Genomic DNA, 57,142 nt, shown 5'->3' with positions numbered 1-57,142 from the left:
ACCGTAACATGGTGTAGTATTCAATTGCTGCCTCGTTAATCGGTCATTCGCTTGATTAAAACAAGGGGTCACAGCGGTACATTTTATAGAGAAAAGAGTGAAGTAGATATGAAAAGGGTACATTTCTTAGCGGTAACATGGGTTATTCTCTTGCTGGTGCTGGCAGCGTGCGGAAATAGCACGGGTCAGACTACGGATACAGCAGGCAGCAATAACGGAGCTGCTAGCAATCAGGAGACAGCCCAGTCAGCATTGGAAGCTGTCAAGGCAAGTGGCAAGCTGCGGATCGGTACGGAAGGTACCTATGCACCCTTTACATTCCGTGATGGGTCAGGCCAACTGACAGGCTTTGATGTAGAGATCGCTCGTGAAGTCAGCAAGCGTCTGGGTGTAGAGCCTGAATTCGTCGAGACTCAGTGGGACGGAATGTTCGCAGGCCTGGATGCCAAGCGATTCGATGTGGTGTTCAATCAGGTGTCTATCAATGATGAGCGCCAAGCCAAGTATGATTTCTCCGATCCTTATATTGTCTCCAAAGCGGTGCTGATCGTGAGTGAGGACAATAACGAGATTAAGCAATTCGCTGATCTGAAAGGAAAGAAGGCTGCTCAATCTCTGACGAGCAACCTGACTGAGATTGCGAAGAGCAATGGTGCAGAGATCGTAGCAACAGAGGGCTTCAATCAGGCAATCGACCTATTAACCTCCAAGCGTGTAGATGCGACAGTGAACGACGGTCTATCCTTCCTTGATCTGAAGGTGCAGCGTCCAGATGTGCCATTGAAGGCTGTAGATGAAGTAGAGGAAGCTTCCGAGAGTGCAGCTTTGTTCAATAAGGGCAATGACGACCTGATAGAGGCAGTGAACAAGGCCCTGGCCGATATGAAGAGTGACGGAACCTACCTGACCATCTCCGAGAAATACTTCGGTACGGATGTATCCAAATAAACTGAAGAATAAAAATAAGATAGTGATGTCAATACACTGTGACAACGTGTGACAACATTAAGCATTGCAACCTCTTGACAGAGATGAATATTATTCAAAGGATGTCATGAAAGATGGACAATCGCGATATTCAAATTCTAATGGATTCCTTCTGGCCCCTGCTAAAAGCAGGGGTTGCTTTTACACTGCCACTCGCTATACTATCCTTTGCATTTGGCTTGGTATTGGCGCTGTTGACAGCACTCGCTCGCCTGTCGGGCGTAAGCATTCTCATAGCAATCGCTCGATTCTATGTATGGATCATACGCGGTACACCGCTCCTGGTGCAGCTCTATATTATTTTCTATGGCTTACCGACGGTGGGTATCGTACTGGACCCATTCATTGCCGCACTGATCGGCTTTAGTCTAAGTGTGGGAGCGTACAATTCGGAGGTCATACGTGCAGCGATTCAGTCCGTGCATCATGGTCAATGGGAGGCAGCAGAGTCACTTGGGATGACCCGAACGCAGGCGCTGCGACGTATTATTTTGCCACAGGCAGCAAGGGTGTCGGTTCCTCCGCTTGGGAACTCCTTTATCAGTCTCGTGAAGGATACATCGCTGGCGGCAGGTATCGCTTATCTGGAGATGTTCCGTGTATCCCAGCAGATCGCTGCGACCACTTATGAGGCGTTATTGGTCTATTCAGAAGCAGCCGTTATTTATTTATTGTTCAGTACAGTACTTTCGGCACTTCAGAACTATGTTGAGAAGCGTGTAGGTCGCCATGCCATCCGGGTGGGAGGAACTTCATGATTACCATTCATAATTTACACAAATCCTTCGGCTCGCTGGAGGTCCTAAAGGGAGTGGATCTTTCCCTGGAGAAAGGCAAGGTACTTGTCATCATTGGCCCTTCGGGCTCCGGCAAGACGACGTTGCTGCGCTGCTTCAATCTGTTGGAAATGCCTGACCAGGGAACGCTAGAGCTAGGTGGGTTATCTCTACTTTTTGAACGAGGCTCGAAGGTAAGCAAGAAAGATATGCTCGCGCTTCGCAAGAAATCAGGCATGGTATTTCAATCCTATAACTTGTTCCCGCATATGACGGTGCTGCAAAATGTAATGGAGGCGCAGGTTACGGTACAGAAGAAGGGCAAGGAGGAGGCACGTAAGCGTGCCCTTGGGCTGCTAGAGAAGGTAGGACTGTCGGATAAGGCCGACGTGTACCCACACCAGCTCTCTGGCGGACAGCAGCAACGGATCGGTATTGCCCGGGCAATGGCCGTAGACCCCGAAGTGCTCCTGTTCGATGAGCCAACCTCTGCACTTGATCCAGAATTGGTAGGCGAGGTGCTCAAAGTCATGAAGGAGCTCGCTGCTGAGGGACGGACGATGGTTATCGTAACGCATGAGATGAAGTTCGCTGCGGATGTGGCTGATCACGTAATCTTCATGGATGATGGAGTTATCGTGGAGCAGGGGCCGCCTGCTCAAGTGCTGAGAAACCCTGTCAGTCCAAGAGCTGTTCAGTTTCTGGGCAGGCTGCGTGGAGAAGAAGCTGTTGAGATGGCTATGTCAGATGGAAAGTAAAGTCCGTACTGCCAATACGGCCTGTATTGCCAGTAGTACCTGTGATTAGATGACGATAGACTAACTTTTTCGGTTAGCTTCCTCATTCTAGTGACAGGTTTTTTTGCGTTGTATTTGCGATGCTGCAGGAGACATGTATTTGAGCACAATAAATCAAAACTTGCAACTTCATACCTAGTAGAATGGAAGGGAACAGAGAGAATAGAGGGAATAAAAGGAGTAGAGCTATGAAGGGGAGAAAGACTAAGTAAGAACAGGTAAGAACAAGTAAGAATAAGTAAGAGCAAGTAAGAGTATACCGGTTGTTGATTAAGGAGGAGTCAGATATGGAGTATTATCGTCTTATGCAAAAGGCAGTGGTATTCATGGAGGAGCACTTGAAGGAGGATTTGAAGGTGAAGGAAATAGCCGCAACGACAGGCTTTTCTCCCTTTCATTTTCAACGATTATTTCAGGCCATTACCGGGTTCTCTATTCAGGAATACATACGGAAGCGCCGAATGACAATGGCTGCTGGAGAGCTGGTACATACCGAGCGTGGAATATTGAGCATTGCGATTGAAGTGCAGTATCAATCCCAGGAGGCTTTTACCCGTGCATTCGAGCAGTACTGGGGGATTACTCCAGGACAATTCCGCCGGAAACAGGACCCATGGAACGGACGAGGGCAGCAGCCTATTGATTTCCTGAATTATCGAACACACACGAAGGAGGACATAGCTATGAACAAGCCTGTCATACGTGAGCTGGACGCAATCCCGATCCTGGGCGTCGAATACCGAACAACGCTGCTGGAGGAGCAATACTATCAAGATATCCCTGATTTTTATCGACAATTCGGCGAGGAAGGCCACTTTATGCGCATACCAGAGAAAGCAGCTCCTGATTTCAGCTATGGCATTGCATGTCATTTTGAAGATGAAGGGACCTTCTCCTTCGTAGTTGGAGAACAGACTCGTCAGCTGCTGCCTGCACCGGACGATGGGGACTGGATCAGTATGGAGCTACCAGCTGGCTTGTATGCCGAATTTACGGTAGATGGACCGGCAGCCATGGCCCAGGACATTCGAAGATATATTTATGGAGTATGGTTACCGAATTCGAACTACTCCAGAAGAGAAGGACCCGATTTCGAGATTACAGATGTGCGGCAATCGCGTTTCCCGGATCGTATGCGAATGAAGATATGTCTTCCCGTGCAGGCATGCGATTAATATACGTGTACATTCCAGTATGCGCTGTGGAATACGGTGGTGACTGTGTAGCTAGGAGGACTGTTTCAGGAGCTGAATGAGCTCGTCCCCAAGCTGGATGCCCAGCTCCGTTAGCTGTGTGATCTCTTCCTTCGTAATCTGCTCCAGATGGGCACCGCAGCAGATGGCAAAATTCCCGCGGAACTGCCTTCGCAGACGCACAGCAATCTCCTCTGTAATATAAAATTCCTTGTGCGTCTGCAGCTGAACGGTACGAATCGGCTCCAGACGTGCACCTGCTGTAATTGTGCCCAGATGAGGGCGATCCCCGCCACTGATGCATACTACAATATCCTCACCCATGTGGATCGCATCCAACGTCAGATGGATTCTTCCCATGGAACGCTCTAGGTGTATCATGTGAACTCTCCTTTATCCTTTTTCGTTAGTTATTCTACCTTATTGCATTTAGAGACAGTGTGCTGTGATCAATACGGGTTATTATCCATACTAATTGCTGCTCCCCAGCTTTTGATATAAGCTTGTTTCTCCACAGTCTGTCATCTATGTTATGTCATCTGCTGTACATGATACGCCAAGACCCCTCCTGCAATACAGAGGGGTCTTGGGTCGTTCTTACACGATCTCGGCCGGACTTATACCTGTTAAAATATCAACAGCTTCGAAGGATCCCTTCATCAAGCTCATTAGTGCTTAAAAGAATCCCATACGATGGTCATCCGGGCGAGCCATCCAGTCTTGCTTGCGCTCCTTATCGAGCTCTCCCTTGATGCCTTGTATGATGCGCAAGAGGTCCGTCTGACCTTGCTCATGCCATTCCAGTGCTGCCGTAACATACAGCTCGCCAAGCTGAGCGAGCGAGAGACCCTCCGCCAGCTTGGCAGCCTTCTGGACCTCCTCGGTCGCCACGAAGGCTCCGATGCCGCGCAATTCCAAGAACTTCCTGCGCAGCTCTTCATCCGGTAGGGCCACCTCATAGGCACGATCAAAACGACCTGCCCGGTTCATCAGTCCCGGATCAATCTTCTCAGGATAGTTAGTCGTTCCGATCAGGAAGATGCCTTCCTTGGACGTCGCTCCATCAAGCGTGTTCAGGAAGAAGGAGCGAGAATGCTGCGGCATGGAATCAATATCCTCAATGACGAGCACCATCGGCGCCAGACGCGAGGCTGCTTCAAATACCTCCTTGATGGAGCCGCTGTCGGTGTGCTCCGTGATCTGCCAATAGGCCACTGGGCCGTTCACGGTACCAGCAATGGATTTAACGAGTGTAGTCTTGCCGTTACCCGGGCGTCCGTAGAGCAGAATTCCCCGTTTGTATGGAATATTGTAGGTCCGGTAGAAGGTCCGATCTGCCTCGAAAAACTGATCCAACGAACGGAAGATTTCCTGCTTGATGGCAGGGTCCATGATGACTTCCTCGCGGCTGACTGCTCTTGTGACGGGCTCACTCTTACGATTGATTCCATGAGTTGTGTCCGTAAAGACCGTGACTCGATTCATATTCTGACGGCGTTCCCGTGCCCGGACATTACTGAGAAAATCAAGCAGCTGCTGATCTCCGATGGAGAACACGAAATCCTCTTTATAGATGCCATGCTCCCGGAAAAATGGAACCCTTGCCAATGCCACTCCCCATTCGGGATATGCGAATACATTGTTATGGATGGACAGGTGAACGCCATAATCCGGCACCTCTCCCTCGTCATCATACTTGAGGGTGCGCTCCTCAAGGCGATCATAGATGCGTGCTACATGCTCTACCTCTGGATTGTTTTTGCACACATCCTCCTCCAGCAGGCTCCAATATTCCATATTCGGATCATTACTGGCGTACAGCTCGTAGGTGACTCCGTATTTCTGAAATAGAATGGTGCTGATTCCGTCAATCAGACGGGCATAATCGGCGTAGCCAGTGATGCGTCCGTCCGTGTCACCATCGAATCGGTAGACCACTGGAGTAGGAGCTTGCTGCCCCGAACGGGAGGAAGCCCCTCTGCTTTCCTTCATACTATTTTCCCGACGCTTGTCGGCGGTCTGACATTCACTATGAGGTAATCTTGCATCTACTCTCGTATCTATAATTGTAGTCTGTTGCTTCATATATTCTTACTTGGCTCCTTTCACTGCGACCAATGGTTTGCATTTAGCGACAACACGGGCGAGTCCCGCCCCGGTCACACTATCAATGATGTCATCTACATTTTTGTAGGCTTGCGGTGATTCGTCAATAATCGATTCCAGCGAGCGCTGGTTCACGACCACTTCATCATCCGTTCCCACTCCAAGTGCGGTAGCAAAGTCCTCGACACGCACGAGTCGTTTGGTAGCACTTCGTGATCGAGCCCGGCCAGCTCCGTGACAGATGGAGTGGAAGTTGTCTGCGCCCTCAGGCTGTCCAAGCATAATATAGGAGGACGTACCCATCGAACCAGGTATAAGTGCAGGGTGTCCGGTCTCCAGATAAGGCTTGGGATTGGCGGGATGTCCGGCTGGAAGGGCGCGCGTCGCACCTTTACGATGGACAAAGACATCACCATACTGCTCGTGCTGCTCGTTCCAGGCATAGTTGTGCATGAGGTCATACAGCGTCTTGAATTCACATTTTGGCCCGAATACGTCCCGGAATGCCTCGCGAATGGAGTAGGCAATCAGATGACGATTGACTACGGCATAGTTCAACGCAGAGTACAGCATGTCAACATAATGCTGCCCTTCCGGGTGGTCCAGCGGAATGAACTTGAGATTCGGATCAGCTGTACCGATGCCAAGACGCTGCATGGCCTTGGCAATCGCTGCTGAGCTTGTCTGGCTGACGGCGCCGCCCCAGGCGCGTGAGCCGGAATGAATCATGACGACGATCTGTCCATCGAACATGCCCCAGGCTTCAGCAATATGGCGCTGCTCCTCGGCGATCTCCAGCGCTTGCACCTCAGCAAAATGATTGCCTCCACCAAGAGTTCCGAGCTGGCGGTGTGCCCGGTGCCAGGTCATATCCTGAATGGTGTTCAGCACCTCTTCATCAAAATTGAATTTGCTGGATTCCACATGGGTCAAGGAAGTGGATTTCTTGGGTGTATAGCTATCTGGAATGTACTTGTTCGGCAGGCCGTGAAGACCCTTGCGCACGATATGCTCCAATCGTATATCCGAATAGTGTCCACGTTGGTTGGCCTCCATCGGCAAATACTTCTCGATCGCCTTCACCAGCTTGCGTCGTAGCTTAATGTCCTTGAGATCATCCCGATGCAGTGGTGTCAGATGGACACGCATGCCACAGCCAATGTCACTGCCGACGATGGAGGGAGAGACATATCCATCCATCATATTCCATACCGCTGTTGTACCAATGCAAGTACCGACACCCACATGTACGTCTGGAGTATAGCTCATATGCGTAATGTTCGGAATTTGCAGATTGTTGTTGGCCATCTCGAATACTTTATAGTCCAGGGAGGAGAAGAGCTGCTGGCTTGCATAAACGGTCAAATCACCAGAAGGAAGCTTGACTTCGTGTCTGTAGGCCCCGCCCTCAGCCTGAAATAGATTCGGTTCATTCGTGGAAATATTAGGGTTCGATGCTGGAATGCTATGTTTTGATGCTTGTTTGTTGGTATCCATATAGGTTGAAAATCCTTTCTATGCTTCCAGCCTCCGGCCGCAGGGCCCAGAGGCCTGCTCGTTATAATCAATAGACGCAAAAAAGCCATAGACATATTGTCTATGGCTTCTGCGCAAGTCCAAGCTCCGACAGTCCGCCATTCAAGCAGAAGGCGCGTCGAAGCACTGTCACAGATACTCGAAGTCAGCCATTCCGAATCAGGTCCGGCTGTCATCGATTATGTCGTCCGTAAGAGGCCGACTAGACAATGATGTTCAATCATTTGCATGTATTGTACGTCTGTTAGCAAGTGTCCTGTATGCAAATTATAGACTGCGGTCATGTTCATCGGCCTCCCTTTTCAAAAGTTAAATCTTATGTTAATGGCAATCTGTGGAAGATGTCAACCCTTTTTTGAAAAAGTCTGAAAGTGTAGCAGGATAATCCGTAATTTGGTTACTGGTAGAGTCGGGGTTATAATCAAGTAGTGTTGATAGGTTAGTCACTGAGGATAAATCTCTAACTTGAAGGAGTGAAGTTCAGATGACAGAGAAGAAGCATCAGCTTGGAAAAAGTGGACTGCAGGTGCTACCGATTGGGCTTGGCGCCAACGCTGTAGGCGGTCACAATCTGTTCGAGGGCTTACAGGATGAGACGGGCAGAAATATTGTGCGGACAGCGCTCTCACAAGGTGTCGATTTCCTGGATACGGCCTATATATATGGTCCCGAACGCTCGGAGGAGCTGATCGGAGAGGTGCTGAAGGAGCAAGGAGGACGTGATCGTGTCGTCATTGCAACCAAGGGTGCTCATAAGCCAGCAGAAGGGGACATGGCCATCGACAATTCTCCAGCGTTCCTGAGGCAGTCTGTAGAGGACAGTCTACGACGATTGCAGACGGATTATATTGATCTTTATTACATTCATTATCCAGATGAGCATACACCGAAGGACGAAGCGGTGGGTGAGTTGAAGCGTCTGAAGGATGAGGGCAAAATTCGGGCGATTGGCGTGTCGAATTTCTCCATCGAGCAGCTGCGGGAAGCGAACAAGGATGGCTATGTGGATGTGCTCCAGTCCCACTACAATCTGCTGCATCGAGATGCAGAGCAAGATGTGCTGCCTTACTCCCGCGAGCATGGGATCTCATTCGTGCCTTATTTCCCGCTTGCGGCGGGTCTGCTGGGAGGTAAGTACAGACCTGAGGATACATTTACGGACTTTCGTGCGTATAACCCTTTATTCCAGGGTGAGGCATTTGTACGTAATCTGGCTAAGGTGGATCAGGTTCGTAGCCTTGCTAAGGCCAAAGACGCAGAGGTAGCTCATGTCATATTAGCGTGGTATTTGACGGTGGAGGGCATCGATGCTCTGATTCCTGGAGCCAAGCGCCCGGAACAGGTGCTGTCGAATCTGAAGACGTTGAAGGTAGAGCTGACTGCTGATGAGATTAAGCAGATTGACACTATTTTTGCGTCCTGAAGCGTCCTATAGCGTCCTAAAGTGTTTCCTAAAAGTCTATTCAAATTAGTCCACTACAAACAAGCCAGATGACGAATCAAGTATTCGTTTCCTGGCTTTTTTTGCTGCTTGCTGTCATGCCGCAGATGACATGATGATTCAGTTTTTGCGCAAACATGCAATAGGTCTTGAATACTGGGCCTGTTCTTATCTTAAAATGCAAATGAAATGAATATAAAGGATTATTTTGAAATTATTTGAATAAAACTCTTGTGCACTTCCTTGTTCGACATTATAATACTTGTAAAATTGTTAATCTATCCCAAGATATAGAAGAATTAGAGCGCCTACACGCCGATCTACTAGAGTTGGCAGTGTAAGATAAGATCAACCCACATATCAGTTAGATACTCCTACCTATCCGTTCCGTCTCAATCATCTTTCACACTCATACTTGCTGCAGCATCCCAGAATGGTTCTATTCCTGTTCACATCAACGACAATGTCAGTTATTTCTGATGAAGGGCTTCTAGTGATCCCCTGCTCAGCTATATCTCACGACATTAAACCTAGTAAACCTATCATAACAGTGTAATATTTTACTGCTTACTTACTCTTTTCCAGTTATTGCGCCTTCATTGCGTCTCTATTTCAGCTCTTTTTTTGGTAGCACTGCTAGGAGACTTTAATTTTGTTCTTGTGAGGAGTGTTCAGTAGTCAATGACTGTAGGGAGGTGATGCTTTAACGACAGACAGAAGCTTGGAGCAAGAAGTTTGACCCGGTGATACGCGAGTTCAGCGTGAATGACAGATACATATACCCCTGCGTACATCCGGCGCAGCCGACGGAAGGGACACCTTTGAAGCAGCATTAGAAAACAGCTTGGACCTATATGAAATCTTTATGGAATCTATATGGACTTTGTGAGGTTTGCAGTAATCACTAAATATAAGGGAGTGGAGAGAGTGAACAAGTCAGCCGCCGCTTTGCGAAAGCATGTAGCACTACTAATGGTTGTCCTGCTTACCGTGACATTGTATCAGCCTGCTTTTGCCGGAGCATCCGACAAGATTGAGCTGAAATCTAGCTCGGCGCCCGCCGCATCCAGTCGCATTGATGCCAAGCTAAGCAAGCAATTTGATCAAGGGGAGTACGTCACCTATCTCGTCAAAATGAAGGAACAGGTAGATACACAGTCGGTTGCCCGGAATAGCCTGCAACAGGCCACCTTACAGAAATTAACGCCATCTGCGGTCAAGATGTCAGTTCGCAGCAATGTCATCAGCTCATTGCGGAATACGGCTTCGCGGACACAGTATGAGCTGGAGCAATATCTGGAGCAGGAGCTTGAAAAGGGAGAGGTCAAGGAGTACAAGAGCTACTTCATCGTCAATGCCCTTGCAATCACAAGCACCAAGGAAGTAATGGAGAATATCGCACAGCTTCCGGAGGTAGAGAAGCTACTGCCGAATGAGACGCGTTATCTCGATCGGGCTCCGCAAGCTACAGCTGCCAAGCCTGTACAGGCAGTGGATCATGCTACTCCGGCTGCATCGAAGACAGATCCGGTAGCAGTCGAGGCAGCTTCGGCAACGACTAAGGCAGAGGCTGTGAAGGATAAGGCTTCTCAAGGTGCAGCTTCAGCTGTTGAGCAGAAGTCAGCGAATGAACAAGGTGCAGCAGGAGCACTTGCTCCAGCCAAAGAGGCAGCGACAGATGCAGCCGTTCAGGACGGAGGCAAAAGCGCTGTAACAGACAAGCTGCCTGGCGGCACAGTCAAGCATGCTGTGGACCCCTCAACGCTATGGTGGAACATTAAATATGTCAATGCCCCAGAGGTATGGGAGCGTGGAATTGACGGTACCGGAATCGTCGTTGCCAACCTGGATTCCGGCGTCGACTATACACATCCTGCTCTGCGCAGCAAATGGCGCGGGATTGATGCCCAAGGCAATATCGTAAATCCTGAGCTGAGCTGGTATGACCCTCATAGCGGCTCCAGATTGCCACAGGATACGGATGGTCATGGCACACATACGATGGGTACAATGGTTGGCTCGGAACCAGACGGTACCAATTACATCGGGGTTGCCCCGGGAGCCAAATGGATGGCTGTACGAATCTTTAACCCGGAGACGACCGATGCGATTATTCTGGATGGCGGTCAGTGGCTGCTGGCTCCAGTAGACGCTGAAGGGAATCTGCATCCTGAGCTGGCCCCTGATGTCGTGAACAACTCCTGGGGAGGCGGCGCAGGTATGGATGAGTGGTTCAGACCTGTCGTCCAGGCATGGCGAGATGCCCAGATTTTCCCTGAGTTCTCGGCTGGAAATACTCGCGCTACCAACCCCGGTGGACCCGGATCGGTAGCGAATCCTGCGAACTATCCTGAATCCATCGCTACAGGTGCAACGGATATCAACGGTAACTTAGCGAGCTTCTCCCTGCTGGGGCCATCTCCGTATGGAGAGATCAAACCTGAAGTATCCGCTCCAGGTGTAAATATTCGCTCCTCTGTCCCTGGGGGTGGTTATGAGAATCAGGATTGGGATGGTACATCAATGGCTGGACCGCATACGACTGCGATTGCGGCTCTGCTGCTGCAAGCCAATCATTCACTTACGGTCGATCAATTGGAACAGATCATCATAGATACAGCCGTACCAAGAACGGATAGTCAATATCCACAGGTACCGAATAACGGCTATGGTCATGGGATTGTCAATGCCAGAGATGCTGTTAACTCTGTGCTGGAGGGAATGGGTAGTGTATCCGGTAGAGTAGTTACCGGAGGTGATGATCTGGAGGAGCCTGTGCTGGAGCATACACCACTCGAGGTTGTCTTCAAGGGAACTGATGCTCTCTTGACGGCCAAGGTGACAGATAACGTCTCGGTGCTGTCTGTCGAAGGCTTTGTAAGAGAAGCTGGCTCGTCACATTGGCTGTACCTTCCTTTTGAACGGATTTCGGGCAATAGCACAGATGGAGTATACACAGCGTCCATACCTTCGTTCATTCTGAATGAAGGAGAGATTGAGTACTACCTTCGTGTAAATGATTATGGAAATAACAGCGTAACCAGCGAAGTGTACACGGTGACGGTATCCAGTGGCGTGAAGCCTGGATATACGCAGGATTTTGAGACGGATCGAATCGGCTTCACTAGTGGTGGGACCGGAAATACATGGGCTTGGGGAGAGCCGGTAAGCGGCCCTGGATCAGCTTATTCGGGCAGCAAGGTATTCGCTAGCAACCTGAGCGGTACTTATGCTGCTGGTGCGAATTCCTTCCTGCTTGCACCTCCGATTGATCTGCGTGACAGTGCGAAGGGGGCTCTCGTGTCATTCCAGCACTGGTACGATTTTGAGAACAACTTTGACTATGGCAAAGTGCTTGTAGCCGCTGAGGAGAATGACTTCGCCTTCGAGCCTGTGCTGACCTTTACGGGTACTAGTGGCGACTGGCGCAAGCAGTATGTAGATTTGACGCCTTATGCGGGACAGCAGGTACAGCTGATGTTCACTCTTACCAGTGATAATACGACCCAAAAAGCTGGCTGGTATATTGACGACTTCGCTGTAGAGAGACTGGACGACATTGCACCGGGTGCGCCTCAGGATCTACGAGCGTCTGTTAATTTTACCGGTCAGGTAAGTCTGGACTGGACTGCCCCTCAAGACGAGGATGTGAAGGAATATACGGTGTTCCGGGCGACCTATGAAGCTACTGACTACGCGGCGATCGGAACGACAACAGGGCTGACCTTTAATGATGTCATTACGGTCACAGGCTCGACGTATTATACGGTTGCAGCGAAGGATTACAGTGGAAATGTAGGTGAACGGTCCAACGTTGCGGTAGTTGAGTATCGTCTCCCTGAAGTGATTTATAGTGATAATTTTGATTCCGGCTCTGACAATGGCTGGACACATGGTGGAACAAAGGATGAGTGGGAGCGCGGTGTTCCTGTAGCACCAGGTCCAGTAGAAGCGGTATCACCGCCTAATGTATGGGGTACGGATCTGGACGGTACCTACGAGAGTAGTGCCAACTTCTGGTTAGCCTCCCCAGTCATTGATTTGACTGATCGTGAGCATGCTACGTTGTCCTTCTCGCATTGGTTCGAGATAGAGGGAGGATACGATTACGGGTATGTCGAGATTTCTCGTAATGGAGGAGATACATGGTCAGAGCTGGGCAAATTCTCGCACAATACGCTCGGCAAGAAATGGACACCTGTCGATTATAGCCTGGATGCATACACCGGAGAGGAAGTCATCGTTCGTTTCCGTCTACAGTCCGACGGTAGTGTGGTGAAGACGGGTTGGTACATTGATAATTTCCGGATCGTAGATATGGCTCTGCCAAGTGTGGCGAAGACGCGTGACATTGTGCTGGAGCTGAGCTCTGACAAAGAGAAGCAAGAGAAGAACGAGGTTCCTTACAAAATTACCATTACGGGCAAGGAAGATTTCTCCACCAAAACGCCAGTGAGCACAGAAGGAGACAAAGGAGAGATTGGACTGGAGAGCCTTCCAGCCAGCGCTACGGTTACAGTAGTCGAGACCGGACGCTCCGTGAAGACAGATCCGGCTACTGGGCGCTATACGCTTCATCATACAGCCGGAGAATATACGCTAAAGGCAGAGGCCTACGGCTATTATCCACAGACTCGCAAGGTCAACATTACTGACGGTACAGAGACGAGAGCTACCTTTAACCTGGAGGCTATTCCTCAAGGTACCCTTGAAGGTGTGGTGACAGATGAGCGCAGCGGTCAACCGATCGTCGGTGCCAGAGTTGTGGTGCTGGAGGATGCAGCTGCTCCCGTGGTGACTACGGATCAAGCAGGTCGCTTTACACTGCAATTGCTTGAGGGTAACTATACGCTGTCCCTGGCAGCACAGGATTATTATGCAGATACGGTCTCAGTTACAGTCTCGGGTAACGATACCGAGGAAGTATCCATTGCACTGAAGCCGTTTATCGGCTTCCCGGGTGAGATTGCGTATGATGACGGTACACCAGAGAATGCACGTGCCTTCAATGCTGGAGGCAATGCTTGGGCTGTACGCATGACTCCCGCATCGGAGCATGCTCAGGTGACGGGCGCTGCCATCCGGTTCTGGAATACAGAATGGCCGCAGCCAGGTGGTACTGCCTTCCAGTATGCGGTATATGATGCTTCTGGTGAAGGTGGAGCACCAGGAAGGCTGCTGGCAGGTCCATTTGATGCAACAGCCTTGCGGAATAACGAATGGACACGCTTGGAGCTTGAGGAGCCCGTAACGGTAGAGGGCGACTTCTACATTGTCTACATTCAGACACCAGCAGGAACGGCAGCTCCGGGTCTGGCGACAGACGAGAGTAGCCCGAATGCACTCCGCAGTTGGCAGCGTGCCAGCGGAACCTGGAGTCTCTCACCTGTGGAGGAAGGCAACTACATGATACGTGCGCTCGTGCGCTATCCGGTCAATGCGCCGGTCATCGTAACTCCAGCCACTGATACTTATACAGCTGAGGAGGCATTGACAGTCACGGGGACATCTCCGGCCGATGGAGCTGAGCTGCAGCTCTTCAACGGTGAGGAATTGGTCGGCACTACGACAGTTGAGAACCAGCAATTCAGTCTGCCAATTACGCTGCAAGTGGGTGATAATGCACTGAGCGTGCAGGCTCTGGTAGACGGCAAGCTTACGGATCGTTCCGCACCAGTGCATGTCATTCTGGATCAAGCAGCACCAGTGCTGGAGGTCACGGCGCCTGTGGATGGTATACGTACGAATGCCGGGGATCTACGGGTGACGGGTACAGTCCATGACGACTACCTGCACACTTTGACTATTAACGGCGCGGAGGTACAGGTGGAGGAGAACGGAAGCTTCAGCCATCGCTTGCTGATTGAAGAAGGGCAGAATCAGATTACCGTTACAGCAAGGGATCTGGCTGGCAACGAGACTAGCGTTACCCGTACAGTCCATCTGGAGCAAGCCCTGCCAGAGATTCGCAATGTGACGCCGACAGAGGATGTGCGGATTACACCGGGTGAAGCCCTGCGTGTGACGTTTGATAGTGATCCGGGACTGCAGGCCTCGTTCCGGATTGAGGTACCGCTGGTCTCCAGCAGCGCACGGAATGAAATCTCATTCTTCGAGGCTGCTCCAGGACGATATGAAGCCTACTACAATACGCCGAATACACTTCGTCTCTCGGGTGGTGTTATCGTCATTCGGATACGTGATGCAGCCGGAAATGAAGTTGAAATTGAGACGGCAGGCAAGCTGTATGTTAATCCGATCTGATCTAGAATACTGTCAGTTACTCAGTAGATAATCATCAAGATAAAGGCCCCAAGCGTTGTACCATCGAGGTACTGGCTTGGGGCCTTTGGCTTGAGATTTTTTACGCTTGCTTGTATGGAACAAATCTATGATTCTATGGCTGTAGACTCTGTCGTTGGATTTTGGACATCCAGAGACGGTGTGGAACGACTACGAGCAGACAGACCAGGAACAGAGCATAGAATTGAGGGTTGGGAATTCGCTGAATTCGGAAGAAAGCATCAATCGCAGCTACAGCAAAGGCAAAAATTATTCGTCCCCTCCGGGTGGAGGGTGAAGATTTGGGATCAGTAATCATGAAGAAGCAGAACAATTGCAAGGATGCGCCCATCAAGGGCCCCAGCGCAGCATAGAGTGGAGCACCGAAGAAGTAATGACGCATGAGCCCAAACAGGGCGAAGCTCCCCAGAAAAGTAAGCACAGAGTCCAGACGGTTAGCCAAATAACACACAATAAGACCTAGCAGCATGATGAAGAGCATGATTCCGAAGCCGTTGGTCCACTGCTTGGGTGTGCTGACTGCAAATTGTGGGAGCGCTATTAGCATGATGACCATAGCGAGATTGTTGGGGTTAAATATCTGCCCCCCCTTCAAGCGAATCAGGTACTTGAGTGAAATTGCCAAAAATGAGGTCAAGGCATATGCCCACATCACGTGGGAGCTAAGCAACAGGCTGACACCGATACCTGTAATGATCCCGCTGATGGGAAAGGCCCAATGCTTTTTGAACACTCTGTACAAGAGCAGCTCTGTGAGGGTGGATACCAGGACTGCAGCCAGAAGATCATCCCAGCGTTGAAAAAAGCCGAGATACACCTGGCCAGCTATAGCGAACGTGGATAGAAACAGTAGTATGAAATACCGCGGATCGATTTTGTAGTCAGACCAGGCTACCGTAACTCGCACTCGATCAATGCTTTCGTTCCTCATATGAACCTCCATCATCGGTTAGATTAGACAATTTGAAGCGCCGATACGGACTTTGCCGTCCTGAGCGCGGATAGATTGCTTTCCACTCCAGTAAATATCTGTCGGTAACGCCCTCCTCAGCGGAGCCAAGCATTCCTTTTATGCGATTTTCGGCTTCTGTTTTGCTGCGAAGAGCCGCCTTCTCCATGGATTCGGCACACCGATATACATCGGCCCAATGATCCGCTTCCTCTTGCAGACGAAGTGGGCTGGGGCTCACATGATCCGCTGGATAGAGCTGCTTGAGGAGCTCGGTGGAGCCGGGCGTTCCGTCCCATGCAGGCTGAATGCCCGGAAGCACATGCTGGTACCAGAATTGTTCTTCCTTGACAATGATCCTCGCAATCCACCGTTGGTCACGCTCTACTCGTATACTTCTGAATTGCTGTCCGCCAATCAGCAGGGCAATCCACCAGTGGTCTGCTCCAGTAACAGCCATCAGATGCTGACACTGAATCAGAATATGTTCCGGGACGCGATCCTCCCAGTCACCTTTGGCGTATTCTCGAACCGTCTTGCAGAGCAGACCTGTGTGCTGCCCGACAATCCAGCGATCGATATTCGCTAGCATGAATTCATGCTCTGGGTGTCGAAAGATCGCTTTCTTACGAATGAGTCGCCAGCCGTGTTCCTCTGCAAAGAGAGCAGCAGCCGTTCCTTTCAGCATGCGCCCCAGCTTCATCGGAAGTGTATCGGGCGTGTGTGGCAGTTCACGAATCTTGTCAAGGTAAACATGGACGCTACAGCGCCACGGATGCTTGCCGCATACGGCTGCCGCTTCACTGGAGCCGATGCCTTGCCTCCTCCAATCAAGCCATTCCGAATGACTAAGCTGGTCGGTTCTTACCAATATTGTTTTGGACATAGCTTCTCCCTTCGTACCGCAGATTCGGTCAACGGTGCATGAGGACGTCATGCAGCAGCGCAGTACCTGTCGCGTACAAGGCCAGCTGCCGCTTCGAGTCTTCCTGATGTAGGGGAAGCATGGATAAATACAAGAGACACTCAATGCACCGGATGCTTTCTAATATATGGGCATGTCTGCTGTCCCATTCGCGGCGAAGCTGCTCCCGAAGCTGTTGGTGTGGGATGTCCAGATGCAGGTCGTATGAAGCTGTGATCAGACGGTACATACCCCTGACGAGGTAATCATAGCCGCTGAGACTATGGCGCAGCTTGGCTAGATCATAGCGCTGGTCTCCGCTGATTCCAGCTTGACCGAAGCGGCCTCGCGGATCGATCAACAGCATCTTGCGTGTACTTGGTGCATACAGTACGTTGCTGAAGCACAGATCGCCATGCAGCAAGGCTGGCTGGGGGCTTGTGCAGAGACGACGTAGATCTGGACGACCTTCCTCCAGCAGACGGATGGGGCAGGACAGCAGTCTTCCGTTGAGCCGGAAGCTGCCTGCAGCGTACACCTGCTGTGCCCAGGAACATCCCTCAAGAAAAGCTTGAAGACGCTCATGGGTCTTGTGAATATACATATCCTCCATGTCTTCTGCAGTGACTATAGCGCTGTGGCTTCTGAATAGGAGGAGCAGCTCATCCAGTTGCTCCCACACCTGCTTCCATTGCAGGGGGGATAGGCGCTTATGCACCCACAGGTCGGCAAGTGTAGGCAGTCCAACATAGGCCAATCTGAGGAACGGCTCTTCCTGCAATCCATGCTCCAGCACTTCTGGTACGAGGTGCTGATACTCAGATGGAAGCTGCAAGTACCAGTTGATCTCATCGCGCAGCTTGTCCTGATCTGTGCTGGTCTTAAGGATGGAATGTGTGCCAGAATCGTAACGGACTGCATTAAAAAAGCGTGATCGCATCAGATCGGGCATGCTGGTCTCCTTTCATATTGGGATGTGCTTGCATGTATTCATGCTATTATTCGTTCTGTTCTGGTGTAGTGGCTTCAGTCTTCACCCTGTCGATACGATGAAAGAGATCTGTTCGCTCTGGGCTGACTTTGAGGGAGGGCTTGAAGTTCTGATCATTCAGCGAGGGCTTCAGTCTACGATAATAGTCCAGCTCATCCGCTGGAAAATAATAGGTGCGTACTTCACTGTTCAGCATGGGGTTCATCCTTTCTTCTATAGCATGGTAATAGACCTTTAACCTAACCTAGCGTAACTCCTGAATCAGGCTGTTCGGGTCTAGTTGTGCGCCTGACAGTAGCTCCTTCCAAGGGACAGATGCTCCTGGAGAGAAGACCTGTTGTCTTAGCTGTCGCAGAGCATTCTCCTCGTGCCAGTGCCTATGCTGCTTCAGCAGCTCCTGCTGAAGCTGAGATGCAGCGATTTCCCCAAAAAGATAGGTATAGTATTGGGTTGGTAACGTGGTGAGATGAGCCTTTGCTGCCCAGAACGGATAATTCCACTCGGCTGGTCTGCGAATCTGTTGAATCTCTTCCACGGTATCCCACCACAGACGTTTCAAGTCTTGCTCTGGCCGCTCATATAGCTGCTGCTCGAACTGTACCAGCGTCATTGTCCAATAGAGTCGAATCAGCAATTCATCACGGTGTGCTGCCTTTAGTTCGTCTACTGCAAAGCCTGGACAATCTGATTCAGCGGTGGTATGAAGCTGCATATCCTGTAACCATGAGGCATCCCAAGCCAGGCGCTCGAATAGGAGCGCTGCAGCCTCGCTCAGGCATGGATGAGCAGGCTGTCTCAACAGAAAAGGAAGCTTACGATCAATAGACTGCTCGTATGCCGCATGACCAAGTTCATGAAGTAGAAGCGATAATCCCCTTTGATTCATGGATAGATGGCAGGATATGCGGATGTCGCCTGCACGATCAAGATGAAGACAGAGATTGGCTGCGGGCTTACCAGAACGGAGTTGAATATCGGATTGCTGCATTATGGAAGACAGGTCCAGTCCTCTCCCGTCGAACCAGGAGCCCATTCGAAGTCCCACATGCTCATCCATGGACAGCTTCAAGCTGTCTGGTGTTCCAGTGGTCTGGACGAAGGGATGAGCATAATGCCAGGAATGGAGGTGCTCCGACTGCAGCTGATACGTCTCACTCAAGCGCTCGTCGAGCCGGCTTTTGGCAGCAAGATAAGTCTGATCCAGCCCGTTTCTTAAGCTACGGATCAATTCACTTGGCAGTGCAGGATCTGTATGCTGTAGCTTCAGCTTCATTTCATAGTAGTTCGTGTAACCTTGAGCTTTTGCGGCTTCATTACGAAGCTTGACAAGTCGAATCAGGCCAGGAGCCACCTGGTCCCCTACCTTCATGGCGGCGTACCATACCTTTTTACGTAAATATCCATCCTTCAATGAACGCAATAGCCTACCTACGGCCTGCTCATCCATCTTCATTCCGTACAGCTCTGCTCGAAAGGAGCTGAGCTTGTAGTACAGCTCTCCCCATAAGGAACTGATCTGCCTAAGCCGCTCTGAGTCTCCGCGCCATTCTGCAGATTCCTGCGCTAGCCAGTGTAGCTGTGAGCTCAGCATGGAGCTCCGAGGCTTGAGCAGCAGCTTCTTCAATTGTTTTTGAAGCTCAGGTGCGGCAAGATAGCTCTGGTAGTCTTGCTCGTGCTTCTCGTATTGACGGGTCCATGCCCGCTGTCCTGTTGTGACAGTCATCCACAGGGACTCCATCATCGTATGGTACCGTGGAGTCAGCTCTGCATTTGCCGTTTCAAGAAATTGCTCTGCTGTGATTCTTGATCGAACCAAGGCCTGGTTCACCTCCTTATTCGTAGAATGTTCTGAATGCTACCTAGTGAAGTAGGGCTCATGAGCATTCTACTCACAGGGCGCGGGTAGCGGCGGTGACGCCAAGTACCAGCTGTTCGGCTTCGGCTTCTGTCAGTGTCAGGGGTGGAAGCAGTGATAGTACGTTATTGAAATAGTTGCCGAGAATGCCCTCCTTGCGAAGATTCGAAGTCAGCCGCATGCCAAGAGAGAAGTCAGCAGGTGCTTTTGTCTGGTGATCCGTAACATATTCAATTCCGATCATCATGCCCGCTCCCCTAATCTCACCGACATGGGGATGGTCCGCGAGATGGAGTCGCAGCTGCTCCAGAATCCATGCTCCCCGTTCTCTGGCATTCAGAACAACCTGCTCCTTCTCCATAATGTCCAGCACAGCAAGGGCTGCTGCGCACCCGACGGGATGCCCACTCTGCGTAGAACCATGCAGGAATATACCTCCTTGCCCGAACAGTCGCTGCTCCAGCTGAGGGGATATCAGGGTAGCGCCCATCGGAAAATAGCCTCCCGTTAACCCTTTGGACAGCACCAACAGATCAGGAATGAGACCGATCTTCTGTGAGGATGTCCAGTACCCGGTTCGTCCCAGTCCCGTGCCGACCTCGTCCATAATGACCAGGATACCGTGCTTTGTAGCAATATCCCTTACAGCGGTCAGGTAAGCGGAAGGGATCGGGACGATTCCATTAACCCCCTGGACTTCTTCCAGCAGAATGGCCGCAATCTCATCCGGGCCTTCCTCGAATATGGCTTCCTCCAATTGGTCCAGACAATAACGGATAATCCAGTCGCTGCTCCCCTCTAGTGGCGGACGGTATAGATTGGGAGCCGGTACGCTGACGCATCCGCTAAGGCCGGGACCAAAAGCGGCTCCAATCCCCAGATGCGTCACAGACCCGGAGCCGAAGGTGGTTCCGTGGTAGCCCCCTTCAAGGGAGATGAACTTCGTGCGCTTGGGCTGCCCGTCGGCGATGAAGTATTGTCTGGCGAGCCTCATGGCTGCCTCCACTGCACCTGAGCCATCAGTGGAATAAAATACCTTGGTATGGTGGCCCCCACAGACCTCTAACAGTCGACTAGCAAGCTGCTGTTCCAGACCATGCCGCTGCGCACAGGTAGAAGAGAAGCTTAACGTCTTGTATTGGGCCAGAATGGCTTCACAGACCTCGGGACGTGATAGCCCTACAGAGGGGACAGCAGTGGTTGCGTACAAATAGGCTTGGTCATCCTCGTCATATACCCATGCCCCCTGACCGCGTCGCAATTGAAGATAGCTATCCTCGAAGCGTTGGCCTTCCAAAGAGCTGTGCTCAGGCATATACGTAAATGGGTGCAAAACAGGGTAGACATCCCTGCTGCTGGCAGTATTCTGATTCATCTATGAACTCCTCTCGATCAGCAGCCTTGTAGCTGCCTCTTTCTGTGTTCATTCAAAAATTGGTGATTCGTACATATTGATCCGGAGCGACAAGCCGCTCATCCTCCTCGGGTAAAGCCCGTGCCATTGCTTCTAATCCCCGAAGACTAAGCTCTCCCGTCATATAGCTGAGGAAGCCAGCAATCTCTGGCTGTGGATGCTTGCGGACGAAGAGTGCATGACTACGCTTCATGTATTGCTCATATCCCTTGGTGTCCCGCGGATGAGCGAGATGTACATTTACAGCTTCTTGGGCATAACGGAATTCGGCGCCAGTACGATATGCGCGGTATCCGAGCTCCATATGCTCGAAGCCCCATGCATTAAATTCCTCATCAAATCCGCCACTTCGTGCAAGCACATCCTTATGTATGGACATGTTGCCGCTGAGTGTGGCTACCCATGGGATAGCTGAGCGAGTGCGTCCCTCAAGGTCAAAGAGGCCATATACGAGTTGGCAATATTGCGGGATTCGGTCTCGCTGCTCATGTGTGAGCTGCTGAAGCAGAATGTCCCGCTTGCGCTCTGGCTGCGACAGATACAGCTCTCGCACCTGTCCGATGACAATCTGATTCTGTCCGTCCGAGTGAGCCCTGTAGTGAGCCCCAAGGAAGTCCGGACGTGGAACACGGTCTGCATCACAGAACACAGCGATGCTGACTTCGCTGTTCAATTGGCAGAGCCCCTCATTGCGAGCTGCAGCACGACCACGATGAGGGATTCTTACATAGGTGATATTTAATCTGTCTCGATAGGAATCGACTACGGCCTCGATCGGCTCGGTGGAGCCATCGTCCACGATGATGATCTCGCAATCTCGAAATTGGGGAGCCTGACGACTGAAGCCCCAGAGTGTAATGGATAAGGGATAGGCTTGATTATGGACAGGTATGATGACGCTGATCGCGTTAGTGCTGCTCATGGTATCACCTCCTCCTGGGCAGTCATGTGCCTTGTGTAAGGGCATCATACCGTTTCGGCTTTCGCACGCACTCGGCTTTTATAGGGAAGGCCATGTGGGAAGTGGGAGCAACATCGGCCTGAACGGACAGGCAGCAGGCGATGTGCCAACAATCGCAGAGAGGCTGGGGAGTGGACAGAGTATAGTTGGAGCCAGGCTGTGAATTTATAACGCATATCGGGGGTGCTAAGATGGAGAAAGCTTTTTTGGAACGAATAGATACCGTTTTCCTGCGTGTTCCGAATCTGGAGCAGACGCTGGCATGGTATTTGGAGCATTTCGGATTCAGTGTCAAATGGCGAACAGATGTCATTGCGACTTTACAGGTCGGTGGGACGACTCCAATTACACTGGTGCAGCAGGATACGGTTGCTGAAGAATATCCCCTCTTTAACTTCTATACGGAGGATATTGAGGATGCACATGCGCGAATGACGTCAGCAGGGATACGAACGACGCCTATTCGGGATTACGGGACGGTACAGCTGTTTGATTTTTGGGATGAGGATGGGCATGTATCGAATGTATGCCACTATTAAGACTGAGGAGGCTTAAGGATGACAGTGTACGTTACGCAGGAGCAACGGGATTTCTTTACAGAGAATGGCTATCTTGTAGTAAAGCGAGTGTATCGGCAGGAACAGCTCACACGACTGTGTGAGGAGTACGCGGCGATCTGGCTTCAATTGCTGGCCTCGGGGCAGGTGAAGCAGCAGGTCCATGATCCCTTTGCCAGTCTGTATCCCAATCGGCTGCGGGACTTTCATCAGGATAATGAGGGCATTCGTGACTTCATGATGGAGCCATCCGCTATCGGAGTGCTCAAGGAACTGATCGGCGAGGAGCCGATTGCCGTCCAGTCAGGCTTCTACTACAAGCCGCCCGGGACAAGGGGGCTTGGGTATCATCAGGATAATTACCATATCGGAGTCAGTCCGGACACGTCTTACGCAATATGGGTCAGCATTGATGGAGCAGATCCGGAGAACGGCAGCTTGCTCTTCGTTCCGGGAACGCACCGCCTTGAGCTGGCATCGGCCGAGGTTGTGGCAGGCAGTACGAATGCGTATAGCAGTGAGATATTGCGGGTACCTGAGGGATATAAGGCGATTCAGATTGAAACGGAGCCAGGGGATATCGTTATTTTTACAGGCAATACGTATCATGGATCGACCAAGAACAAGAGCCGCTATCGGTATCGACGCTCCTTTGTTACCCATTTTGCCCCACAGAGCACCGACAAGGTAACACTGAACTATAGCCATCTGGTGGATACCCGTGGCTCTAGGGTCCGGCGTAGGTTGAATACCCGCTCCAAGATTATGGAGACGCAGCCCTCAGTCTTTCATTATCATGACACGCCTTACTATGATCAGTTCATTCATAAGAAGCAGCAGCCGCATTCACAGCCTGACAAAGGATAACTGCACAGGGGAACAAGCGGGCAAATATCACGAGCTATACCTGTATTAAAGACCAATAAGGGGGAGAGGCCATGAAGCTCACGTATCCGCTAAAGAGCAGCAGGGAGTGTATGAAGGCTGCCGAGATTGCAGACACGGTTTATTTTTTATCTGAGAATATTACAGATGTACAAGTAAGCGAACACGCGCTTGAAGTCAGCTATAGTGGGGAGCGTTGGGACCAGGTTCGGGAGGATGTTGAAGCGTATGTAGCTGACAATCTAAAGACACGGCTCAAGCATCGAACTGTACTGCGGGATAACCGGGAACAGCAAGCGGCAGGCGTCACCCCAGACTCACAGACCCGCTCGGCTCAACGCCAACCTTCGACTTCAACTAAGAAGGAAACGGCGACAATGAGCGAGTCTGGTGGACTGGTGCTGAAGCATGATGAGGCGCTCCTTGAACGGGCGCTGGACCAGCTGTTCTACGATCTGGCTCTTCGCCTTGGCTCAGAGCTGCGCAGATATCCATCCTTTCTGAACCTCCCGCAAATGATGCGCAGCGGCTATGCCTATCACTATCCACAGAATGTATATGCTCTGTCCGAAATCCCGCATGAGCGGGCTGTCCTTGAGGAGTACCGCCAGCTGACAGAGAGCAGGAGCTCTACTGTAGAGCTCTTCGGGCACAGCAACCTGTATTTACAGCCCTGTCTGTGCTTCCATCTGTACGATGAGTTGGCGGAGACGGGACATATCCCCGAGGGGCTGGAGGTCTATTCAGCGGAAGGGCGCTGCTATCGGCATGAGCACCGTGCACGGGTGAAGGCTTTTCGGGGGCGGGAGTTTCGAATGAGAGAGATTATGTTCGTGGGTGAGCCCTCTCAAGTGACGGCTATGAGAGAGACCATTGTTGAGCATGTGTGGGAGTTATTTAACGAATTGGGGTTAAAGGGATATTTGGAGACGGCTACGGACCCCTTCTTCTACCAAGAGGATAGTATTATGAAGTTCTACCAGCAGTCCGGTGCATTGAAATACGAGCTGCGTGCAGCCCCGGACGGAGCTTCGGATACGGCGATCGCATCCTTTAATTTGTGCGGTGATGTGCTGTGTGGTGCTTATCATATTCAGCCTACTCATGGCGAGCTTCATTCAGGCTGCGTAGGGCTGGGCATCGACCGCTGGCTTCAGGCACTCCTCTATGTACATGGTAGAGAGGTGCAGAGCTGGCCTGCGGATGTCCGTAAGCGACTTTTTCCATAGAGCGTTATCAAGCGTTATCAAGATAGTCTGGACATGAAGCACAACAGGCATCCTGTCTCCATTCGGGAAAGGATGCCTTGTTGCTGTACCGTTCAGTTCTCAGAAGGAGCAGACGTTCAACAATCGACCATTCAGATCCCGGAAGTCGAAGGTGCTCATGCTGCCATAATCTCTGATCGGGCCCACTTGAATGCCGCGACTGCTCAAATGCTGATGTGCAATCTGAATATCCGCTGTGAAGAAGTTAAAGATCGGATGCTCCTCCTCCAGCACTGATGCATCAATTAGCGTTACTGGCGTTGTCTCACCTGTGGTCAGGGCACAAGCTCCGTCGGCCTGAAAAACGGGCTTCAGTCCGAGCTTATGCTTATACCAATCAATTGCTTTCCTAAAATCCTCCACTACGACAAAAACGGTGTCCACGCGTTCGAACAAGGGCTGGTGGTTCAAGACGTTTCCTCCTTAGCATTCATATCTTTCACCTGTGTGTATTCACTGGTCATGCAGTAATGTGGGCTCGTGCTGTTCCCATGCCTCATCCTGCAACAGGTCGTTTGATGTCAGGTCGGACAAGGCGCAGTGTACTGGATACATTGTAGTGGAGGGCAGGAGGGGGCGCTTGGCTTTTGTTGTCCTTCGATCCCACGCCTGAAGCCGATTGTACGTAGAAAGCCTGTGCTACGATGGCAGAGCGGATAACCTACAAGGAGGGAAGCTATGCAACTGGCAGTGGAAGCAAAAGGTCTAAGCAAATCTTACAAAATACCAGTCAAGCGAGAAGGTCTGCGAGGAGCGCTGAAGGGAATGGTCAAGCCTTCCTACCGGATTACACAGGCAGTGAAGGAGCTGGATCTCCGCATTGAGGAGGGAGAGCTTGTAGGCTTCATTGGACCTAATGGTGCTGGTAAGACCACCGTGCTCAAAATGTGCTCTGGCATTCTGACACCTACCTCAGGGGAGATTCATGTGCTAGGGCATATGCCTTCTCGACGCAGGGCGGACTATCTACGACAGATCAGTTTTGTCATGGGTCAGAGAAATCAGCTATGGTGGGATATTCCGGCCGTTGATTCCTTTACGCTGAACCGTGACATCTATGACATTCCTGAACGAAGCTTCCGAGAGCGGATTGAAGAGCTTGCCTCTGGGCTTGACGTGATGCATTTGCTGAACGTGCCTGTGCGCAATCTGTCGCTGGGAGAACGAATGAAGATGGAGATTATCGGAGCATTGCTGCATCAGCCCCGCATGGTATTCATGGATGAACCGACCGTCGGTCTGGATCTGACCTCACAGCGCAGTCTGAGGGCATTCATCAAACGATACAATCAGGTATCGAACACGACGATTATGCTGACAAGTCACTACATGGCGGATATTGTCTCGTTGTGTCAGCGGATCATTGTCATCCATGAAGGAAGGACTATCTATGATGGAGACCTGGCAACAGTACAACGGCGAATGGGAACGAAGCAATGGGTCAAGGCAAGGTTCGCCGTTCCGCCCGATCCTGCCTGGCTGGAGCTTCATACCGACAATCCGGAGCAGCAGGAGGGGCTGTATATTTTCAGAGTTGAGCGTCAGGAAGTGCCTTCATTTCTGACTGCACTCGGTCAATGGCAACCGCAGGAGATCAATGTGGAGGACCCGCCAGTAGAGGATGCTATCGAACAGCTGTATGCAGGGGAGTCATGCCATGAAGCCATGGATTAAATATGTTACCGTGAGCAGACTTGCGATTCAGGAATCCATGATGTACCGCCTGGATTTTATCGTATCTGGTGTCATGAACCTGTATACACTGGTAATCCCCTTGGCTATGTGGGTGACCATCCTAGCAGGTGGCTCAGAGATTGGCGGCTACAGCCTGCGTACCATGGTGACCTATCTGATCTTCGTCGCAGTGCTGCGAAATATCGTTCTGGCCGAAGGCTTCCATTACCAGCTGGCCGATGATATTGAGAATGGTCGCCTGCATCAGCATCTGCATAAGCCACTTCATTATTTCGTGTACATGTTACACATGCACGCAGGTCGGCGAGCTGTACATCTGTTGTTTCTGGCGCTTCCAGCAGCAGCAGCCATGGTTGGTCTAATCTATGCAGACTATATCACTGCAGAGGGGCTTGCCCGTCATGTCATCTATATAGTATTGAGCATGGTGCTGGGAACAGGTATCAGCTTTCTAATTTTTTTCTGTATGGGCCTGCTTTCCTTTTGGGTAAGGGGCTACCATGTCATTTTTATTTTTTTCGGAAATATGTTCTGGTTCCTGAGTGGTATGTGGTTCCCGCCGGATGTATTTGCATCGCTGAGCTGGCTGCTCCAGCTGCTACCTTTTCCATATCAAGTCTCATTCACAGCGAATATTCTGTCTGAGCGTCTGACGACGGAGGCCATCTTGGAGGGCTTGATGTATCAGGCAGGCTGGATTGTGCTGCTGGGAAGCGCAGCCTGGGCCATGTGGCGGTTGGGATTACGCTCATACCAGGCTGAGGGGGGATAACTCATGCGGTATGCCAAAATTTATCGAAGCTATCTGCGGATCTCACTGATTCGGGAGATGAGGTCACCTGCTCAGCTGCTATTGTGGAGCATGGGAATGACTGTGAATTTCGCATTGTTCGTCTACTTCTACTACACGATGTACAGTCAGGTGCAATCCATCGCAGGCTGGTCCAAATATGAAATGATGTTTTTTCGTGGCTTCTCCGAGATGTTCTTTACTATCTTTCTTATGCTCACCGTGAACAGTCTTCAGTCACTGCCACGCAAGATTGTGACTGGAGAGCTGGATTTCCTGCTGCTCAAGCCTGTGGATTCGCAATTTTCTATCTCCCTGTCGGAGCCGAATCTTGGCTTTGGGCTGAATCTCCTGACAGGGGCCATCGTGGCCGGCTATAGCTGGGTGCACATGGAGGCTACCGTCGATTGGTGGAGGTTGGGATTGGCACTAATTTATACTTTGCTTGGTCTTGGCCTGCTGTATTCCATGTGCATGGTGATTGTCACCATCGCCATCTGGGCGAAGCGTGCGCAGTTCGTCAGTCAGGTGTTTTTCTCGCTATTTGGATTTTTGTTTGTTCCGGCTTCCTTTTTCGGGGGGGTGCCACGCGCGATCTTCTCTTATATGCTGCCTGTGCTGTTCGTGTTCACCGTTCCGGTGAGCTGGCTGCTGGACAAGGCTACCTGGGGCATGGCTTTTACCGCCGCCGTGTTATCACTGGGTTGGTTCTGGATCAGTCGTGTGTTCTGGAAACGGTCCGTTCAATTCTACACCAGCTCTGGCTCCTAAGGGTCGTTTTTTGGGAGGAGTATGTGCTCATGGGATATTGCCCCTTTCATGGTAAGCCCTATTGTAGAGATACAAAAGCGGATCTTCTCTGGTTACCCAGTGATAAAAAACCAAGCAAGCAGAACATGTTAAATTCCCTCTGTGATAAATTTATAATTACAACATTTTGCATATTTCGACTTTTATTTATTTGAAAGTATGGTTTTAAGGCGATGACGTGCCAGTCGAACATGCGAAATGATCATTATCTATCATCATAGGGGGTATTTGCCAATGGATTTGCTGGTTTTATTCGTAACCACATCATCATCCGGCAAGAATCATCAATGTCTGGAGCAGTTATCCCAATCCGCCAACCTAGTCATTATTCGGACAATAGAGGAGGCGGCTACTGCTGTCAGGCACTATCGGAGCAAGTTAAATGTGTTTTTGACCCTAGAGGAATCTTTCTCGGACCAATGGCCGCTTCATCAGCTTATCACCTATGGGGCATCCGTGTTCTTCAGCAGTCTCAACGATCATCATATCCGCATGATCAATGAGTGGCTTCGCCTCGCGAAGAGCACACCGGATCGTTCACAAGAACATGCTTCATTCCACCGATCTCTTGATTTCATTCATCAAAATTTGTTCGACAGCTCCTTGTCGCTAGATGCAGTATCCTCGCACATTCATGTAAGCAAGCAATACTACTCCAAAAAATTTCAATTATTCGCTGGTATCGGCTTTAAGGACTACATCATTAACAAACGGCTTGACAAAGCCAAGCACATGCTAATGCGGGGGGAGGCCGTTACCCATGTCTGCTTTGAAGTGGGATATACCGATCTAACGCATTTTACGCGAATCTTCAAGAAAAGAGTGGGTGTCAGCCCTTCGCAGTATCGCCGGACCCGATCCGAGCAACGGAAGTTCATGCCGTTGTACGGGAATTGAGATATGAGATATAAGATAGAAGGCTGATTGAGTCCATGTGAAGGAGAGACGATATGTCTTTTAAATTTCCATTTTATTATCAAAGAGGTCCCTTCAAGCCAGTTCAGCCCGGTGAACCTGCACACAACATCGTGTTCTGGAAGGATGCTCGCTATTACGTGCTACTCTTCCTGTTCAGCTTTGCTTTTGCAGGTCAGAAATTTCTTGGCTTTCATCAGCGCTGGGACAGCCTTATCGTGTCTGTCTGTACGACGATGCTGGTAGAGCTCATCATGGTTCGGATATTGTACAAAAAATGGTCTTTTCCACTCAGCGCTCTTATATCGGGCATCGGAATTGGCCTACTGCTTAGCTCGTATACGCTGTGGCCCTACGCCCTGGCCGCAGTGCTGGTAATCGTCTGTAAGCATGCTCTGCGACTTGGCGGCAGTCATATCTTCAATCCCAACAATATCGCTCTAGTCATCGTGCTGACCTTCATTCCACAATACGTGGTCAGCACACCCAAGCAATGGACGAATTCATGGGATGTGATGGCCTTCATTTTGATTCTGGGCTTCATTGCGGCAGCCATGGCCAAGCGTCTGGATACAGTGGTGGCATTCGTCAGCAGCTTTGCCTTCTTCGCGCTGCTTCGTCATACGCTATTTGGTGAACCTATGTACTATGCCTTTGGTCCGTTGGTCGGTGCCTCCTTTCAATTGTTCGCCTTCTTCATGATTACCGACCCGAAGACGACGCCGCAAGCTCGCTGGGCCCGGATTACGGCAGCCTTGTTGATCGCATTGGTGGACGCTGTTCTGCGAGTTCAGGGAGTTACCAATTCTCCATTTTATGCAGCTTTTGTCGTCACGATCTGCTTCGGTCTTCCTTACCGCTGGCTTATGCTCCGACGGAGTAACACCTTGAAGGGGGAGGTCACGGGATGATGGTCTATTATGAGCTACTGGAGCTTAGTGAGCATTTTAATAATCAGGGCTTCACCACCTATGAACAACGCACAGAAGGTCGCCTGACCATTGCTTCTAATTCCTTTGCAGCGGAGCTTGTTCAATTTGGCGGAATCCAGGTCGTGAATAACGTACCATTCCGGCTTGCTTCAGGAGAGACAGGTGACAATATGGAGATGGACCATCAGCGAATTGTGCTTCCCGTAACAACAGACAAAATGTCGTGTATTCATGTGCTTGGTGTGTCTGAAAATGCAGACCTGTACGAGGTGGTTCAATTTTTCAGGAATGGTCGACTCATACATGAAGGGAAGCTGGCCTTGTCCGATCTGATATCGGTCGAGCCGGCCTTTCATGATATGCTCGCCTTTACTATGCCATACATGCATACACAGACTGGCAAATATACACGCATCCAGCCGAGCATGTGGCATTGTGCCCTTGAGCTGCCCTCAGACGGAGAAGCGCCAGACTGCATGGTGCTGAGTGAGAATTTGTTCATGCATATCTTTGCGATGACAGCCGAGTTCAGGAGGGATACTGATGGATTACTTGCCCTACCATAGCAATTATCATAGCTGCACCAATATTATTATCACAGCCATGCTTAAGCGCCTGGGCGTGAATACCGAGTTGATCTGGTCACAGGCGGGCATGGTTTATTGGCCGGAAAAGGATGGCTTGTCCATCATGGAGCCTTACTATCTGCCCATTGCTGAGCAGCTCCGCCTCTATCATGGTGTACAGTGGGTGGAGAGTACTGCCGAGAGCGGGGAAATCTTATGCGAGCAAGTGGATGAAATCCTTCGTACGGGGGTAACTGTCGGCGTCATTGCTGATGTATATGAATTATCTTATTTGCCTGTGCTGAAGGGACAGATCCACGATATGCACATGCTGGAGGTGATTCGTGATGCGGGAGAGCATTATGAGATCTGCGATCACTATTATCGCTATGTTGGACGGATTGCCAAGAAAGACCTGATACGAGCAACGAATAGCTACCGGACGCTGTACCAGAATTATCAGGAACTGTTCTGCTTTTACATCACTAGAGGAGAGAAGGTGGAGCAGGCAGAGCAGGACTTCAATTACTATACCCCGATTTTGATGAATGCCATGGTGATGAATGGTGACACGTCTGCCATTCCGGTCAAAGAGCGAGCGTCCTATGGGCTCGACACCTTCCTTGTTTTTCGCGGGGAGCTGGAGCAGCATGCTGAGCTTGTCAGCAAGGACTGGCTCAATCTGATGTACAAAATGATCCGGGAGATGTCTTACAGCCGCTATCATTATCATGTCTTCTTGAATCTTTGTGGTCTGCGAGAAGTGGCAGAGACAGTCCTGGAAAGCTCTCAACAATGGATGGTGCTCGGTAATCTGGTAGCCAGAGGTCTGCTCCGGGAGGAGATGCGTCCGTTGGTTCCCAGGATGAATATACGGCTCGAACGCATTGCTGGCCATGAGGAACAAAGCCTAGGCATGATGAATGATTGGATAGTCCGGCATCCTGATCGTGTACTTAAGCTGGCCTGACCCGGCTGTTGTGGCTAAGAGTTCACCTGGGTGCACTATGTGCTCCAAAGTGCCTTGGCGCTCACCAGAGTGCAGCAAAAGCCGAGTATACAGGATTACAGAATTTTTAAGATAGATGCAAGGAATAGGCTATTCTGATGCGGGTATAAGGAGGGAGGATGCTGGGATTACGATGGGCATATCAGGTAGGAATGTGGAAGGATCAAGTGGAGGAGGCGCTTCACTGGGCAGGACAGACTCCCATAAAAGCTGTAGAGATCGGTGGTTCCCAGCTAGAAGTCTATGAACAGCATCCTGACAAGCTGCGTGCGATAGCACAGAGGAACCAGGTGGACATTGTCGCCGTCTACGAATTTGGCCATTTCGATCTGTGGAACCGCCGTCGGGGCTTGTATCTGTTTCATGAGCAGCGTGCACGTCTGATGCAGCAGGCAGGGATTCCAGCCGTCGTGCTTGGACCCGGACTGCAAATGGTGCGACAGCGATTACCAGAGGATGAGCGTAGAATGCAGCAGGTAATGAGCGAAATCATAGAGCGCTACAGCCAATACGGCATTCGTACATCAATTCATCCGCATTGGGGGCACTGTATCTTCCGGGAGGAGGAAATCGCACGACTCATGGAGAGTACTGACGTACGCGTGCAGCTTGTGCTGGATACGCTTCACACTGCGGAAGGGGACATGAGTATGCAGAGCTTGCTGGACAGATATGGTGGGCGGGTATCAGCGATACATTTCAAGGATTATAGTCATGTGGTTGTGAAGGACACGGGTCTCCAGCGCCAGCTCTCGAGCCGGAGAACCAAAGATGAGGCGCTCGGACAGGGGCAGGGAGAGTTGCATAAATTATGGGGATATTTGTGCGATCAAGGATGCGCTATACAGGTCGTGCTGGAGCCGCCTGATGCATCGCCATGCCCGAAGACAGCCATGAACAATATGCTGATTTATGCGCTACGGCGCGGCTGGATAAAGGAGGAATCTCATGAGGATCGTCATTGATCTGGATGGCACCATATGCAGTCTGAAGCAGGAGGGGCAGAGCTATGAGGATGTGGTACCACTGCCAGGTGCGGTTGCTGCCTTACGTCGCATGAAGGCCGAGGGCCATGAGGTCATTATCTATACGGCTCGTAATATGCGCACTAGGGAAGGGAACACAGGCAAAGTGGTAGCCTCGATCGGCAAGCTCACGCTGGATTGGCTGGAGCGTTATGGCATTCCCTATGACGAGATCGTGTTCGGCAAGCCTTACGGCCATATTTATATTGACGATCTGGGCTGGGGCTTCTCGGGCTGGGAGGCTGCCGAGGTTCAGCTTGCGGCGTGTAGGGACAGGCTAGCGGGCAGGGATATCACATGAATATTGTTATCCCCATGGCTGGTGCAGGCTCCAGATTTACGAGCAAGGGCTGGACTCAGCCGAAGATGCTGCTAGAGGCAGCAGGAAGGCCGATGCTGTACTGGGCGCTGGATAGCCTGGAGCCTTATGTGAATCTGTCGGGTACGATCTTTGTCTGCCTGAATGAGCATCTGGAGCATTACCCACTGGCTGAGCTGATCAGAGCTTACGTTCCTGATGCAGTCCTAGTGGGCATTGATGATGTTCGTAACGGTCAGGCGTTGACTGTCCTGGAGGCGGCGCCTTACATGCAATTAACAGAACCACTGCTGATCTATAATTGCGATACGTATACCCGGCTGGGCTCAGACAGCTTCCGCTTGGCTGGTGAGGCTGATGGTGTCATATCGGTATTCCCTTCCAGCTCTCCGGCATACAGCTATGTGCGAGTGCAAGCTGACGGCTATGTAGCCGAGGTGAGGGAAAAAGAGGTGATTTCTGCCTATGCCAGCACGGGCTTGTATCAATTCGAACGTGCGGAGGACTTCGTGCAAGCTGCTGGCGAGGCTGCTGCCCGATGGACGCCGGAAGCGGGTGAGTGCTATGTGGCCCCGCTCTATAATCAATTGATGGCGAAGGGCTATCGTTACCGTATAGCCAGGGCGACGGGATGTTATCCACTGGGTACCCCTCATCAGCTTGAGGAGTTCGCCCGACATGCTCATCAATGGACCGGGAAGGGGAGGAAGCAGCTTTGACTAGTATATTCTTTGGCTTAAGCGGCGGACTTGGTCCAATCGTTCGAAATGCTCCAGCCGCTGAGAGGTTCAAGGAGCAAGGGGCTCGCGTCAGCATGTCCATTTATGGCGAAGGGAGCATGGCATGGGTCAGGCGTCTGGGCTATGAATTGCTCGTTGATGATGATCCGCTCATGCCAGCAGAGGACAGTCTTCTTCTACCCCAGCCGACAATCTACAATGTGGACCATTACTTTGCCCAGATGGGGCTACTGGATGAAGCCTTTACAGAGTCGTGGATTCGGCATCGCATTCAAATGCTGGAGCAGGAGCGGCCTGATCTGGTCATTGCCGATATGAGCCTTCACACGCTACTCGCGGCTAGGGCTCTTGGCATTCCGTCCATTTCAATGGTTCAGTCCTGCTATCATCCTGATGGCAAGCCTATGTGGCATTGGGGGCAAGCTCCACGTAATCTCCCCCGTGTTACGCCGGTCCTTAACAGAGTCCTTGCTCGTCTTGGCATGGCACCCGTTCAGCGAATCGAGGAGTGCTTCAGGGGGGACGTGGATGTCGTGCCAGGCATCCCTGAGCTGGATCGAATCTATAACAACACCGTACGTTATGCAGGACCGCTCTCCTATCCACTTCATCCGTCCATTCGACCGCATTGGGCCGGGCAGCATGAGCTCTCCATTCTGGTCTATCCGGGCAGGATGGAGGACTCTGCCGGCGTGTCTGGTCGGCGCGTGCTGGAGATGGTCCTGCAAGCATTCGGGGGACAGCCAATAACTGTCGTCATTGCCAGCACGGAGCTAACAACGGAGCAGGCCGCAGATTGGCCGGATAATATATGGCTGGTACCCGCACTGCCTGATGAGCAGGTTGCTGATTTCGATCTATTCATTCACCATGGTGGCCATGGTAGCTGTATGGCCGCACTTACGTACGGTGTGCCGTCACTCATCTTGCCAACGCATACTGAGCGCGAATTCAACGCGCGGGCCGTTCATAAGCTGGGGGCTGGAGAGTATGTCTGGCCTGGTGCCCTGACGGCTTCACATCTGTATCACTTATCCATCTATATGCTGGAGGATGAGTATGCCTGTAAGGCTCGTGAGCTGGCCAAGGAGATTAGCCACCGAGGCTATCAGGGAGCTAAGCTGATATACAGCCTTGGCACACAGCTCATGGAGAGCAGTCGACGAATGACTTTTTAGCAACGGAGTTCATCCGGAAGGGGAGATTTTGTTATGGCTATAGTGATGGAACAGGTAAAAGAACTGCTGGGAACGAAGCTGGATATCCAGCCCTCCGATATTCAGGATACAGATCGACTTTTTGAGACACTGGGCATTGATTCAGTCGCTGTCATTACGCTGCTGCTTGATCTGGAGCGGGTATGCCATGTTGCTTTTGATATGGAGGAGCTGTCCCCAGAGCATCTCGCTACAGTAGGCAGTCTGAGTACCTACATTGAGCAATTGCAGGCGGATGCCTGATCTGGCAGAACGGAGATGAAGCGAATGAAGCTATTGATATTGGGGGGAACAGTCTTCGTAGGCTACCATCTGGTACGCTCTGCGCTGGAGGCTGGTCATGAAGTTACGTTGTTCAATCGTGGACAAAGCAATCCGAATGTCTGGAAGGAAGTAGAGCACATTCAAGGGGATCGGGAGCATGACCTGAGACGGCTACACGGTAGAAAATGGGATGCAGTCCTTGATACGTGCGGTTATTTGCCTCGTCAGGTTCAGAGCTCGGCGGAGCAGCTGGCAGAAAGTACGGAGCACTATACCTTTATCTCCAGTATTTCTGTATATCGTGACTTTACACAGCTTCATACTGGGGAGGATGCCCCGGTGTCCCCTCTTCCAGAGCAGGATTCCGAGAATGTACGCAAGTATTATGGAGCCTTGAAGGCGGCCAGTGAATCGGCGATCAGTCGAATCATGGGAGAGCGGGCATTGCATGTTCGAGCTGGTCTGATCGTGGGGCCGCAGGACCCTACACGTCGATTTGTGTATTGGCCTATGCGGGTTCGACAGGGGGGACAGGTACTAGCTCCAGGCTCACCTGCTGCCAGACAGCAATTTATAGATGTAAGGGATCTGGCCGATTGGGTCATTCGAATGGCTGAGCAGCGGAGAGGCGGAGTGTACAACGCTGTAGGACCTGAGCGACCGTGGAAGATGGATGAGATAATTGATGCATGTATGCGAGTTACCGGGGTGCATCCCGATCTCACCTGGGTTGCGGATGAATTCCTGTATGAGCGGAATATAGGGGCATGGAGTGAGATGCCTCTATGGTTCCCGCAGCAGGGAGATTTTGCTGCATTCAGGCATTACATGGAGGTGGATAATCGTCGGGCGATGGCTGCCGGACTTAGCTTCAGATCGCTGGAGGATACCTTAAGCAGTGCACTGCACTGGGCAGATCTCTCGGGTGCTGAGCTACAGGATGGTGTCGTACTTGATCCGGATAAGGAGAAGGCACTGCTTGCTGAGTGGCACCGACTTAACGAGTAGCTCTTATATGTTTCTAGTGGCACTACAGTAATATGCGCAACCAGAAACTCCTAAGCTCTGTAATAGCTGCTTAGGAGTTTTTGGGTTGCCTTTGGCCGATGATGCTGTTTCCTTCGATGTAGACGCTTCTGCTCTTCAAAGATTCATCATACTGGCTGGAACTGGCACGTAAGCAGGATGAAAGGTCTCATGAATATACATGGCAGGCCCGTCGCTCGTATGAATGACGTAATGCTTGAATACGGCATGGGTGTGTCCATCATTCTCCTCCCATGTCCGCACTCCCCATCCCAACTGCTGCCGGTAGGTGAGACTGCCACTGCCAGTAAGAGCCCGCCCAATCGGAATATTCTGACCGTGGAGCTGCCCCAGCAGCGTCTGGATACGATCCAAGCGGGCAACGACATGGTTATGAGATACCCAGCTTCCTTCCGGTGTAGCCAAGCGTGAGATACGGTTCAACAGCTCGCTTGGTTCTGCAAGCTTCAGAAGCTGTCGAATGTGCTCACTCAGCTGCTGGGCGGGGACAGACGATTGCTGTAGTACTTGAACTCCTAGCTCGGTGTTTAGCAGTGCTTCCAGCAGTGTGGTTGTGGAGCCGTCACTGCGCAGTAGCATCCGTAGGCAAGCTTCCAGATTCGTTCTCGGGCAAGGCTCTAATCGCGTCATTTCCTCATCAACTCCTCTGTTCGCTCCAGCAGGATGAATCCCAGGTGAGAAAAGGGGCCCGCTTGAAGTATCAGTATTCGGGTACCGGATGTGCATGGGTTGTTCTCGCTTAGCTCCTGCAGACTGATTAGGCTATCCGAACCGTGCAGATTGTGAGCCGACTCACGCTGCCGGGTGTAGATTGGACATGGAAGCAGTTGACTTATGGAATCCAGAAAATCAGTATTCAGGTGCTGGACGATGGCATAGCTCAAGGAATGATCACAGGATGTGTGTTCCTGGGAACATTCAAGCAGGAATGCTCTTAGCTCCGATTTGCATTGCTCCAGTAGAAGCTTTTGCTGCTGGCTATGCTCAGCTTCAGACCAGCTATAAGGATCAGGTGAAGATAGCGGACGACTGTAATGGCGACTGCGAATAATCCTCCATTCCCCGCTTACGGGAGACAGGATGCATGCCGCAGCGGCATCGCCCAAAGGGAAAGATGATGATTTAGTCACAGGAAAGGAGCGGGTTTCTTTGGCAGCGGTCACAAAAAGCACAGGTCCTGCTCGCTTGTCCCCCCCTGGATCAGCTAGCCAATCCAACAGCTCCAGCGTCCCTGACAGTGTACTTGAGCCGCAATGAGAGAGGGCGAAAGGCAGTAGCCCTTTTAGCCCCAGTGTCTTCTTGAAGTACAGGGCGGGTGTCAGCTGATAGTCTGGCTCAGCCGTCTCCGAGCAATAGATGAGATGCTGAAAGGGCATGTGGACGTTATTGTTTCTTCTCAGCAGTTCGTTAATTGCAGCAGCAGCCCAAGCGAATGCAGATACGTCCAGATTCGTTGCTTGAGCTGTGGATGCTAAGCGGCTGTCTGTACCAACGGATCGTTTTGGAATAGAGCAACCAAGAGCAGCACCCCTTCGTTCAGTTACCTCTTGGTTGTATTCCTGCCACATCATGGGCAAATAGTGCTGCATCATCCCTTCATAACCTCTGGCATAGCTAAGGGCCTCGATATCTAATGGTCGGGGCGTGGACGTGATACAAGTTGGTGACGATAGGTACCATCCTGACATGGATTCGTCTCCTTTCGGTTCAGTGAACACTTACACTTCTCTAGTGGCGAAAGATCGTACAGCCGAATGTGCTGCCCATCCCTACCGTCAGAGTCGCGAACCAATCCCCTGGCCTCAGCCGTTGTTGTTGCTGGGCAACCTCAAGATTCAACAGCGGATCAGCATTGTGGGCATGTCCAACCAACGGCAGGGTGGGGTAGAAGAACATGCTCGCAGGTAACCCACTAGCTAGAGCCACTCGCTTCCAGACAACACAGTTTATATTGGACGGGATTACAAGAGACAGCTCATGTGATGCAATGTTTGCTTCTGCCAGTGCTGTATGTAGCACCTTCACTAGTCCGAGAATGAAGGTGTTCTGGAACCATTCATACTCATGCTCCGGTGCCAGCATGCTGTGATACAGGGTGGCATCTGAGCGAAGAACAGAGGCTATGATCTTGTTCCTGCGTCCTGGGTAGGTTATCAGACCGGCGGCTGCCGCATCCGCAGATATTGTGCTGTTTCGCAGATAGCGACTATGAGGAAGAATCATTTTATCCGCAGCCAGCAATAGAACGGATCTATGAAGATGACGGGAAGCGTTCGCCGCAATGCGAAGAAGCAGGTCTATGGAGGCGCAATTCATCTGTGAAACAAAGCGGACCGGTACATGCTCCAATCCCCATCTGGTCTGTAATTGTCCAAAGGCGTCGTAGTGATCCGGTGTAAAGGCTGGGAAGGTAGAGGTGCATAGCAGCAGCCCGATTCGATGCTCATCCTCGCTAACAGACTGCAACAGCCTATCAGCGGCGGTTGCTGCCATGTCATGTACTCGCAGCGTCTGTTCGACAGCGATGCAATCAAGTCCGTGGCCATCCGGTAGCCCTGCTAGCATCTGCGTCTCCACTCCTAGCTCTGTAGCATGTCGACTCAGACTGGGACGCCATGCCGGAATATAGCTCGATACATAATCTAGGCCAGGCATAGCCGTGCTCTCCTCTCTATTTCTATCGTTAATGAGCTGAACCGAATCTGTGCTGAAGTTGAATGATTCAGCGAGGCAACACTTATTTGATCTGGGCAAAGGCAAAGTACGGTCCTCTAATCAGCTCATTTCTTAACATAACGAACTCCATAGCCCAAGTACATGAATCAGACGTGCATACTTCGTTAATCCCGTCGTCAATCATTAGGATTCGACCACTTCCAACAAAAGCCGAGATGCCATAGTTAACTGATAACTATAATGAATGCACACCATGCGTGAAAGGAGGATTACGATGGGCCGCATTGCCAAGCTTCTGCGAGATTGCTTGCCTCATCGGACCGTGATTACAGATGGGGACCGAAGTGTGACTTATGGCGAGCTGCTTGCTTTTTTGAAGGAGGCTACCTTCCCTTCCATGCTTGAAGCTGGGGAAAGGAACTGTCCTAATGTAGGGCTTGTCATGGATCAATCACTGGAATCCATTCTACTACTACTTAAGCTGCTGGAAGACCAACGATCGGTGCTACTAGTAGATGCCATGCAGACGCCTGAGGAAGTGGAGCGTGTGGCAGAGACCAGTGGGATGTCGAGGTGGGTAGTTCCAGCGTTATGGGTGAGTTCTTTTCACGAGTCATTGAAGGCTTCGGCAATGGACTGTGGGCAGATATGGACGTACTCGTCTGGGGAGAAGCTTGATCACCAGCACGAGGGCAGACACAAGCTCGACCACGATCACAACCACAATCACAATCAAGAACTGGTGTTCCTCCAACCTTATCGGTCAATCCCGCTGGAAGCTTGTACAGATTCATCATTCAGCGCGCGCTCTTGTGCTATTAATGACCGGGGCGAGTTGTCGGGGGCAGTTGTTGAAGCTGCTGGTTCATTACATGAGAGTGAACGATTGTATCTTCTCAGTTCGGGTACGACAGGCTTTCCCAAGGTAGCTTGTCTGAACCTCAAGACGGTCATTCAAGAGGGGGAGAAGTACAATAGCTGGTTCGGCTATGATCAGGTCGACACCATTGTGGCAACAGTTCCCTTAAATCATTTATACGGCTTGAGTGGTGGCTTGTTCGCGGCACTGATTGGAGGCATAACCTTGAGTGTGTGCAGACAGCCGACACCGCGAAGGGCAGCAGCCCAGCTCCAGAATGGTGGGCGCACCATTCTTCTCGGCGTTCCTTCGTTTTACAGGCTGCTAATCGCAGCACAGCAGCTTGATCGGCAAGCGCTTGCTTCGCTGCAATTCGGCATTTCCGCCGGAGGACCGCTGTCGGCTGCTGAAGCGGAGCAATTCGAGAGTAAATTCGGACAGCGGGTACTGCGACTATACGGGAGCACCGAGACTGGGGCGGTGGCGGCAGAGCATTTGTTAACAAGAGGGCGTCCACAAGCCTGCGGCATGCTACTTCCGGGAGTCAAAGCCCGGGTATCTGCAGAAGGAAGACTTGAGGTGTGCGGAGAGGGGATTTTCGCTGGGTATATCGAGCATGGGGCAAAGCTTGTACCTCCAGTAATGATGGATGACTACTATTTAACAGAGGATTACGCCTCGGTAATCGGTCAGGAACTGGTGATTACAGGTCGGCGCAGCAAGCACATTAATGTTGCAGGTCGCAAAATTAATCCGCTGGAGATCGAGCATGCCCTGCAGCAAATGGAAGGCGTAGTCAGCGTGAAGGTGACCGGCGCTCCTGACAAGCTCCAGGGTGAGATTATCAGGGCCTGGCTCGTGACGTCTGCGATGTTAACCCAAGCAGATGTGCGCAAGTACCTGAAAGGGAAAGTTGCCCCCTATAAGGTGCCACATGACATTCGAATCACGGATCGTCTCCCGGGTTGGAAGACGGCCTATGCAAGCGAGGATGTTAATGAGACAGGTCGAGAGGAGGAAAGCAGGCATGAGCCTGGAAACGCGAGACAAGGAGGAAATCAGGCGTAGCGTGCATAGGGCATTGCTAGAGAGAGGACAGAACGATGCAGACCAAGGACTCTTTGGACAGCAGAACCTGACTGTCGAGTCCCGCAGTATCAATGAAGCTGAGAGCTATCACGTTCCGAATTGGGATTCGCAGGAGCTGTCACAGGAGAAATCACAGGATATATCACAGGAGCTGGACATGTCCTCTGTCGCTTTTATCAGCTTCATGATCACGCTGGAAAATGAATGGAAGGTCGAGCTCGATCCAGACAAAATCTGGGGAGATGATTCTCGTACATTAGAGCGACTTGTGGATTACATTCATACTTCAGCATGCCATGGGTGCTGAACATGCTGAAGAAACAGCGGATGACGGCTATGGCCATTCAGCTATACCTTCCTGAGTTCACTGCATCAGTGACTGAGCTAGCGGCCACTGCCCGGGAAATAGGAATGGAGTTCTCGGTAGAGCGCGAGAGAAGACTCCAAGATGAATACGGCTTCAAGAAAGTTCCTCTGGAAGCAGAGGGTACACGCCTGACAGACATGATCTCAAAGGTATGCATCCCCTTGTTGCGCTGGGCAACGGCTACTGGTCGAAGAGTGGATAGGATCTTGTTGGTCCGTACACTCGATTCGTATTGGCAGGACGAGCACCCACTGCGGGAGGTACGAATTCAGGGGGCAGTAGAGATTCCGATTCATTCGCTCTCACAGCACAATTGTGCTTCCGTACACGTGGGCTTGCTGACAGCAGAAGCCCTGTTGTCTAGTGGGGCAGCAGATGGAATCATGATGGTTACTGTAGACAAGGTCTACCATCCGTCTCTGCGGCAGCTTCCTCATTCCTTACTCGGGGATGCAGCAGCAGCAGCATACCTAAGTAACTCTCCGGGAGAGCATGAGCTATTGGCGATCAACTGCCGCGTCAATCCATCCATACATGCGGGCTATCGTTCGCCTGTTCATGAACTTGCCTGGGAGGAGACGACGTATCTGTTTCGCATCCGGCAGCTCATTCGGGATACATTGCAGAGTGTAGGGATGAATACTCGGGAGCTGCGGATGATGATTGGCAACAATGTCAATCGCTCTACCTGGCGCCAACTGGCCAGCATGATGGAGGAAGAAGAGGAACTGTGGTATACCGACACGATCGCCCAGTTCGGACATCTCCATTGCTCGGATATCTGGTTCAACATCCAGCATGCGATTCAGGCTGGAAGACTGCGGGAGGGCGACTATTATCTTACCATCTCGGTGGGTCTGGGCAGTCTGGGCTGCTCCATTCATCAGTACAGCGGCAACCGAACCGGATAAGGCCATAGCCATGTATCGGACAAGCTCTTACAGGTCCGATAAAGCATGTTCTGATCGCCATACGGTGTGTGACAGGCTTGGAGCATATAAGAGCCCTCCAGAGAGGAGAAGCCGTGAACATCTATTTGTCTTCCCCCACAATACAGCAGGAGGAGATTACGATCTCGGAGCAGGCTGTTCTATGGCAGCAGGTTTCTGCTCCTGATGGCTATATCCGCGCACTGTTGCATAGCGAACAAATATCGTCTCTCGCTGTGCCTGGAGGTTCAGGCGGATTCAGGTATAGCCAATCAACAGATTCATGCGTATTTCCTGGTTCTAGTACATCGCCCAGCTCAACGGTTCGCATAGGTACTCAACTGCTGGCAGCTCTGCATATCTCGAATGCAGGTGCTCAGATCCAGCCAGATTACCTATGCTATGCACATCAAAGCTCGGCTATAGATCCTGGGGAACTGCCTGTCCTGCATATGCTTCATGAGGCCGGGCTGAAGAATTGCTTTCCGCTTGCTATTGGTCAGCAAGGTAGTATGGCCACTGTCGGGGCGATTGAGATATTAATCTCCTTGCTGCATACGGGCAAAAGTCAGCAGAGCATATTACTGGCAGCTGATGCCGCCTGGGACCCGCTACGCTCAATACACGCTCCAACTCTGTATCCATATGGCGGTATGGGAGCGGCTTGTATGCTCTCGGGGGACCCTGACCGTTATCGACTCTACCAAGTGAGCTATGACTTGAGATCAATTGAACCAGCTGCTCCCCATCATTGGTCATCGGCAGTTTACGACCAGGTTACTGCGGAGACAGGTCGCTGTATGCTACGGCTAGCTACGAGCCCTATGAGTCAGGAGCATGCTGACTGCCATGATGAAGGGAGTTTTTTCAGTAAAGGGCGGGTCTGCTGGATACTATTTCATCACATTTCGGATTCACTGCTCCTGTGGCTGGAGAGCGAAATAAAGGGCGATTTGAATAGTGAATCAAGATGCTCTTCGCTGTATGGAGCTACGACGATTCATGTATACCGCAGAAATATGCACCCGCAGCTAAATTTACAATGCTCCGATCCTCTGGTATCGCTGTATGAGCTGGAGCAGAGCGGCTCACTGAGAGCTGGAGATCGAATACGGCTCATTTTTGCTTCGCTTGATTTCGGTGCCGCGATGCTTGAATTGAGCTGTGAATAAAGGTCAAGGAGGTATGACAGATGCTTGCTTTTGTATGCTCGGTTCATCACTATGCACAGCTGTACGAGTGGGCGAACGAGCAGGGACATTCCGTGCTTCATACAGAGTCCATGAGGGAATTTGTCTCTCAGAGCACAGAAGAACTCGGACTAAGTCGACTGATCTGGCTTGTGGAACAGCCTGATGATCAAGAGTATGAGGCTGCTCGATACCTATGCCAGAATCATCCGGAGCTAACCGTGTGGTGCATCATGGAGGATGTAGATCAGCACATTAGTCAGGAGCTGGCTGCATTGGGTCCGCAAGTTGTGGTGTACACAGAAGTTGACTTGATTAGAAATGAGAGGCAAACAGGAGATGCCTCTGACGCTAGGCGCAGTAGAACGGTTCTGCTGCTGGAGGGGGTGTTCTATGACCAGGATTTGTGCAGCATCAATAATTATGGCGTGCTACACCCTTTACCTGAAAGAGAGCGCGCTCTGCTGCACTTCCTGTTGGAAAGACGTGGGCGGTTCGTAAGCACCGAGGAGCTTGTCCATGGACTATGGGACGAATATGCCAGTCCAGATCTGCTTCGCCAATATGTGTACAGGTTGCGACGTAAAATGCAGACTCCTGTCGCGCCGAATGGGTCACTTCTTCATTGCCGGGGGGCGGGCTATCTGCTCCTGCCACTTCCTGACGTCAGGAGCCATGACATGCTGCAGCTGCAGATGAGATGTCTTAAAGGTCAGAGCAGAGCAAACGCAAGCGCTGCAGGCGGTGCAATGCATGCATCATATCAATTGGGATGGAGGACGGTATAACATGAGCGATCAAGTAACACCGAAGCAAAAATCGTTTTATGAGGATTGGGGGTATACGGTACTGCGTGGCGTGCTTTCGCAAGAGCAGGTGAAGCGGGTCAATCACAGCTTTCATAAGGTGTGGATTGATCTGCTACGCAGTGGAGAGATCGTGCAGGATGCCGGCAATCCCGTCGAAAGTCTGTTTCCCCGTCTACGTGACAATCATCTGACGAGATCAGATATTGCAGAGCTGCTACTGAGCGATGCTATATTCGATATTGCATCTACGTTGCTGGCTGAGGAAGCACTAGCGATCTCTAGCAGCTATTATTTCAAGGCTCCTGGCACCCGTGGACTCCCCATGCATCAGGATAATTACAGTATAGGCGCAGCACCCGGCACGACCTGCTCGATCTGGGTATCGCTGGGACACAGCAACGAGGTAAATGGAGGTGTCTATGTCGTACCTGGCTCACACAAGCTAGGCTTGCTGAAGCCGGAGCTTGCCGAATCGAGCGCATCAGAATATGGAGAGAAGCTGGAGCTTCCCCAAGGCTACGAGAAGCTTCAGCTTGAGCTTTTCCCTGGTGATGCGGTGGCCTTTCATGGGAATCTGGTACATGGGTCAGGTGAGAATCGCGAGGAGAGTCGGTTCCGTCATGCGCATGTAACGCATTTTACCGGGGTCAGCGCCAGAAGCGTCAACATTAACCATAACACGCTGATGAACCGTCAAGGGGAGCGTGTTCGTCGTCGTCTCAATACCGCGCCCAAGCTGAAGAACGATACGCTCAAGGGAACTGAATGGAGCGGAATCGGAGGAAGTCCGCCATGGAGGTAATCTGTGGCATTGGTATGGATATCCAGAGTATCCGGGAGCTGGAGAAGACGATGGAGCGAGGTGGCGAGCGCTTCCTTGCCAAGGTGTTCACGGCGCATGAGATCGAATATTGCCGTCGCCATGCCTCGCCTGCCCAGCATTTTGCAGCACGATGGGCGGTGAAGGAGGCGTTCTTCAAGGCTGCTGGTGGGATGATCACCCGAAAATATCAATTTCGTGATGTCGAGCTTCGCCATGAGAGCTCAGGAAGACCTTATATCCAATTGTATGGGGATGCGGCTTGTGAGCTTGAGCAGCACGGAGTGGGGCTATGGACTTCACTTTCGCACTCCGGGGAATATGCAGCAGCCCAAGTCATCGCTGTAATACAGCAGAAACAGGGAAGTGCACATTCATGAGCGGCCAAGTGAAGCAACTGCCCGTGAACGCGAATCCGGGCTTCGAGAGTGAGTGCTATCACAATTTACGACTGAGTGCGGTACTGGCTGAACAATCATGGCTGTCTTGGGGGCTGAGCCATTTCGTGAATCTCATCGTCAGAGGTAGACCGGAGGGGCAAATGCCAATGGTGCGGTTCGAGGAGCATCTGGAGGTGTACAGCGGTGTGCTTGACGAGCATAGGCTTGCTGAGGAGTCTGTTCCCCGTGCAGGTACTATCCATCCTGACAGAGGGAACCACACCACGGCGATCCGCAAGGCTATTGATGATGGACAGTATGTCATTATCTACCTGGATTGGTCTCGGGTACCCTGCTCCAGCTACTACCGGCAGGGACGAGCACTGGTACATGATGCCTTGATCTATGGATACGACGACACAGCCCAGGTCTTCGATGTACTGGCCTTCGAGGTAGATGGCCGCTCTTATGCACCTGTCCGTATCAGCTATGCTATCTGTGAGCGGGAGCTGGTGGGGGTAATCCGCGAGCATTCAGAATCTCAGCTCTGGTTCACGCACTATGGGTTTCCTTTGTCAAGCTTTCGGGTATGGCCAGCCTCTGGCGCAACGGGTGTGCAGCGGCTCGATACACGCGCTATTTATTTTGCGTTGGATCGAGGCAGAATTCAGGCCGCTGCTCTTGCTCCAGATGCGTACGCCAGCGGTTATTATGTCAACCTGTATCTCTCTATGTTCTTCAGCAGTCTTGCAGACGGAGGAAGAGTTGATCCGCGTGAGAATGACTTCTGGAATATTATGATTCACAAGATGACCCAGCATAAGCGCTGGATGCTGCTGCGGATCGAAGCCCTGGAACAGCTGGCGGACGGCCCGCTGCTGCAGCATGCCAAGCGATATTATACACAAGCCAGACGGGTGATGAAGGAGATCAGGGCGGAATCCCTGAAGGTCCAGCGGCAGCCGAATTCATCCAGATATGAGCAGCTGGCTGGATTGTTCCGTACCTTGTATGAACAAGAGAAGCGAGCAGTCCCACTGCTAATGGAGCACCTGGTGCGTATGCAATCTACGGGAAACGGAGGGAATCAAGATGAATGAAGAGATGCTGCGAGCCCAGGTTATTGAGTGTGTAGCAGAGAATTTGTCCGCAACGGTGGAGATTGAAGAGACGACCGATTTATTTCAGATCGGGATTAATTCGCTAACATTCATTCGGGTGGTGGCTTCACTAGAGGAAGTCTTTGATATTGAACTGGATGATGAACTGATATTACTTAATAACTTTCGAACGGTGGAGTCCATCTGCCGGTTGCTGCGAGGCTACGTAGAGCGGTCCTGAGGTCACCCCAACAAAACCAGATTTTTGCTCCAGTCAAAGCAGAGTGATCAAGCGTGATTCATGCGATGATAAGGATGTCCCCGGGAGACACACCAGAAAAACTAAACCTTGGAGGTAAGAACCCATGAAGCTGATGTCTACAAAATCCATGAACATGACGCTTGAAAATTCCAACAGCAAAACATACCTGGAGCTGCTGGACGGCCGTACAGAGGAGTTGCATTTCCAACAAGCTGCTCCGACACAATTCACAGTGAATGACTCGGAGTTCAGTCTGAAATCAGGCATCAAGGTAGAGCTTGAGATTAAAAACGTGAACCTGGTTGCTACATCCAAGACGATCTGGCCGGGAGCAACAATTAGCGTAACGGGCGGACTTGAAGGACAAGGCGAGACTATGAAAGCCAGTGCAACGATTCCTTTCAACCGCACCATGGCTGATGGTGTTCAAGGAGAGTCCTTCCTGTACTGGGTGCTTGAGACACCAGAAGGCAAGTTCCACAACAAGAAGCCAATCCACATGATCGGAGTTCTGAAGGGCTTGCCTCCAAAAGATGCTACATTCTACTCTGAGAGCGTAATTCCACTGTATGATGAGCAGGACAACCAAGTCGGCACCATCTACGGATGCCTTCAGTCCAACTGATTCCGTATCTCTTCAGCAAGGAGGGCCATCTTCGATGGCCCTTTCGTCTGCGATCTGCCCTGTGCTGTTGGTCAAGCCAGAGGCCGGAAGGAGGAAGTTATGTACGAAGCAATTATTGTCGGAGCACGGGTAGCAGGAGCCGCAGTAGCCTTGCTGTTGGCCCGTAAAGGACAGCGGGTGCTCCTTCTGGATAAATATACTGAGCCTGGTCCCGTCCTCTCCTCTCATATCATAGGTGAGATTGATATCTATGAGAGGCTTGGAATTTCGGGGCGTATGAATCACAGCGGTATTCCTCCCATGACTCGGATGCGTGTGGATCTGGAAGGAAGAATATTGGAATCAGACATTCTGGTCACCCCGCGCTCATTATGTATCCGTAGAGAGCTGCTCGATCGGTGGCTGCTGGATGAGGCTGTGAGCCATCCGCTGGTTACCTTTCGTCCGCGAACTAAAGTCATCGGCCCTGTTATGGATAAGGCTGGAGCTATGACCGGGGTGAACGTTGAAAATGATGCAGGGCGTCGCGAGGTTGCTCATGGTCGGGTCGTCATCGGTGCCGATGGAAGGCAATCGACGTTAGCATCCGCACTGAAGCCACTCACTCGATTCCTATCTGATGAACACCACCCGGGTGTGTATTATGGCTATCTGTCGGGCGTGACTCCGCTTCCGATACCAGCAGTTGAATGGTACTGGAGCGGACGTGACATTATTCTGTGCAGCCCCATGGACGAGGGTAGACACTGTATCGCTCTGATGACGCATGATGCCATATTCCGTTCAGGCGAAGGCAGCCCGAGTGAGCGATTCATGAGCAGGCTGGGTTCAATTCGCACACTGGCTCCCCGGCTGAAGGATGCAGCATTGTCAGCTCAGGTTCGAGGAGCAGCGCATCTGCCTAGCTATGTCCGTCAGGCTTATGGACCGGGATGGGCATTGGTGGGGGACGCAGGAGCTCACCTTCACCCGATATCTGGAATTGGTATTGACAATGCCGTCTGTACGGCCGAAATGCTGGCTGAAGAGCTGCATCTCTATTTTCAGGGTGAGAAGACGTGGCTGGAGGCCATGACTGACTATGAATCGCGCAGGGACGAGCGGATTGTCCCTCAGTATCACGCTTGCCTCAAGACTCTGGCACGCACCGAGAAGTCTGTCCCACTGGAGCAGTTGGATACGATGGACATGCTGTGCACCTTCCCAGGACTTGTGCGTGAGCTTGCCACACGGGGCAAAGACGTATACAACATCTTAACAGAGGAGAGATCATCATGATTCCATGTGCATCAGATAGGAGTATTAACATCATTTATCTGGAAGCTCCGTTGGAGCGGGTATGGTGGTCTGTGGCCACTCCTTCTGGCTCAAATACGTACCTGACCTATTACAGCAGTACGACTGGCGAGGACGGAGCCCCTAAGCTTGGTGACCGTTATCAGTTGAATTATGGAGACATCATGAATGATACGGAGGTTGTCCACTGCGAGGCACCCCATCATATTGTATTCGCAGATACCTACGAATCCATGGACCCGGACGGTGAAACGGTGCGTTATGAGGTATCCACCTCCTATACGCTGGTGCAGGAGGGCCCCTTCGTGAAGCTTGTACTGGAGGTGCGCGGATTTACTGACAGTACTGCGGGCCAGTGGCTTCGTGAGTGTCTGGAGATGGGATGGCGACGTTCGCTGATGAATCTCAAGTCTGTGCTGGAGCTAGGGTTGGATTTGCGGGTCGAAATGTTCAGTTATCCTCGGGTGGGAGTAGCGAACTGTACGGTGACAGAGGAGCTGTCACAAGAGACGGGAGTTGCCCCGGAGGCAGGGAATTATCTGCTGACTGTTTTTCCGAATAGTCCGATGGATCAGGCAGGTCTGCGCACCGGTGATGTAGTTACAGCGATTGATGGCGTGGCTACACCGGACTATCCTGCATTTGTAAGAACCATCTCTACGTACTATGGACGTCAGGCAGAGCCAAGTATTGAATACATCCGTGATGGAGCTGTACATCAGACTACTGTGCGCCTGTCGCTGGATGACACCTTTACGGGGCTGGTGGATATTGAGGAGACCTCATGGGAAGAAATTCGGCGTAAAAGGGAAGCGTTGGCCCAACAGAGGTCGGGCTCAGGCGCATTATGGAAAAGGCACAAAGCCGATCCCTCTCATCCATGACTGGGTGAGAATGGACCGGCTCAGCTTCGGTCCCCTAAGCTCCGTGTTTAGGGGGCCACTGGTCTGTTCGATATCCGCTTGCCTTCCGTCACTTGCTGAACTGTCTCCTCCGTAGGCTCTACCAGCCCTGTAAGCAGCTTGTCCAGAGAGAGAGTAGCCTTGGTGAAGCCACGCTTGCCATGCCTGTAATAATCGATCTGTACAGGAGACTCGGTTGAGACCTCCTGAGCAGCTCCATATTTCCCGAGCGCACGAACAAGCTCACCATACGTTGGCACCGCTTGCCCGTCAATGGCTACAATAATGTCACCGGTCTGCAGGCCTGCTTGTTCGGCTGGGCTTCCAGGAAAGACCTCCATAATGTAATTCCCACCCATGCCAACAGGAAGGGACTGTGCCTCTAGCTGCTCAGGCTCCGCTGTGTAATTGCAAATCCCAAGCCGAGGATATCCGAAAATGCTGTAGCGCAGGTCAAGGCCCAATTCCAGCATCAGCTTAAGATTGAACAGGGATTGTCTCCAGCCGAACACGCTGCAGTCCCGAATCCACCTCATCAGCTCGTTTTGTTGCCAGGCACCCTGAATTTCTGTAGTCACCGTTGTAATCCCCTCTTTTTCTTCCAAGCGGAAGGCGGTCACGGTCTCATATTCAATGAAGGAATCATCCGCAAGCAGAGAACGGAATCGATCCTTCTGCCGGAATAGTCGGTAAGTCTCATTGTCCAGACATACCGCATCATTGACCATATCTCCAATCACAATACGTATGTCATCGCCCACATCAATGAAATCAGATGAAGCCTGTACATCATCTGTCAGATAGGTGTTCATGCCGGTGGGAGTTGCCAGATACCACCACACCGCCTCAGCCGGGGCTTCGATATGCATCGTAACCGTCAGGATGGATTCATCATTGTGATGAAGTTTTGTGCTCATCCTTATACTCACTCTCCTTTTGTATCCATTATGGGTGCTGGGCTTCATTGATCACTCGGCTTTGGGATTTGAGTTCAGACATGGGAAGCCGAGTCGGTGAATAGGGTCAGCTTCTATAATGTGAACTGATTCGACATTACGAACTATTGAAGCAACGCAATGTTGCAGCAGAGTGACCAGGAAGGTCCAGAAAGCAGGTGAGAGCAAAGATGGAAGCAGGGCAAAGAATAATTCGGCTGCTGAGCAGCGAGGGCTGTGGCGTTCTGCCGCCCGAGGACATTACGTTGGAGCATCGCTTATATGATCTGGGGTTCGATTCTCTTCGCTATATGGAGCTGGTCGTGCTGCTTGAAGAGGAGTTTGGCATGGAGGTGCCTGATTCCCTGTTGGATGTGGATGCCATGACCACTGTGGCTACACTTGCTGCTGAGGTTGGGCGGCATGCATGATTCCAAGATGATCGAGATTCGTGAAAGATCCGCCCTCGTGGACATGCTCCCCCACCAGCCGCCGTTCCGATTTGTGGATCACGTAACAGATTATGCGGCGGGCAAGGAATTGAAAGCGAGCTTCTACCCAGAGCCGCTCCGTGAGGTGCTCGGAGATCAACAGCATCCCCCAGCTTCCGTATTGATTGAGGGCCTGGCGCAGACAGCAGTCATCTTTGTCCAATTGGAGACGGATCCGTTACAGCCGCATGAAATTCCATTGCTGGGCAAGGTAGAGGCCAGTATTGATGGTCGAGTGGACTGGAATGCAGTGATTAGCTACAAGGTCACGCCTATTCGCCTGGGACGCTCACAAGCAGCATTGCACGGTGAAGTCTGGGCGAACGGTGAACGAGCTATTTGCGCAACACTGTATGTCGCGATCTCGGGGCGTGAGGAAAAAGGGGTGATGGCTTGAACGCTGAAGCTCAGCTGTCCTATCGCAAGCCATGGGTCATGGTGGACGGTATTGATCAGTTACAACCGCCTGCTCGCATTGTTACCCGCAAGCATATTAGCAGCAGCGATTTTTATTTGCAGGGACATTTTCCCGCCTACAGTATTTATCCAGGCATGCTCATGGTGGAGGGATTGTGTCAGTCGGCAGAGCTGCTGCTGAGTGAGGGGCAAGGGCTTTCAACCTTGCGGGATTGGAGTGTGCTTAAGGCTCGCTTCCTGAATCGCGTAATGCCTGGAGATACGGTCACATACACCGTTAGCGTGGCACATCGCATGCAGGACAGGATTGTGCTGCGGGGGATCGGTGACGTATCCGGCGTGAAGGTGATTCAGGCAGAGCTAGTGGCGGCCGAGGGAGGAGGAACGTGGAATGAAGGAGCTATATGTGGAGCTGGAGGATGAGGGCGGACGCATGGCAGGAATTCTTCATTTGCCCACACAAGGAGAAGGGCCATATCCAGCAGTCATCTACTGCCCTGGTAAAAACGGGGAGCGCTATGAGGTGCATCGACTGGCTGTGAAGCTGGCACGTCGATTGTCGGAGCTGGGAATAGCCATGCTGCGCTTTGACTATATCGGTCTGGGACTGAGCGACGGGCATTATTATCAGATGACGACATCGAGCAAGCTCTCGAACGTCTCGCAGGCCTATAGCTATATGGCAGAGCACCCGGAGATCGACAGTACACGATTAGCCTTTCTGGGCTTCAGTGACGGAGCGAAGATCGCTTTGCTGGCTGCGAACCAGACCTCGGTCCAGCATATTGTGCTCTGGAGTCCCCTATTTCATGAATTTGGCGGGAATTATCCCAATGGACGACACCCGCGCTTTGTTCGTCACCCTGAAGCCAGCGATGTCCTGGTAATGCCATGGGCCGGGCTGTGGATTTCGATGGATTTTTACAGGGATCTAGCGACCTATGATGCAGAGGCGGAGATCCGCAAGTATGCTGGGGAATCCATCCTCATCTATGGTGAGGAGGACCCGCTGATTCAGGAGGAGTTCGAGCAGATGCAGCGCACTGACTTGGGGTCTGTACCGATCTATAGCGGTGATGTGCGGCACGTCGTCCATGCTGTACGAGAGGGAGGGCATCTGTTCACCTCCGAGGTGCTGGAGCAGCAGTTGATGAGGCTGACAAGTGATTGGCTGAAGCAAAAGCTCGGTGTTGAGGTCTGAAGTATACCAGTGGACAAGAACAAGACGAAGCTCAGCTTCTAAGGAGGTGATGTACATGTGGAGACAGGTTCGTTTTGGGCAGAAGCTGGAGCTTGCCGGACTGATTCAGGAGCCCGATTCTCGTTCTACACGGGCGTTAGTCATGACACTGCCGGGCTTGGGGCAGGCGATGAGCGAGAAAAATTACATGTTCTCGGGGCTTCGTAAGAAGCTGACGGGCCAAGGGTACCGCATCGTACAGTTCGATTATCGTGGACATGGGGATAGTGCAGGCGAGCTAGGTGACACGAGCATCTCCACCATGACGGAGGATGCACTTCAGGTGCTACAAGAAATGGTCCCTACACAGGCAGCAAGGGCGGGATCACAGGTGCCAATCATCTTGGTCGGACATGCCCTTGGCGCCGTAGTGGCTATGAGGACTGCTAAAGCGTGGCATAGGCAGACGAGGACTAGGTGTCGAGTCATACTGCTGTCGCCACCGATTGCGCCACTTCCACAGTCATCCAGCTTGTTCGAGAGCAATGTGCTCCGGCAATTGAAGAAGGAAGGGAATCTTGATTCCCAGCAGCTCGTCCCCGGCTATGACTACTACACGCTCAGTGATTTTCGAATGGAGCAGGTGGAGTATGTGTCTGCGCTCGGTGCCCATCTGTTGTACCTGCATGGTCAGCGTCTGGGCTGGGACATGCTGCAGGAGCTTGATGCCATTCAGCCTGAGCTGTGGCAGCAGCATGAGGCTACTGAACCGCTGCATGTCATCTGCGGAGAGCAGGATACACAGGCTGTGGGGGCAGTCAGTGCGTTGCCAGGAGCTGTGCTGCATGAGCTACAGGGGGTTCGTTACTATTACCAGCACCCTGCGGCCATGGACCAGGTGTTAGCGATCATTGAACAGCTGGTACGTAAGATGGCTATTGAAGGCATGAAGGAGCCCGATCCCTGCTATCGGCTATGCAACCGATGCCGCTGTAGCCAGCTTCATATCCAACCTTGAGGGGGAAGCCATGAATTCGATTCCATTTGTACAGTACTTGGCAGAGCGTGGCCGCTTGGACTGGAGAATTCCAGACGAATATGGCTGCAGCGAGCGCAATCTCGATTGTCGCCAGCTCTGTGCGCTAGAGGTGATGAAATGGAAAGGGGAGAAGAATCCTGTCTCGATATTTTTGGATCCATTTAATGCTGTTTCCGATCGATTGATGCTACGCAGAGCTGAACCGGTGCTCCATCATCCGTGGAAGTTAACCGCCTTCCCTGCTTTACAGGATGATAAGCTGCAGCATCTAGTTCGCTCTATTTTCGAGATAGAGGGCTATTGTTTGCTCTATTACAAGGCGGTCAATGTGCCGTTCTCGGCTTATCATGGCAAACATGATGTCATTCATTGGCTGCTACTTGCTGATTTGACCGATACACAGGTGACTGTTATTGATGATACCGGCCTGCCGCCTTATTTTGATGGTTACCAAGCTGTAATCCCGAATCATATTTTCTTCCCGGCCCTCCAAGCAAGCGGTCATGCAGGAGCAGCTATCCTCCGTCACCAGGAAGAGCCAGCGACAGACTTGGGCTTGGAATGGTTCCCCAAGCTCGCAGCGCAATCAGCAACGAAAATGCTTCAGGATGGTGGGCTAGACAGCATTGCCCACTTCGCAGATGCGTTGGAGCAAGCTGAGCGGGCTGAGCTGTTGGAGTCTCTGGAGCAGCTGGAATTCGATGTGCATTATTTCAGGAAGCTTCGAGTGCTGTGGGATACAGCGGTCGAGCGAAAAAATATACCTGAACGCTACCTGAAGCCTGAATGGACCAGCGCGCTGAAGGAAGCATGCAATCAATGGTCTTATGCAGTCGGCGTACTTATGAAATGGACAAGACAGCCGGAGCGTGACTACCGCCAGCGACTGGTCGGATACATTCATGATGCACTGGCTGCCGAAGAACGGCTGGCCCAAGAGCTTAAGCAACTATCGGAGGTGAGTGCTTGAGTAGCGCTGTCTTGAGCCATATGGCTCGTCACATCATGGAGAACGCACTTGCGCTGTGTAAGGGAGAACGTGTGCTGATCGAGGTGATTGGTGAAGCGCAGGAGCTGACCGAGGCGCTTATTCACGCCGCCTATGAGATCGGGGCCGAGCCCTTTGTCAGTTACATGCCAGTACGCTTGCTCAAGCGAATTATATATGAGAGCACACCCGAGCAGCTGGAGTTCTGGAAAGACACCGATCTGCGAAGATTGCAATCCATGGATGCTTATATCGGGCTGAAATCAGAAGCTAATATGTATGAGATGAGTGATATTCCTGTAGATCGATATGAACGGTATGTGCAGGGATACTTGCAGCCGCTTCAGTATGCGATGGCTGATAAAGGGCGCTGGATGCTGCTGCGCAATCCAACACCCGGCATGGCTCAGCTGGCCAAGATGAGCGAGGATGAATGCCAACAGATTTATTACAAGGCATGTGGTCTCAATTACACGCGTCTGTCTGAGTTGAGTGCCCCGCTTGCTGCACGGTTAGAACAAGCGGATCGAGTACAGATTACCGGGCCGGGGACAGACCTTACCTTCTCTATACGCGGAATGGGAAGATTCATTGGAGCGGGACAGTACAACCTGCCTGATGGCGAGCTATTCACTGCGCCCATTCTCGACTCCGCTGAGGGGGTCATTTCGTTCAACCTCCCAGCTACGTATATGGGCATCGTTTTTGAACAGGTGAGGCTGGAGTTTCAGCAGGGAATAGTCACGAAGGCGACCTGTGCAGGCCTGCGCACCTCGGAGCGATTACAATCCCTCCTTCATTCGGATGAAGGTGCATCACGAATCGGTGAATTCGGCATGGGGCTAAATCCGCATATTCGCACAGCTATGGGAAATGTACTCTTCGATGAGAAGATGGCAGGCAGCCTCCACCTGGCGCTAGGACAGGCTTATCCGATGGCAGATAACGGGAACCATTCGTCGATTCACTGGGACCTTGTGCTCTCACAGGCCGCCAAAGACGGTGGAGGAGAGCTGTATCTTGATGGTGAATTGATTCGTCGGGACGGGCTGTTCGTGCCGAAGGATCTGCAGCCGCTGGATCAGTGGCAGGGAGGCTGACGATGGCACGTATTATGATTGTCGGCCAGTGGCTCCTTGGTCATCTGATCCCTGTGCTTGGATTAGGCGCTGAGCTGTGTAGCCGGGGGCATTCCGTGGCCGTTGTGGCACCTCTTCATTACCAATCCGTCATCAAGCGGGCAGGTCTGCGCTTCGTGGAGGTACGTCACGGCAAATATCCGCAGAAGTTCATAACGGAGACCGTGCTGGAGCTACAGGAGGTCTTGTCTGAGGAGACATTCGAGCTGATGATCTGCGACTCCGGGTTATGTGCCCCTGCATATCTGGCAGAGAAGAGGCAGATTCCATGGGTCAGCTACATGACTGGAATTTTCTGGCCTGACGAGCTGATGCCCGGAGTGCCGCGTGTACATGAGCGAATGATGCGGATGTTCCGAAGTGCTGCTGATGAGGCACGGGCACGAATCGGTCTGTCTCCTCTTCAGGAGAAGGCGCGAACACGAGGTGATCTGGCAGGGCTGTCGCCATATCTTCATTTGATGATGATCGTGCGGGAGCTTATCCCTGTGCCCAATGCCATGCCTGATCCCTCTGTATTCGTAGGTCCCTGCTCGTTAGTTGCGACGGAGGAGGATGTTAACAACGAAGGTGCTAACAAGGATACTAACAACGATACTAACAAGGGCTCGATTCATGAGACATGGGGAGAGATACGCCCAAGTAGTCAGGAGATAAGCCATTGCCCCACAATAGTCGTCTGCACTACATCGGCAGATCGTGACGGGTACAGGGAGATTACCGAGCGCTATGTGGAGGAGGCTATCCGAGTTTGTGAAGCGAGAACCTGTCAGCTGATTGTATCGGAAGACAAACCTTATGGGGGAGAGAAGGTTCTGCCTGGGCATATCAGCTGGGTGGAGGGGGTTCCAAGTCATGATGTACTGTTCCGGTCAGCTGATCTGATTATTACGCATGGAGGATGCGGTACCTTACAAAAGGCCATTCACCATCGGGTGCCAATCATTGTCATTCCTTTGGGCGCCGATCACCTGTCCTCAGCCGTTCGCTGCCAGGAGCTTGGGATTGGTGAACTGCTGGAGCCCGATAGCATCGAAGGAGGGCTGGAGCCTCTAATGGATATCTTGCTTGGCAATCCAGAGGTGAAGGAACGAATGCAGAAGCTGTCTGCGAAGGCTGATTGTATCCAGGCAAACCGCAACGGAGCGGATGAAGTGGAGCGTCTGTTGCAACAATTTTATATCAATGGGAAGAGGTGAGATTCATGCTGGAGATGGATACATTGCTGAACGTGGTACGTCAGATTAGCAATCAGACCGAGGTAACTGCTGATTCTGCTTTTACAGAGCTAGGTATGGATTCGACCAATCTGGTCGAGGTGCTGATTGAATTGGAGATGATCCTCGATATGGATATCCTGGATGCGAATCTGAATTTTTATGAAATGGAAAAGGTAT

Annotated in this window: 58 protein-coding genes (1 of these 58 running past the window's edge); 43 read left to right on the top strand and 15 right to left on the bottom strand. The window is 51.5% G+C overall.

Annotated features, from left to right (window positions below):
• Positions 1-108: 108 nt before the first annotated feature.
• The 4 genes from D328_RS0110725 to D328_RS0110710 all read left to right on the top strand — a co-directional run bounded on the left by D328_RS0110725 (position 109) and on the right by D328_RS0110710 (position 3,735).
• Positions 109-948 (top strand): amino acid ABC transporter substrate-binding protein, encoded by an 840-nt coding sequence (locus D328_RS0110725; protein WP_018885004.1) that lies wholly within the window; start codon positions 109-111, stop codon positions 946-948.
• A 113-nt stretch (positions 949-1,061) separates the two neighbouring features.
• Positions 1,062-1,745, top strand: coding sequence for an amino acid ABC transporter permease (locus D328_RS0110720; RefSeq protein WP_018885003.1), 684 nt, complete (start codon positions 1,062-1,064; stop codon positions 1,743-1,745).
• Positions 1,742-2,521, top strand: a complete 780-nt coding sequence (locus D328_RS0110715; protein ID WP_018885002.1) for an amino acid ABC transporter ATP-binding protein — start codon at positions 1,742-1,744, stop codon at positions 2,519-2,521. The genes D328_RS0110720 and D328_RS0110715 overlap by 4 nt, the downstream gene beginning before the upstream one ends.
• A 326-nt stretch (positions 2,522-2,847) precedes the next feature.
• Positions 2,848-3,735, top strand: coding sequence for an AraC family transcriptional regulator (locus D328_RS0110710; protein WP_018885001.1), 888 nt, complete (start codon positions 2,848-2,850; stop codon positions 3,733-3,735).
• Positions 3,736-3,786: 51 nt separating this feature from the next.
• Here D328_RS0110710 and lpdD read toward each other — a convergent pair whose 3' ends face one another.
• The 3 genes from lpdD to D328_RS0110695 form a co-directional block, all read right to left on the bottom strand.
• The gene (lpdD, locus tag D328_RS0110705; protein ID WP_018885000.1) at positions 3,787-4,134 is read right to left on the bottom strand and encodes a prenylated flavin chaperone LpdD; all 348 of its coding nucleotides are present in this window, start codon (positions 4,132-4,134) and stop codon (positions 3,787-3,789) included.
• A gap of 294 nt (positions 4,135-4,428) precedes the next feature.
• Positions 4,429-5,745 (bottom strand): AAA family ATPase, encoded by a 1,317-nt coding sequence (locus tag D328_RS0110700; protein WP_154659028.1) that lies wholly within the window; start codon positions 5,743-5,745, stop codon positions 4,429-4,431.
• Positions 5,746-5,844: 99 nt separating this feature from the next.
• The gene (locus D328_RS0110695; RefSeq protein ID WP_018884998.1) at positions 5,845-7,356 is read right to left on the bottom strand and encodes an RtcB family protein; all 1,512 of its coding nucleotides are present in this window, start codon (positions 7,354-7,356) and stop codon (positions 5,845-5,847) included.
• Positions 7,357-7,879: 523 nt separating this feature from the next.
• Here D328_RS0110695 and D328_RS0110690 point away from each other — a divergent pair.
• Together D328_RS0110690 and D328_RS0110685 are read left to right on the top strand one after the other, a co-directional pair.
• The gene (locus tag D328_RS0110690) at positions 7,880-8,818 is read left to right on the top strand and encodes an aldo/keto reductase (protein WP_018884997.1); all 939 of its coding nucleotides are present in this window, start codon (positions 7,880-7,882) and stop codon (positions 8,816-8,818) included.
• A 990-nt stretch (positions 8,819-9,808) separates the two neighbouring features.
• Entirely contained in the window at positions 9,809-15,100 is a 5,292-nt protein-coding gene (locus D328_RS0110685) for a S8 family serine peptidase (protein WP_081625263.1), read from the top strand.
• Between the two features lie 133 nt (positions 15,101-15,233).
• Here D328_RS0110685 and D328_RS0110680 read toward each other — a convergent pair whose 3' ends face one another.
• The 7 genes from D328_RS0110680 to D328_RS0110650 form a co-directional block, all read right to left on the bottom strand.
• Complete coding sequence (locus D328_RS0110680) at positions 15,234-16,070, bottom strand: RnfABCDGE type electron transport complex subunit D (protein WP_018884995.1); 837 nt, start codon at positions 16,068-16,070, stop codon at positions 15,234-15,236.
• Positions 16,051-16,974 (bottom strand): YqaJ viral recombinase family nuclease, encoded by a 924-nt coding sequence (locus tag D328_RS28870; RefSeq protein WP_018884994.1) that lies wholly within the window; start codon positions 16,972-16,974, stop codon positions 16,051-16,053. The genes D328_RS0110680 and D328_RS28870 overlap by 20 nt, the downstream gene beginning before the upstream one ends.
• Positions 16,975-17,002: 28 nt before the next feature.
• Complete coding sequence (locus D328_RS0110670) at positions 17,003-17,944, bottom strand: aminoglycoside phosphotransferase family protein (protein ID WP_018884993.1); 942 nt, start codon at positions 17,942-17,944, stop codon at positions 17,003-17,005.
• 46 nt (positions 17,945-17,990) lie between these two features.
• Entirely contained in the window at positions 17,991-18,179 is a 189-nt protein-coding gene (locus D328_RS28865) for a hypothetical protein (protein ID WP_018884992.1), read from the bottom strand.
• A 48-nt stretch (positions 18,180-18,227) separates the two neighbouring features.
• Positions 18,228-19,799, bottom strand: a complete 1,572-nt coding sequence (locus D328_RS0110660; protein WP_018884991.1) for a M2 family metallopeptidase — start codon at positions 19,797-19,799, stop codon at positions 18,228-18,230.
• A 73-nt stretch (positions 19,800-19,872) separates the two neighbouring features.
• A complete protein-coding gene (locus D328_RS0110655) occupies positions 19,873-21,213 on the bottom strand; it encodes an aminotransferase family protein (protein WP_018884990.1) in 1,341 nt (446 codons plus the stop codon).
• A gap of 52 nt (positions 21,214-21,265) precedes the next feature.
• Positions 21,266-22,174 (bottom strand): glycosyltransferase family 2 protein, encoded by a 909-nt coding sequence (locus D328_RS0110650; protein WP_018884989.1) that lies wholly within the window; start codon positions 22,172-22,174, stop codon positions 21,266-21,268.
• Positions 22,175-22,404: 230 nt separating this feature from the next.
• On the opposite strand from D328_RS0110650, the gene D328_RS0110645 reads away from it, so the two are divergent.
• The 3 genes from D328_RS0110645 (at position 22,405) to D328_RS30260 (ending at position 24,884) form a co-directional block, all read left to right on the top strand.
• Positions 22,405-22,752: a VOC family protein gene (locus D328_RS0110645; protein WP_018884988.1), complete on the top strand. Its 348-nt coding sequence runs from the start codon at positions 22,405-22,407 to the stop codon at positions 22,750-22,752.
• 18 nt (positions 22,753-22,770) lie between these two features.
• A complete protein-coding gene (locus D328_RS0110640) occupies positions 22,771-23,637 on the top strand; it encodes a phytanoyl-CoA dioxygenase family protein (RefSeq protein ID WP_018884987.1) in 867 nt (288 codons plus the stop codon).
• Between the two features lie 71 nt (positions 23,638-23,708).
• Entirely contained in the window at positions 23,709-24,884 is a 1,176-nt protein-coding gene (locus D328_RS30260; RefSeq protein WP_018884986.1) for an aminoacyl--tRNA ligase-related protein, read from the top strand.
• 99 nt (positions 24,885-24,983) lie between these two features.
• Here the strand turns inward: D328_RS30260 and D328_RS0110630 are convergent, their stop codons facing one another.
• Entirely contained in the window at positions 24,984-25,334 is a 351-nt protein-coding gene (locus D328_RS0110630; protein ID WP_018884985.1) for a VOC family protein, read from the bottom strand.
• Positions 25,335-25,601: 267 nt separating this feature from the next.
• Here D328_RS0110630 and D328_RS0110625 point away from each other — a divergent pair, with 267 nt between their 5' ends.
• The 13 genes from D328_RS0110625 (at position 25,602) to D328_RS28830 (ending at position 36,213) form a co-directional block, all read left to right on the top strand.
• A complete protein-coding gene (locus D328_RS0110625; protein ID WP_018884984.1) occupies positions 25,602-26,597 on the top strand; it encodes an ABC transporter ATP-binding protein in 996 nt (331 codons plus the stop codon).
• Positions 26,581-27,390, top strand: a complete 810-nt coding sequence (locus D328_RS0110620; protein WP_018884983.1) for an ABC transporter permease — start codon at positions 26,581-26,583, stop codon at positions 27,388-27,390. Before D328_RS0110625 ends, D328_RS0110620 begins: the two co-directional genes overlap by 17 nt.
• Before the next feature lie 3 nt (positions 27,391-27,393).
• Positions 27,394-28,179: an ABC transporter permease gene (locus D328_RS30255; RefSeq protein ID WP_018884982.1), complete on the top strand. Its 786-nt coding sequence runs from the start codon at positions 27,394-27,396 to the stop codon at positions 28,177-28,179.
• 273 nt (positions 28,180-28,452) lie between these two features.
• Positions 28,453-29,115, top strand: a complete 663-nt coding sequence (locus D328_RS30250; protein WP_018884981.1) for a helix-turn-helix transcriptional regulator — start codon at positions 28,453-28,455, stop codon at positions 29,113-29,115.
• Positions 29,116-29,168: 53 nt separating this feature from the next.
• Positions 29,169-30,044, top strand: a complete 876-nt coding sequence (locus D328_RS0110605) for an RnfABCDGE type electron transport complex subunit D (RefSeq protein WP_018884980.1) — start codon at positions 29,169-29,171, stop codon at positions 30,042-30,044.
• Positions 30,041-30,631 carry a hypothetical protein gene (locus tag D328_RS0110600; RefSeq protein WP_018884979.1) on the top strand — a complete coding sequence of 197 codons (591 nt, stop codon included), beginning with the start codon at positions 30,041-30,043 and terminating at the stop codon, positions 30,629-30,631. The genes D328_RS0110605 and D328_RS0110600 overlap by 4 nt, the downstream gene beginning before the upstream one ends.
• Positions 30,609-31,601 (top strand): hypothetical protein, encoded by a 993-nt coding sequence (locus D328_RS0110595; RefSeq protein ID WP_018884978.1) that lies wholly within the window; start codon positions 30,609-30,611, stop codon positions 31,599-31,601. The genes D328_RS0110600 and D328_RS0110595 overlap by 23 nt, the downstream gene beginning before the upstream one ends.
• 158 nt (positions 31,602-31,759) lie before the next feature.
• Positions 31,760-32,605, top strand: coding sequence for a sugar phosphate isomerase/epimerase family protein (locus D328_RS30245; RefSeq protein WP_018884977.1), 846 nt, complete (start codon positions 31,760-31,762; stop codon positions 32,603-32,605).
• Positions 32,589-32,966, top strand: a complete 378-nt coding sequence (locus D328_RS28840) for an HAD hydrolase family protein (protein WP_018884976.1) — start codon at positions 32,589-32,591, stop codon at positions 32,964-32,966. The genes D328_RS30245 and D328_RS28840 overlap by 17 nt, the downstream gene beginning before the upstream one ends.
• Positions 32,963-33,703 carry a glycosyltransferase family 2 protein gene (locus D328_RS28835; protein ID WP_018884975.1) on the top strand — a complete coding sequence of 247 codons (741 nt, stop codon included), beginning with the start codon at positions 32,963-32,965 and terminating at the stop codon, positions 33,701-33,703. The genes D328_RS28840 and D328_RS28835 overlap by 4 nt, the downstream gene beginning before the upstream one ends.
• The gene (locus tag D328_RS0110575) at positions 33,700-34,902 is read left to right on the top strand and encodes a glycosyltransferase (RefSeq protein ID WP_018884974.1); all 1,203 of its coding nucleotides are present in this window, start codon (positions 33,700-33,702) and stop codon (positions 34,900-34,902) included. Before D328_RS28835 ends, D328_RS0110575 begins: the two co-directional genes overlap by 4 nt.
• A 33-nt stretch (positions 34,903-34,935) precedes the next feature.
• On the top strand, positions 34,936-35,184 hold the full coding sequence (locus D328_RS0110570) for an acyl carrier protein (protein WP_018884973.1): 249 nt from the start codon (positions 34,936-34,938) through the stop codon (positions 35,182-35,184).
• Between the two features lie 24 nt (positions 35,185-35,208).
• The gene (locus tag D328_RS28830) at positions 35,209-36,213 is read left to right on the top strand and encodes an NAD-dependent epimerase/dehydratase family protein (RefSeq protein ID WP_018884972.1); all 1,005 of its coding nucleotides are present in this window, start codon (positions 35,209-35,211) and stop codon (positions 36,211-36,213) included.
• Between the two features lie 135 nt (positions 36,214-36,348).
• On the opposite strand, the gene D328_RS0110560 is transcribed toward D328_RS28830, so the two are convergent.
• From D328_RS0110560 to D328_RS0110550, 3 genes are read right to left on the bottom strand one after another with little or no spacing between them, the layout of a single operon-like run.
• Complete coding sequence (locus tag D328_RS0110560; protein WP_018884971.1) at positions 36,349-36,882, bottom strand: chorismate--pyruvate lyase family protein; 534 nt, start codon at positions 36,880-36,882, stop codon at positions 36,349-36,351.
• Positions 36,879-37,940, bottom strand: coding sequence for a hypothetical protein (locus D328_RS0110555; protein WP_026281117.1), 1,062 nt, complete (start codon positions 37,938-37,940; stop codon positions 36,879-36,881). Before D328_RS0110555 ends, D328_RS0110560 begins: the two co-directional genes overlap by 4 nt.
• Before the next feature lie 40 nt (positions 37,941-37,980).
• Positions 37,981-38,907: a 3-oxoacyl-[acyl-carrier-protein] synthase III C-terminal domain-containing protein gene (locus D328_RS0110550; RefSeq protein ID WP_018884969.1), complete on the bottom strand. Its 927-nt coding sequence runs from the start codon at positions 38,905-38,907 to the stop codon at positions 37,981-37,983.
• Positions 38,908-39,202: 295 nt separating this feature from the next.
• On the opposite strand from D328_RS0110550, the gene D328_RS0110545 reads away from it, so the two are divergent.
• The 12 genes from D328_RS0110545 (at position 39,203) to D328_RS0110490 (ending at position 49,538) form a co-directional block, all read left to right on the top strand.
• Positions 39,203-40,855 carry a class I adenylate-forming enzyme family protein gene (locus tag D328_RS0110545; RefSeq protein ID WP_018884968.1) on the top strand — a complete coding sequence of 551 codons (1,653 nt, stop codon included), beginning with the start codon at positions 39,203-39,205 and terminating at the stop codon, positions 40,853-40,855.
• On the top strand, positions 40,815-41,183 hold the full coding sequence (locus D328_RS0110540; protein ID WP_018884967.1) for a hypothetical protein: 369 nt from the start codon (positions 40,815-40,817) through the stop codon (positions 41,181-41,183). The genes D328_RS0110545 and D328_RS0110540 overlap by 41 nt, the downstream gene beginning before the upstream one ends.
• A gap of 2 nt (positions 41,184-41,185) precedes the next feature.
• Positions 41,186-42,154 (top strand): 3-oxoacyl-[acyl-carrier-protein] synthase III C-terminal domain-containing protein, encoded by a 969-nt coding sequence (locus D328_RS0110535; protein ID WP_018884966.1) that lies wholly within the window; start codon positions 41,186-41,188, stop codon positions 42,152-42,154.
• A gap of 113 nt (positions 42,155-42,267) precedes the next feature.
• Positions 42,268-43,344 (top strand): hypothetical protein, encoded by a 1,077-nt coding sequence (locus D328_RS0110530; protein ID WP_018884965.1) that lies wholly within the window; start codon positions 42,268-42,270, stop codon positions 43,342-43,344.
• A 20-nt stretch (positions 43,345-43,364) separates the two neighbouring features.
• Positions 43,365-44,150, top strand: coding sequence for a helix-turn-helix domain-containing protein (locus D328_RS0110525; protein WP_018884964.1), 786 nt, complete (start codon positions 43,365-43,367; stop codon positions 44,148-44,150).
• 1 nt (position 44,151) lies between these two features.
• On the top strand, positions 44,152-44,973 hold the full coding sequence (locus D328_RS28825) for a phytanoyl-CoA dioxygenase family protein (protein WP_018884963.1): 822 nt from the start codon (positions 44,152-44,154) through the stop codon (positions 44,971-44,973).
• Positions 44,964-45,371 (top strand): holo-ACP synthase, encoded by a 408-nt coding sequence (acpS, locus tag D328_RS0110515; RefSeq protein ID WP_018884962.1) that lies wholly within the window; start codon positions 44,964-44,966, stop codon positions 45,369-45,371. Before D328_RS28825 ends, acpS begins: the two co-directional genes overlap by 10 nt.
• Positions 45,368-46,471, top strand: a complete 1,104-nt coding sequence (locus D328_RS28820) for a hypothetical protein (RefSeq protein ID WP_018884961.1) — start codon at positions 45,368-45,370, stop codon at positions 46,469-46,471. The genes acpS and D328_RS28820 overlap by 4 nt, the downstream gene beginning before the upstream one ends.
• Positions 46,464-46,712 carry an acyl carrier protein gene (locus D328_RS0110505; RefSeq protein WP_018884960.1) on the top strand — a complete coding sequence of 83 codons (249 nt, stop codon included), beginning with the start codon at positions 46,464-46,466 and terminating at the stop codon, positions 46,710-46,712. The genes D328_RS28820 and D328_RS0110505 overlap by 8 nt, the downstream gene beginning before the upstream one ends.
• Positions 46,713-46,836: 124 nt before the next feature.
• Positions 46,837-47,358, top strand: a complete 522-nt coding sequence (locus D328_RS0110500; protein WP_018884959.1) for a hypothetical protein — start codon at positions 46,837-46,839, stop codon at positions 47,356-47,358.
• Positions 47,359-47,457: 99 nt separating this feature from the next.
• Positions 47,458-48,636: an NAD(P)/FAD-dependent oxidoreductase gene (locus D328_RS0110495; protein ID WP_018884958.1), complete on the top strand. Its 1,179-nt coding sequence runs from the start codon at positions 47,458-47,460 to the stop codon at positions 48,634-48,636.
• Positions 48,633-49,538 (top strand): SRPBCC family protein, encoded by a 906-nt coding sequence (locus tag D328_RS0110490; RefSeq protein ID WP_018884957.1) that lies wholly within the window; start codon positions 48,633-48,635, stop codon positions 49,536-49,538. Before D328_RS0110495 ends, D328_RS0110490 begins: the two co-directional genes overlap by 4 nt.
• 47 nt (positions 49,539-49,585) lie before the next feature.
• Here D328_RS0110490 and D328_RS0110485 read toward each other — a convergent pair whose 3' ends face one another.
• A complete protein-coding gene (locus tag D328_RS0110485; RefSeq protein ID WP_018884956.1) occupies positions 49,586-50,473 on the bottom strand; it encodes a PDZ domain-containing protein in 888 nt (295 codons plus the stop codon).
• 209 nt (positions 50,474-50,682) lie between these two features.
• Here D328_RS0110485 and D328_RS28815 point away from each other — a divergent pair, with 209 nt between their 5' ends.
• The 9 genes in view from D328_RS28815 to D328_RS28800 are tightly spaced (at most 55 nt apart) and all read left to right on the top strand, a layout consistent with a single transcriptional unit that may run on beyond the window.
• Positions 50,683-50,922, top strand: a complete 240-nt coding sequence (locus D328_RS28815; protein ID WP_018884955.1) for an acyl carrier protein — start codon at positions 50,683-50,685, stop codon at positions 50,920-50,922.
• Positions 50,915-51,379, top strand: coding sequence for a hotdog family protein (locus D328_RS0110475; protein WP_018884954.1), 465 nt, complete (start codon positions 50,915-50,917; stop codon positions 51,377-51,379). Before D328_RS28815 ends, D328_RS0110475 begins: the two co-directional genes overlap by 8 nt.
• Complete coding sequence (locus tag D328_RS28810) at positions 51,376-51,822, top strand: hotdog family protein (protein ID WP_018884953.1); 447 nt, start codon at positions 51,376-51,378, stop codon at positions 51,820-51,822. Before D328_RS0110475 ends, D328_RS28810 begins: the two co-directional genes overlap by 4 nt.
• Positions 51,791-52,600 carry an alpha/beta hydrolase gene (locus D328_RS0110465; RefSeq protein WP_018884952.1) on the top strand — a complete coding sequence of 270 codons (810 nt, stop codon included), beginning with the start codon at positions 51,791-51,793 and terminating at the stop codon, positions 52,598-52,600. The genes D328_RS28810 and D328_RS0110465 overlap by 32 nt, the downstream gene beginning before the upstream one ends.
• A gap of 55 nt (positions 52,601-52,655) precedes the next feature.
• Positions 52,656-53,597, top strand: coding sequence for an alpha/beta fold hydrolase (locus tag D328_RS28805; protein WP_018884951.1), 942 nt, complete (start codon positions 52,656-52,658; stop codon positions 53,595-53,597).
• Between the two features lie 10 nt (positions 53,598-53,607).
• A complete protein-coding gene (locus tag D328_RS0110455; RefSeq protein WP_018884950.1) occupies positions 53,608-54,588 on the top strand; it encodes a hypothetical protein in 981 nt (326 codons plus the stop codon).
• Positions 54,585-55,706, top strand: a complete 1,122-nt coding sequence (locus tag D328_RS0110450; protein ID WP_018884949.1) for an aminopeptidase — start codon at positions 54,585-54,587, stop codon at positions 55,704-55,706. The genes D328_RS0110455 and D328_RS0110450 overlap by 4 nt, the downstream gene beginning before the upstream one ends.
• A 2-nt stretch (positions 55,707-55,708) precedes the next feature.
• On the top strand, positions 55,709-56,944 hold the full coding sequence (locus D328_RS0110445) for a glycosyltransferase (protein WP_018884948.1): 1,236 nt from the start codon (positions 55,709-55,711) through the stop codon (positions 56,942-56,944).
• A gap of 5 nt (positions 56,945-56,949) precedes the next feature.
• A protein-coding gene (locus tag D328_RS28800; RefSeq protein WP_018884947.1) for a phosphopantetheine-binding protein crosses the window boundary here: on the top strand, positions 56,950-57,142 show its 5' portion. It continues 59 nt past the right edge of the window; the window shows 193 of its 252 coding nt (coding positions 1-193); its start codon is at positions 56,950-56,952; the stop codon falls past the right edge of the window.

Source organism: Paenibacillus massiliensis 2301065 = DSM 16942, assembly GCF_000377505.1.
Taxonomy (GTDB): domain Bacteria; phylum Bacillota; class Bacilli; order Paenibacillales; family Paenibacillaceae; genus Paenibacillus; species Paenibacillus massiliensis.
This window is presented reverse-complemented; position numbering and strand designations above follow the sequence as displayed.

What these genes read in the sequence shown, in the direction of transcription:
- D328_RS0110560 (WP_018884971.1), bottom strand. Translation starts at nt 36,882, where the DNA reads ATGACGCGATTAGAGCCTTGCCCGAGAACGAATCTGGAAGCTTGCCTA.
- D328_RS0110490 (WP_018884957.1), top strand. Translation starts at nt 48,633, where the DNA reads ATGATTCCATGTGCATCAGATAGGAGTATTAACATCATTTATCTGGAA.
- D328_RS0110625 (WP_018884984.1), top strand. Translation starts at nt 25,602, where the DNA reads ATGCAACTGGCAGTGGAAGCAAAAGGTCTAAGCAAATCTTACAAAATA.
- D328_RS0110690 (WP_018884997.1), top strand. Translation starts at nt 7,880, where the DNA reads ATGACAGAGAAGAAGCATCAGCTTGGAAAAAGTGGACTGCAGGTGCTA.
- D328_RS0110545 (WP_018884968.1), top strand. Translation starts at nt 39,203, where the DNA reads ATGGGCCGCATTGCCAAGCTTCTGCGAGATTGCTTGCCTCATCGGACC.
- D328_RS0110445 (WP_018884948.1), top strand. Translation starts at nt 55,709, where the DNA reads ATGGCACGTATTATGATTGTCGGCCAGTGGCTCCTTGGTCATCTGATC.
- lpdD (WP_018885000.1), bottom strand. Translation starts at nt 4,134, where the DNA reads ATGATACACCTAGAGCGTTCCATGGGAAGAATCCATCTGACGTTGGAT.
- D328_RS0110525 (WP_018884964.1), top strand. Translation starts at nt 43,365, where the DNA reads ATGCTTGCTTTTGTATGCTCGGTTCATCACTATGCACAGCTGTACGAG.
- D328_RS30255 (WP_018884982.1), top strand. Translation starts at nt 27,394, where the DNA reads ATGCGGTATGCCAAAATTTATCGAAGCTATCTGCGGATCTCACTGATT.
- D328_RS0110710 (WP_018885001.1), top strand. Translation starts at nt 2,848, where the DNA reads ATGGAGTATTATCGTCTTATGCAAAAGGCAGTGGTATTCATGGAGGAG.
- D328_RS0110645 (WP_018884988.1), top strand. Translation starts at nt 22,405, where the DNA reads ATGGAGAAAGCTTTTTTGGAACGAATAGATACCGTTTTCCTGCGTGTT.
- D328_RS30260 (WP_018884986.1), top strand. Translation starts at nt 23,709, where the DNA reads ATGAAGCTCACGTATCCGCTAAAGAGCAGCAGGGAGTGTATGAAGGCT.
- D328_RS28825 (WP_018884963.1), top strand. Translation starts at nt 44,152, where the DNA reads ATGAGCGATCAAGTAACACCGAAGCAAAAATCGTTTTATGAGGATTGG.
- D328_RS0110670 (WP_018884993.1), bottom strand. Translation starts at nt 17,944, where the DNA reads ATGCCCGATCTGATGCGATCACGCTTTTTTAATGCAGTCCGTTACGAT.
- D328_RS28815 (WP_018884955.1), top strand. Translation starts at nt 50,683, where the DNA reads ATGGAAGCAGGGCAAAGAATAATTCGGCTGCTGAGCAGCGAGGGCTGT.
- acpS (WP_018884962.1), top strand. Translation starts at nt 44,964, where the DNA reads ATGGAGGTAATCTGTGGCATTGGTATGGATATCCAGAGTATCCGGGAG.
- D328_RS0110535 (WP_018884966.1), top strand. Translation starts at nt 41,186, where the DNA reads ATGCTGAAGAAACAGCGGATGACGGCTATGGCCATTCAGCTATACCTT.
- D328_RS28830 (WP_018884972.1), top strand. Translation starts at nt 35,209, where the DNA reads ATGAAGCTATTGATATTGGGGGGAACAGTCTTCGTAGGCTACCATCTG.
- D328_RS0110605 (WP_018884980.1), top strand. Translation starts at nt 29,169, where the DNA reads ATGTCTTTTAAATTTCCATTTTATTATCAAAGAGGTCCCTTCAAGCCA.
- D328_RS28805 (WP_018884951.1), top strand. Translation starts at nt 52,656, where the DNA reads ATGTGGAGACAGGTTCGTTTTGGGCAGAAGCTGGAGCTTGCCGGACTG.
- D328_RS0110550 (WP_018884969.1), bottom strand. Translation starts at nt 38,907, where the DNA reads ATGCCTGGCCTAGATTATGTATCGAGCTATATTCCGGCATGGCGTCCC.
- D328_RS0110570 (WP_018884973.1), top strand. Translation starts at nt 34,936, where the DNA reads ATGGCTATAGTGATGGAACAGGTAAAAGAACTGCTGGGAACGAAGCTG.
- D328_RS28840 (WP_018884976.1), top strand. Translation starts at nt 32,589, where the DNA reads ATGAGGATCGTCATTGATCTGGATGGCACCATATGCAGTCTGAAGCAG.
- D328_RS30250 (WP_018884981.1), top strand. Translation starts at nt 28,453, where the DNA reads ATGGATTTGCTGGTTTTATTCGTAACCACATCATCATCCGGCAAGAAT.
- D328_RS0110640 (WP_018884987.1), top strand. Translation starts at nt 22,771, where the DNA reads ATGACAGTGTACGTTACGCAGGAGCAACGGGATTTCTTTACAGAGAAT.
- D328_RS30245 (WP_018884977.1), top strand. Translation starts at nt 31,760, where the DNA reads ATGCTGGGATTACGATGGGCATATCAGGTAGGAATGTGGAAGGATCAA.
- D328_RS0110685 (WP_081625263.1), top strand. Translation starts at nt 9,809, where the DNA reads ATGGTTGTCCTGCTTACCGTGACATTGTATCAGCCTGCTTTTGCCGGA.
- D328_RS28835 (WP_018884975.1), top strand. Translation starts at nt 32,963, where the DNA reads ATGAATATTGTTATCCCCATGGCTGGTGCAGGCTCCAGATTTACGAGC.
- D328_RS0110465 (WP_018884952.1), top strand. Translation starts at nt 51,791, where the DNA reads ATGAAGGAGCTATATGTGGAGCTGGAGGATGAGGGCGGACGCATGGCA.
- D328_RS28820 (WP_018884961.1), top strand. Translation starts at nt 45,368, where the DNA reads ATGAGCGGCCAAGTGAAGCAACTGCCCGTGAACGCGAATCCGGGCTTC.
- D328_RS0110720 (WP_018885003.1), top strand. Translation starts at nt 1,062, where the DNA reads ATGGACAATCGCGATATTCAAATTCTAATGGATTCCTTCTGGCCCCTG.
- D328_RS0110600 (WP_018884979.1), top strand. Translation starts at nt 30,041, where the DNA reads ATGATGGTCTATTATGAGCTACTGGAGCTTAGTGAGCATTTTAATAAT.
- D328_RS0110715 (WP_018885002.1), top strand. Translation starts at nt 1,742, where the DNA reads ATGATTACCATTCATAATTTACACAAATCCTTCGGCTCGCTGGAGGTC.
- D328_RS0110595 (WP_018884978.1), top strand. Translation starts at nt 30,609, where the DNA reads ATGGATTACTTGCCCTACCATAGCAATTATCATAGCTGCACCAATATT.
- D328_RS0110620 (WP_018884983.1), top strand. Translation starts at nt 26,581, where the DNA reads ATGAAGCCATGGATTAAATATGTTACCGTGAGCAGACTTGCGATTCAG.
- D328_RS0110650 (WP_018884989.1), bottom strand. Translation starts at nt 22,174, where the DNA reads ATGAGCAGCACTAACGCGATCAGCGTCATCATACCTGTCCATAATCAA.
- D328_RS0110495 (WP_018884958.1), top strand. Translation starts at nt 47,458, where the DNA reads ATGTACGAAGCAATTATTGTCGGAGCACGGGTAGCAGGAGCCGCAGTA.
- D328_RS0110655 (WP_018884990.1), bottom strand. Translation starts at nt 21,213, where the DNA reads ATGAATCAGAATACTGCCAGCAGCAGGGATGTCTACCCTGTTTTGCAC.
- D328_RS0110500 (WP_018884959.1), top strand. Translation starts at nt 46,837, where the DNA reads ATGAAGCTGATGTCTACAAAATCCATGAACATGACGCTTGAAAATTCC.
- D328_RS0110455 (WP_018884950.1), top strand. Translation starts at nt 53,608, where the DNA reads ATGAATTCGATTCCATTTGTACAGTACTTGGCAGAGCGTGGCCGCTTG.
- D328_RS0110540 (WP_018884967.1), top strand. Translation starts at nt 40,815, where the DNA reads ATGAGCCTGGAAACGCGAGACAAGGAGGAAATCAGGCGTAGCGTGCAT.
- D328_RS28870 (WP_018884994.1), bottom strand. Translation starts at nt 16,974, where the DNA reads ATGTCCAAAACAATATTGGTAAGAACCGACCAGCTTAGTCATTCGGAA.
- D328_RS0110695 (WP_018884998.1), bottom strand. Translation starts at nt 7,356, where the DNA reads ATGGATACCAACAAACAAGCATCAAAACATAGCATTCCAGCATCGAAC.
- D328_RS0110700 (WP_154659028.1), bottom strand. Translation starts at nt 5,745, where the DNA reads ATGAAGGAAAGCAGAGGGGCTTCCTCCCGTTCGGGGCAGCAAGCTCCT.
- D328_RS0110485 (WP_018884956.1), bottom strand. Translation starts at nt 50,473, where the DNA reads ATGAGCACAAAACTTCATCACAATGATGAATCCATCCTGACGGTTACG.
- D328_RS28865 (WP_018884992.1), bottom strand. Translation starts at nt 18,179, where the DNA reads ATGCTGAACAGTGAAGTACGCACCTATTATTTTCCAGCGGATGAGCTG.
- D328_RS0110725 (WP_018885004.1), top strand. Translation starts at nt 109, where the DNA reads ATGAAAAGGGTACATTTCTTAGCGGTAACATGGGTTATTCTCTTGCTG.
- D328_RS0110505 (WP_018884960.1), top strand. Translation starts at nt 46,464, where the DNA reads ATGAATGAAGAGATGCTGCGAGCCCAGGTTATTGAGTGTGTAGCAGAG.
- D328_RS0110555 (WP_026281117.1), bottom strand. Translation starts at nt 37,940, where the DNA reads ATGTCAGGATGGTACCTATCGTCACCAACTTGTATCACGTCCACGCCC.
- D328_RS0110475 (WP_018884954.1), top strand. Translation starts at nt 50,915, where the DNA reads ATGCATGATTCCAAGATGATCGAGATTCGTGAAAGATCCGCCCTCGTG.
- D328_RS0110680 (WP_018884995.1), bottom strand. Translation starts at nt 16,070, where the DNA reads ATGAGGAACGAAAGCATTGATCGAGTGCGAGTTACGGTAGCCTGGTCT.